The 57671-nt window shown below is 48.0% G+C and carries 50 protein-coding genes (2 of these 50 cut by a window edge); 44 read left to right on the top strand and 6 right to left on the bottom strand.

All coding sequences use genetic code 11. From position 1 onward, the window contains the following. The 7 genes from ruvC to yajC form a co-directional block, all read left to right on the top strand. On the top strand, positions 1-242 hold the 3' end of the coding sequence (gene ruvC / locus RQP50_RS13560) for a crossover junction endodeoxyribonuclease RuvC (RefSeq protein WP_036592604.1). Its footprint begins 262 nt before the window's first position; the window shows 242 of its 504 coding nt (coding positions 263-504); its start codon lies off the left edge, out of view; it ends in the stop codon at positions 240-242. Then, positions 239-865, top strand: a complete 627-nt coding sequence (ruvA, locus tag RQP50_RS13555; protein WP_021257038.1) for a Holliday junction branch migration protein RuvA — start codon at positions 239-241, stop codon at positions 863-865. The genes ruvC and ruvA overlap by 4 nt, the downstream gene beginning before the upstream one ends. A gap of 14 nt (positions 866-879) precedes the next feature. After that, on the top strand, positions 880-1890 hold the full coding sequence (ruvB, locus tag RQP50_RS13550; protein ID WP_021257037.1) for a Holliday junction branch migration DNA helicase RuvB: 1011 nt from the start codon (positions 880-882) through the stop codon (positions 1888-1890). Between the two features lie 62 nt (positions 1891-1952). Continuing rightward, positions 1953-4118 carry a SpoIID/LytB domain-containing protein gene (locus RQP50_RS13545; protein WP_315745737.1) on the top strand — a complete coding sequence of 722 codons (2166 nt, stop codon included), beginning with the start codon at positions 1953-1955 and terminating at the stop codon, positions 4116-4118. A 12-nt stretch (positions 4119-4130) separates the two neighbouring features. Beyond that, positions 4131-5177: a tRNA preQ1(34) S-adenosylmethionine ribosyltransferase-isomerase QueA gene (queA, locus tag RQP50_RS13540; RefSeq protein ID WP_315745736.1), complete on the top strand. Its 1047-nt coding sequence runs from the start codon at positions 4131-4133 to the stop codon at positions 5175-5177. A 20-nt stretch (positions 5178-5197) separates the two neighbouring features. Continuing rightward, positions 5198-6334: a tRNA guanosine(34) transglycosylase Tgt gene (gene tgt / locus RQP50_RS13535; RefSeq protein ID WP_065292182.1), complete on the top strand. Its 1137-nt coding sequence runs from the start codon at positions 5198-5200 to the stop codon at positions 6332-6334. A 102-nt stretch (positions 6335-6436) separates the two neighbouring features. Further along, positions 6437-6751 carry a preprotein translocase subunit YajC gene (yajC, locus tag RQP50_RS13530; RefSeq protein ID WP_021257033.1) on the top strand — a complete coding sequence of 105 codons (315 nt, stop codon included), beginning with the start codon at positions 6437-6439 and terminating at the stop codon, positions 6749-6751. 105 nt (positions 6752-6856) lie between these two features. Here yajC and RQP50_RS13525 read toward each other — a convergent pair whose 3' ends face one another. After that, the gene (locus RQP50_RS13525; RefSeq protein ID WP_021257032.1) at positions 6857-7717 is read right to left on the bottom strand and encodes a phosphatase PAP2 family protein; all 861 of its coding nucleotides are present in this window, start codon (positions 7715-7717) and stop codon (positions 6857-6859) included. 109 nt (positions 7718-7826) lie between these two features. Continuing rightward, positions 7827-8225 (bottom strand): TIGR04086 family membrane protein, encoded by a 399-nt coding sequence (locus RQP50_RS13520; RefSeq protein ID WP_021257031.1) that lies wholly within the window; start codon positions 8223-8225, stop codon positions 7827-7829. A gap of 174 nt (positions 8226-8399) precedes the next feature. Here RQP50_RS13520 and RQP50_RS13515 point away from each other — a divergent pair, with 174 nt between their 5' ends. Together RQP50_RS13515 and RQP50_RS13510 are read left to right on the top strand one after the other, a co-directional pair. After that, positions 8400-9713 carry an ArsB/NhaD family transporter gene (locus tag RQP50_RS13515; RefSeq protein WP_021257030.1) on the top strand — a complete coding sequence of 438 codons (1314 nt, stop codon included), beginning with the start codon at positions 8400-8402 and terminating at the stop codon, positions 9711-9713. A 140-nt stretch (positions 9714-9853) separates the two neighbouring features. Further along, complete coding sequence (locus RQP50_RS13510; RefSeq protein ID WP_072730354.1) at positions 9854-10621, top strand: DUF421 domain-containing protein; 768 nt, start codon at positions 9854-9856, stop codon at positions 10619-10621. 2 nt (positions 10622-10623) lie between these two features. Here the strand turns inward: RQP50_RS13510 and spoVB are convergent, their stop codons facing one another. Further along, positions 10624-12276 (bottom strand): stage V sporulation protein B, encoded by a 1653-nt coding sequence (gene spoVB / locus RQP50_RS13505; protein WP_315745735.1) that lies wholly within the window; start codon positions 12274-12276, stop codon positions 10624-10626. A gap of 176 nt (positions 12277-12452) precedes the next feature. On the opposite strand from spoVB, the gene RQP50_RS13500 reads away from it, so the two are divergent. The 6 genes from RQP50_RS13500 (at position 12453) to RQP50_RS13475 (ending at position 19088) form a co-directional block, all read left to right on the top strand. After that, positions 12453-12707, top strand: coding sequence for a post-transcriptional regulator (locus RQP50_RS13500; RefSeq protein ID WP_072730355.1), 255 nt, complete (start codon positions 12453-12455; stop codon positions 12705-12707). Positions 12708-12814: 107 nt separating this feature from the next. After that, a complete protein-coding gene (gene secD, locus RQP50_RS13495) occupies positions 12815-14083 on the top strand; it encodes a protein translocase subunit SecD (protein ID WP_072730356.1) in 1269 nt (422 codons plus the stop codon). Then, positions 14073-14984, top strand: coding sequence for a protein translocase subunit SecF (gene secF, locus RQP50_RS13490; protein ID WP_021257025.1), 912 nt, complete (start codon positions 14073-14075; stop codon positions 14982-14984). The genes secD and secF overlap by 11 nt, the downstream gene beginning before the upstream one ends. A 147-nt stretch (positions 14985-15131) precedes the next feature. After that, positions 15132-16082 (top strand): cation diffusion facilitator family transporter, encoded by a 951-nt coding sequence (locus tag RQP50_RS13485; RefSeq protein WP_072730357.1) that lies wholly within the window; start codon positions 15132-15134, stop codon positions 16080-16082. Positions 16083-16103: 21 nt separating this feature from the next. Further along, positions 16104-18533: a single-stranded-DNA-specific exonuclease RecJ gene (gene recJ, locus RQP50_RS13480; RefSeq protein ID WP_315745734.1), complete on the top strand. Its 2430-nt coding sequence runs from the start codon at positions 16104-16106 to the stop codon at positions 18531-18533. Positions 18534-18572: 39 nt separating this feature from the next. Beyond that, positions 18573-19088, top strand: a complete 516-nt coding sequence (locus RQP50_RS13475) for an adenine phosphoribosyltransferase (RefSeq protein ID WP_315745733.1) — start codon at positions 18573-18575, stop codon at positions 19086-19088. Between the two features lie 100 nt (positions 19089-19188). Here RQP50_RS13475 and uraA read toward each other — a convergent pair whose 3' ends face one another. Continuing rightward, on the bottom strand, positions 19189-20451 hold the full coding sequence (gene uraA, locus RQP50_RS13470; protein WP_072730359.1) for a uracil permease: 1263 nt from the start codon (positions 20449-20451) through the stop codon (positions 19189-19191). A gap of 344 nt (positions 20452-20795) precedes the next feature. Between uraA and RQP50_RS13465 the strand changes: the two genes are divergently transcribed. The 10 genes from RQP50_RS13465 (at position 20796) to RQP50_RS13420 (ending at position 32638) form a co-directional block, all read left to right on the top strand. Continuing rightward, a complete protein-coding gene (locus RQP50_RS13465) occupies positions 20796-22976 on the top strand; it encodes a RelA/SpoT family protein (protein WP_072730470.1) in 2181 nt (726 codons plus the stop codon). A 128-nt stretch (positions 22977-23104) separates the two neighbouring features. Then, positions 23105-23551, top strand: coding sequence for a D-aminoacyl-tRNA deacylase (gene dtd, locus RQP50_RS13460; protein WP_072730360.1), 447 nt, complete (start codon positions 23105-23107; stop codon positions 23549-23551). Between the two features lie 65 nt (positions 23552-23616). Then, on the top strand, positions 23617-23760 hold the full coding sequence (locus tag RQP50_RS13455) for a hypothetical protein (RefSeq protein WP_162833953.1): 144 nt from the start codon (positions 23617-23619) through the stop codon (positions 23758-23760). A 681-nt stretch (positions 23761-24441) separates the two neighbouring features. Next, positions 24442-25692 carry a histidine--tRNA ligase gene (gene hisS, locus RQP50_RS13450; RefSeq protein ID WP_268625943.1) on the top strand — a complete coding sequence of 417 codons (1251 nt, stop codon included), beginning with the start codon at positions 24442-24444 and terminating at the stop codon, positions 25690-25692. Positions 25693-25751: 59 nt separating this feature from the next. Continuing rightward, positions 25752-27560: an aspartate--tRNA ligase gene (gene aspS / locus RQP50_RS13445; RefSeq protein ID WP_268625942.1), complete on the top strand. Its 1809-nt coding sequence runs from the start codon at positions 25752-25754 to the stop codon at positions 27558-27560. A 283-nt stretch (positions 27561-27843) separates the two neighbouring features. After that, positions 27844-28587: a tRNA threonylcarbamoyladenosine dehydratase gene (locus tag RQP50_RS13440; RefSeq protein ID WP_021257016.1), complete on the top strand. Its 744-nt coding sequence runs from the start codon at positions 27844-27846 to the stop codon at positions 28585-28587. 15 nt (positions 28588-28602) lie between these two features. After that, positions 28603-29931, top strand: coding sequence for a replication-associated recombination protein A (locus tag RQP50_RS13435; RefSeq protein ID WP_072730362.1), 1329 nt, complete (start codon positions 28603-28605; stop codon positions 29929-29931). 62 nt (positions 29932-29993) lie between these two features. Continuing rightward, the gene (locus tag RQP50_RS13430) at positions 29994-30557 is read left to right on the top strand and encodes a PCYCGC motif-containing (lipo)protein (protein ID WP_315745732.1); all 564 of its coding nucleotides are present in this window, start codon (positions 29994-29996) and stop codon (positions 30555-30557) included. A 179-nt stretch (positions 30558-30736) separates the two neighbouring features. Continuing rightward, entirely contained in the window at positions 30737-31045 is a 309-nt protein-coding gene (locus tag RQP50_RS13425) for an ArsR/SmtB family transcription factor (RefSeq protein ID WP_021257013.1), read from the top strand. A 240-nt stretch (positions 31046-31285) separates the two neighbouring features. Further along, the gene (locus RQP50_RS13420) at positions 31286-32638 is read left to right on the top strand and encodes a hemolysin family protein (RefSeq protein WP_021257012.1); all 1353 of its coding nucleotides are present in this window, start codon (positions 31286-31288) and stop codon (positions 32636-32638) included. Positions 32639-32728: 90 nt separating this feature from the next. Here the strand turns inward: RQP50_RS13420 and mnmA are convergent, their stop codons facing one another. Next, positions 32729-33835, bottom strand: coding sequence for a tRNA 2-thiouridine(34) synthase MnmA (mnmA, locus tag RQP50_RS13415; RefSeq protein ID WP_315745731.1), 1107 nt, complete (start codon positions 33833-33835; stop codon positions 32729-32731). Positions 33836-34155: 320 nt separating this feature from the next. On the opposite strand from mnmA, the gene cymR reads away from it, so the two are divergent. From cymR to RQP50_RS13330, 17 genes are all read left to right on the top strand, one after another. Next, positions 34156-34575 (top strand): cysteine metabolism transcriptional regulator CymR, encoded by a 420-nt coding sequence (cymR, locus tag RQP50_RS13410; RefSeq protein ID WP_021257010.1) that lies wholly within the window; start codon positions 34156-34158, stop codon positions 34573-34575. Between the two features lie 102 nt (positions 34576-34677). Continuing rightward, the gene (locus RQP50_RS13405) at positions 34678-35880 is read left to right on the top strand and encodes a cysteine desulfurase family protein (RefSeq protein ID WP_315745730.1); all 1203 of its coding nucleotides are present in this window, start codon (positions 34678-34680) and stop codon (positions 35878-35880) included. 149 nt (positions 35881-36029) lie between these two features. Further along, positions 36030-36512, top strand: coding sequence for a PRC-barrel domain-containing protein (locus RQP50_RS13400; protein ID WP_065292198.1), 483 nt, complete (start codon positions 36030-36032; stop codon positions 36510-36512). 47 nt (positions 36513-36559) lie between these two features. Further along, a complete protein-coding gene (locus RQP50_RS13395; RefSeq protein ID WP_036592596.1) occupies positions 36560-36775 on the top strand; it encodes a hypothetical protein in 216 nt (71 codons plus the stop codon). 245 nt (positions 36776-37020) lie between these two features. Then, on the top strand, positions 37021-38910 hold the full coding sequence (locus RQP50_RS13390; RefSeq protein WP_394358397.1) for an anaerobic ribonucleoside triphosphate reductase: 1890 nt from the start codon (positions 37021-37023) through the stop codon (positions 38908-38910). A gap of 2 nt (positions 38911-38912) precedes the next feature. Then, entirely contained in the window at positions 38913-39392 is a 480-nt protein-coding gene (gene nrdG / locus RQP50_RS13385; protein ID WP_028531392.1) for an anaerobic ribonucleoside-triphosphate reductase activating protein, read from the top strand. 69 nt (positions 39393-39461) lie between these two features. After that, on the top strand, positions 39462-40526 hold the full coding sequence (locus RQP50_RS13380) for an AI-2E family transporter (protein ID WP_315745729.1): 1065 nt from the start codon (positions 39462-39464) through the stop codon (positions 40524-40526). A 221-nt stretch (positions 40527-40747) separates the two neighbouring features. Beyond that, entirely contained in the window at positions 40748-44092 is a 3345-nt protein-coding gene (locus tag RQP50_RS13375; RefSeq protein ID WP_315745728.1) for a SwmB domain-containing protein, read from the top strand. A gap of 441 nt (positions 44093-44533) precedes the next feature. Further along, a complete protein-coding gene (gene alaS / locus RQP50_RS13370; protein ID WP_315745727.1) occupies positions 44534-47170 on the top strand; it encodes an alanine--tRNA ligase in 2637 nt (878 codons plus the stop codon). A gap of 156 nt (positions 47171-47326) precedes the next feature. After that, positions 47327-47587: an IreB family regulatory phosphoprotein gene (locus tag RQP50_RS13365; protein WP_005547503.1), complete on the top strand. Its 261-nt coding sequence runs from the start codon at positions 47327-47329 to the stop codon at positions 47585-47587. A gap of 67 nt (positions 47588-47654) precedes the next feature. Continuing rightward, on the top strand, positions 47655-48071 hold the full coding sequence (gene ruvX / locus RQP50_RS13360) for a Holliday junction resolvase RuvX (RefSeq protein WP_021257001.1): 417 nt from the start codon (positions 47655-47657) through the stop codon (positions 48069-48071). 9 nt (positions 48072-48080) lie between these two features. Next, positions 48081-48380, top strand: a complete 300-nt coding sequence (locus RQP50_RS13355; protein ID WP_021257000.1) for a DUF1292 domain-containing protein — start codon at positions 48081-48083, stop codon at positions 48378-48380. Beyond that, positions 48377-48676, top strand: a complete 300-nt coding sequence (locus tag RQP50_RS13350; RefSeq protein ID WP_065292202.1) for a DUF1292 domain-containing protein — start codon at positions 48377-48379, stop codon at positions 48674-48676. The genes RQP50_RS13355 and RQP50_RS13350 overlap by 4 nt, the downstream gene beginning before the upstream one ends. Positions 48677-48773: 97 nt before the next feature. Beyond that, entirely contained in the window at positions 48774-49835 is a 1062-nt protein-coding gene (gene mltG / locus RQP50_RS13345) for an endolytic transglycosylase MltG (protein WP_315745726.1), read from the top strand. Between the two features lie 17 nt (positions 49836-49852). Further along, positions 49853-50788, top strand: a complete 936-nt coding sequence (locus tag RQP50_RS13340) for a peptidase U32 family protein (RefSeq protein ID WP_315745725.1) — start codon at positions 49853-49855, stop codon at positions 50786-50788. A gap of 17 nt (positions 50789-50805) precedes the next feature. Continuing rightward, positions 50806-52146, top strand: coding sequence for a peptidase U32 family protein (locus RQP50_RS13335; protein ID WP_315745724.1), 1341 nt, complete (start codon positions 50806-50808; stop codon positions 52144-52146). A 138-nt stretch (positions 52147-52284) separates the two neighbouring features. Further along, positions 52285-54171 (top strand): peptidoglycan D,D-transpeptidase FtsI family protein, encoded by a 1887-nt coding sequence (locus RQP50_RS13330; RefSeq protein ID WP_315745723.1) that lies wholly within the window; start codon positions 52285-52287, stop codon positions 54169-54171. 61 nt (positions 54172-54232) lie between these two features. Here RQP50_RS13330 and ytvI read toward each other — a convergent pair whose 3' ends face one another. Next, on the bottom strand, positions 54233-55390 hold the full coding sequence (gene ytvI / locus RQP50_RS13325; protein ID WP_072730372.1) for a sporulation integral membrane protein YtvI: 1158 nt from the start codon (positions 55388-55390) through the stop codon (positions 54233-54235). Positions 55391-55581: 191 nt separating this feature from the next. Here ytvI and RQP50_RS13320 point away from each other — a divergent pair, with 191 nt between their 5' ends. Continuing rightward, complete coding sequence (locus RQP50_RS13320; protein WP_072730474.1) at positions 55582-56958, top strand: polysaccharide deacetylase family protein; 1377 nt, start codon at positions 55582-55584, stop codon at positions 56956-56958. 521 nt (positions 56959-57479) lie between these two features. Beyond that, positions 57480-57671: the beginning of an ABC transporter substrate-binding protein gene (locus RQP50_RS13315; protein ID WP_072730373.1), read on the top strand. Its footprint extends 1539 nt past the window's final position; only the first 192 of its 1731 coding nucleotides appear in the window; it begins with the start codon at positions 57480-57482; the stop codon falls past the right edge of the window.

Genomic DNA, 57671 nt, shown 5'->3' with positions numbered 1-57671 from the left:
TCATTCTAGCAGCTGCCAAGCGCGGCATACCGATTGCAGAATATACGCCCATGCAGGTGAAGCAGGCTGTTGTTGGTTATGGGAAGGCAGAGAAGAAGCAGGTTCAAGAGATGGTGAAGCTGTTCTTGAAGCTGAAGGAGATACCGAAGCCCGATGATGTTGCTGATGCTCTTGCGGTGGCGATATGCCATGCGCATTCGAGTGGGCTTAATGACAAATTGAATGGAGTATGGCGATCATGATCGATTTTTTGCGTGGACAGGTTGCTCATTTAGAAACCGAATATATCGTCTTGGATGTTCAAGGCGTTGGGTACCGTGTCTTTACCCCGAATCCCTATGCTTTTGCAAAGCAGGAAGGGGCAGTCACCGTATATATTCATTATCATGTGCGTGAGGATGCAACATTGCTCTTTGGATTCAGCTCGCGAGAGGAGCAGAAGCTATTCCGCAGGCTGATCGATGTGAACGGAGTAGGGCCGAAGGTAGCGCTTGGCATTCTAGCAGGCTGTGGCAAGCCGGAAGCAGTTGTAACTGCCATTCAGCAAGAGAATATTGTGTTCTTAACGAAGCTGCCGGGTATCGGCAAGAAGACGGCTCAGCGTATCATTCTGGATCTGAAGGATAAGCTGGACGGTATCGGACTGGATATCCATCCGGACGCCTTGTTCATGAATGTCACAGTAGCAGACGATGACAGTGTGGACGGCAATGTATGGTCAGAGGCTAGAGAAGCACTCAAAGCATTGGGATATACAGAGACAGAACTTGATCGTGTATGGAATGACTTGCAACATCGCATTCATGCGGATGAAAGTGTAGATTCTTTAATGAAGAAGGCGCTGCAGGCGTTGTTTAAAGGATAAGAAAGGCGGTTAAGATGGAAGAGCACGAACGCATCATATCAGCCAATTGCATGATGGAAGATCAGGCAGTCGAGTTAAGCCTAAGACCGCGTTATTTGTCCGAGTATATCGGTCAGTCGCAGGTGAAGGATAATTTGAAGGTTTTCATTGAAGCTGCTAAGCTCCGCAAGGAAGCGCTTGACCATGTCCTGCTGTATGGACCTCCTGGTCTTGGAAAGACGACCTTATCTAACATTATTGCCAATGAGCTTGGCGTAAATATTCGTACGACTTCGGGGCCGGCGATTGAGAGACCGGGCGATCTCGCGGCATTGCTAACGAACTTGCAGGAAGGGGATGTCCTCTTCATAGACGAGATTCATAGACTGCATCGGACTGTAGAAGAAGTATTGTATCCGGCTATGGAGGACTTTGCACTCGATATTATTATCGGGAAGGGGCCGAGCGCCAGATCCGTTCGTCTGGATCTGCCGAAGTTCACCTTGATCGGTGCCACAACTAGAGCGGGATTACTCTCGGCTCCGCTTCGTGATCGCTTCGGTGTTGTGAGCCGCTTGGAGTTCTACAATAAGGATGAATTGAGCTATATCGTGTCGCGTGCCGCGGACATATTGGAAGTCCAAATTGTGGGGGAAGCAGCGGATGAGATTGCTGTTCGATCAAGAGGGACGCCGCGGATTGCTAACCGATTATTAAAGCGGGTGAGAGATTTTGCGCAAGTACGTGGTGATGGCATCATTACCGCAGCCATTGCGAAGGAATCGCTGCGCCTTATTCAGGTTGATCCACTTGGCCTTGATCAAATTGATCACAAAATGCTGCGCACGATGATTACGAATTTCCGTGGAGGCCCAGTAGGGCTGGATACGATTGCGGCAACGATTGGCGAAGAGAGCCAGACCATCGAGGATGTATACGAGCCGTATTTGCTGCAAATCGGTTTTCTTCAGCGGACACCTCGGGGTAGAATGGTTACCCCTCAAGCCTATACTCATTTAGGATTGCCTATACCGGAACAAAATTAAGTAAAACGCGTACAAATTGGCGTATGCAGAGGAGACGTGACAGAGGAAAGGAATGGGGAAACTTGAATAACAACAGGAACGTTATCCGATCCGTTGCAAGTGTGCTTACGGGGGCTCTGCTGCTATGTGGAGCTCCGTATGCTCTTATACAGCCAGCTAACGTCGCGTATGCGGCAGCAAGTAACGAAGCAAGACCTGAGCAAGCTGCTCTTCAGAATCATATCCGAGTGGCTTTGTTCGCTAATTTGAGCAAAGGATCACCTGGGCAAACATCGCTCCTGTCTCTGGCCTCCACAGCATCGCTGCAATTGGAAGCACGAATTGGAGCGAGTTCCAAAGGCAGCATTGATGTGGATGGTGGACAAGCTCGCTTTAGTGCGGATGATTATAAAGTGAAATTACTCGAAACCGATGATTTATCTGAGGCGCAATCGGTTATGAAGAAGGCACAGTCTTCAGGGCCAGCATATATTACCCAGATTCCAAGACGTGGAACGACATTCTTCGCTGTCTATGCTGGCAGCTATACAACCAGCAAATCTGCCTCCCAAGCTATGGACAAGATGCGTGGAATGACGGTGAAGGGATATGAACCATCCGTCGTTGGCCCCCATTATGTGCAAGCTGGCACATATGGCTCCCAAGATGAGGCCAAAAATGTACAACAATCCTTGTTGGATGCAGATCTTGATGCTTATGTGGTTACATTGGCAACGGATAGTGGAGTGCGGACAGCGGTCTGGGCAGGACAAGCTGCTTCGGATGCACAGCTTAGCGGGATACAATCGGTAGTCGCATCGAAGGGATATGCGGCGGGTGCTGTACAAGCCCAAGGTGCTGCTGTACATAGCATGGAATCGACTGGCAACGCGCTTACTCCTCATTACCGCGTATACGGCAGTGCGAAGTGGATTGTGAAGCCGAAAACGACGACGACGATTAAGGTAAGCGAACGAAGCGGAAGAGCGTACCGCGGCGTGATGGAGGTTAGTCTATATAAGGACAAGCTGGCGCTGGTTAATGAAGTGCCGCTTGAAGAATATTTGATATCGGTCGTTGGTGGAGAGGTCTATTCCAGCTGGCCGATGGATGCATTGAAAGCACAGGCAGTAGCCGCTCGTACATTTGCACTGTATCAAGGGGACAAATTCGAGATTGCTAATGTGGTAGATACAACATTAAGCCAAGCCTACTTCGGCGTGGAGAAAGAGCATCCAGACATTAAGAGAGCCGTGGAAGAGACTGCTGGAGAAGTGTTGATGCAGAACGGCAAGCTAATCGAGGCCATTTTCAATTCCAATGCAGGCGGCAAGACGGCTGATCCGATGGAAGTCTGGGGGGGCTCTTACGATTACTTCCAAGTTGTCGATAGTCCAGACGATGTCGCAGAGGCAGGTTCCAAATCATGGTATCGCGTATCCTTGCCAGATGGTAAGACAGGATATGTTCGTGAGGATGTAGTGAGTCTATCCGGGCAGACGGCAACCGTTCTTGAAAATGGTACGAATGTACGCCCAACACCGGCTATTCAGACAGACGTTCAGCCTGTAGGGAAGGTCGATAAGGGTACAAAGTTAACTGTGCTTGAAACGATTAAAGAAAATAATGAAATGAATTGGGTACGAGGCCCTTATACAGCGGAGCAGATTACCAGCTGGCTGAAGGATCGGACAGACACGACATTAAGCGGAACGATTAAGACTCTAGCGGTTACGGAAAGAGGTCCATCTGGACGTGCTGTCAAGATCGAAGCTAATGGCAAGCCTGTCGCGGTTAGTTATCCAGACAACTTCCGTTATGCATTTGGCGGTCTGCCGAGTACATTGTTCGATATCGTTCCTAGCGGATCAGGTGTGGTGTCTGATGTCCTCAGCAATGGCAGCGGGACAGGCACATCCTCGATTTCTATCGTTGGGGCAGACGGCAAATTACAATCCGTTAAAGATACCTCACAGCTTCGTGTTGTCAGCGGCAGCAGCAAGACAAGCGGGAAGCTCCCAAGCAGCATGGTAGCTGTGAATGGGAAAGGTACGACAAGCAAAGTGTCGCCTACCAAGGAAGAGCAGAAGCCAGTCGTAGAAGCGACATCGTTCTTGTTTGTTGGCAAAGGTAATGGGCACGGAATCGGAATGTCGCAATGGGGTGCCAAGGGATTAGCCGATCAAGGGTATGACTATAAAGCGATTTTGCAATACTATTACAAAAATGTAGAGCTAGTGAAGCGTTAGGACGGATAGCAGATGAATGTGGACTTATATGATTTTCATTTACCAGAGCATTTGATTGCGCAGACACCGTTGGCAGTACGGACTGCATCTCGATTATTAACATTGAATCGCCAGACTGGTGAAATGGAGCACCATACATTCCCTGAAATCATTAATTATTTACAGCCGGGCGATTTATTGGTACTGAACGACACTCGGGTTATCCCTGCGCGGTTGTTCGGAGTTAAGGAAGATACGGGAGCTAAGGTGGAAGTTCTCTTGCTCAAGCAGGAAGAGAATGATTGCTGGGAAGCGCTCGTGAAGCCAGGGAAGAAAGTCAAGCTGGGAACGGTTGTAGTGTTCGGTGATAAGTTGAAAGCGGAAGTGTTGGAAGAGCGTGAGATGGGGGCGAGATTGCTACGCTTCACATATGAGGGCATTTTCAATGAAATATTGGATGAGCTTGGGCAAATGCCTCTTCCTCCATATATTAAAGAACAGCTGGATGATCGTGAACGTTATCAGACCGTGTATGCGAAGCACGAGGGATCTGCTGCTGCACCTACGGCAGGATTGCACTTTACGAAAGAGCTCTTAGCAGAAGTGGAAAATAAGGGAGCTCGAATTGCTTATGTCACCCTCCATGTAGGATTGGGCACGTTCCGGCCTATGTCTTCTGATACGATTGAAGAGCATGTCATGCATTCGGAATATTATGAAGTGAGTGCAGAGACGGCACGAACAATTAATGAAACGAAAGAGAAAGGCGGCCGTATAGTTGCAGTAGGAACTACATCAGCAAGAACACTAGAAACGGTTGCAGGGAGATTCGTCGGAAAGGCGATTGAGCCGTGTTCGGGCTGGACAGACATTTTTATCTATCCAGGTTATGAATTCAAGCTTGTGAACTCGCTACTAACGAACTTTCACCTCCCGAAATCGACATTAGTGATGCTTGTCAGCGCACTAGCTGGCCGTCAACATATTATGGCTGCCTATCAGGAAGCAATTGAGCAGGAATATCGCTTCTTCAGCTTTGGCGACGCCATGTTCATTTATGATAATGCACCGGAAACCTAATACAAGGATGAGATACAATTATGGCAGCAGTTACTTACGAATTAATTAAGACATGCAAGCAGACGGGAGCGCGGCTTGGCAAGGTTCATACCCCACACGGCTCCTTCGAAACACCAATTTTCATGCCTGTTGGGACATTGGCAACGGTAAAGACGATGAGCCCAGAAGAGTTGAAAGAGATGGAAGCTAAGATTATTTTGAGCAATACGTACCATCTCTTCCTTCGTCCAGGGCATGAAATCATTCGCGAAGCTGGCGGGCTTCATAAGTTTATGAATTGGGATCGGGCTATTTTGACGGATAGCGGCGGGTTCCAGGTATTTAGTCTTAGCGATATGCGTAAGATTGAAGAAGAAGGGGTTCACTTCCGTTCCCACTTGAATGGGGACAAGCTCTTCTTGTCTCCAGAGAAGGCTATGGAGATTCAAAATGCGTTAGGCTCTGATATTATGATGGCATTCGATGAATGTCCTCCGTATCCGGCTGAACCTCAATATATCAAGCCATCGCTTGAGCGTACAACTCGTTGGGCGGAACGTTGTTTGAAGAGCCATGCTAGACCACACGATCAAGCACTGTTTGCGATTATCCAAGGTGGCATGTATGAAGACCTTCGCCGCCAGAGTGCGAAGGATTTGACTTCGATGGATTTCCCGGGGTATGCTATTGGAGGACTTAGTGTAGGTGAACCGAAACACTTGATGTACGAGGTGCTGGATTACACAACTCCGTTGCTTCCGGCTAATAAGCCCCGCTATTTGATGGGGGTTGGATCACCGGATGCTTTGATCGAGGGAGCTATGCGCGGAGTGGACATGTTCGACTGCGTACTTCCTACACGCATCGCTCGCAATGGTACGACTATGACAAGCCAAGGCCGTCTTGTTGTACGGAATGCGAAGTATGCTCGTGACTTCGGGCCGCTTGATCCGAAGTGCGATTGCTACACATGCCGCAACTACTCGCGTGCGTATTTGCGCCATCTCATTAAGGCAGATGAGACATTTGGTCTTCGCTTGACGACTTATCATAACCTGTATTTCCTGGTGAACTTAATGAGTCAAGTACGCGAGGCGATCCGTGAAGATCGACTGCGCGATTTCAGAGACGAATTCTTTGAAGCTTATGGAATGGACCGCAACGAGAGCGGGTTCTAACAGTAGACATGCTGCCTGCTGAATCGTTCACATTCGTGGATGCTTCAGCTCGTTCGGCAGTCTATACATAATAATTTCATTATTTGAAAGGGGGATACATACATGTTGATAGCAGGAGCAGAGGCAGGAGGAACTGGTGGGTTTCTTCAAATGTTGTTGCCGTTCGTCTTGATGTTTGCAGTATTTTACTTCTTGTTAATCCGTCCTCAGCAGAAGAAGCAGAAGCAGCGGAACTCAATGCTTGGTGCATTGAAAAAGGGAGACAAGATCGTAACGATTGGCGGTCTTCATGGCAGCATCATGGAAATTACGGACGACACAGTCGTGTTGCGTGTAAATGACGTTACAAAAATGACATTCGATCGCAGTGCAATTAGTCAAGTTGTATCTGTAGATGAATCTTCAAGCGCATCCTAAGATGCCAAGCATAGGAGAAGGGGCTCACCGTTGCATGAGATGCAATTGGCGAGCCCCTTCTTTCATTGCATCATGCGCCGTATGCCGAAGGGAGTAGGAGCATGATTAGCTTATGTCGTTGGAATTGGTATAAGACTTGCTGAATGTCTTCTGCCGATCTGGCAGCAAGCTGAGCTTGGGTTGAACACCAGCAAGCTTCAAGCCTACCCATGATGCAACCATAGCAAGTACAGTTCCAGCCAGCATATCAGTTAACCAGTGAATGCCGAGGTAGAAGATCGAGAACACAATAATAATTGCACTTGCGGCCGTAAAGATGGCCCATCTGCGATTGCCAGACTGTGAAGCGAGCAGAGCGACCGTTACGGAGATCGACGTATGCAAGCTTGGGAAGCAATTATCGATACCAGAGAATGCGCGATATTGCTCCTCGAAGTTCGGGAACACCTCCAGCATGCGGAAGCTGACCCCGGCTGGTGCATACGACCATACCTCATTAACTGGGAAAAATAAATAGAATGGGATAGCTACGATGTAGTTAATCATAATGGCATAGCATACAGCGTGCGCCATTCGGATATTCCCGTTTGTTGTATAAATCCCGAGTGAGGCTACGATAAGTGCTTGAAAGACAACAATATAGAAAAAGGAAACAAATTGCGTTAATAACGGATGATTGAAAATCTGCTGTACACTGTATACGAATTGCCCTTCGAGTTGATGAATATTGGAAGTGAAATCCCAATTAATCTGCAGCATTTTTTCGAGCGTAAGCTCCATGCCGTTGACCATGAGAATAAGCACCATCGCAATGAGAGCAATAAGAAAAGAACGTGATGTCCACAGTGATCGTAGAAATGCTCCAGCGACAGCTAGCGGCTGTCTGCGTGAACCGAACCAGACGAGCACAATGACGGTTACGATGGTCCACAGCGTGACAGTCTGCATGGATTGAAATAGAACCACGAGAATCCCCCTAATGTAATGTCACATTGCCGTTTTGTAAACTCCAATAGTATAACACAATTGGGTGGGGATTACATGATGCGATCATTCGAACTCAAGGCTTCCCTCCTTACTGGCCGGACTTGCTCATATTTACACCGATAATACCCCCAATTGCACTGACAGCGAACGCTGCTACTGTTTGGACGAGTTTTTGTACGCTTACCCCTGCATCCATTGCCAAAAAACCAATCAGCATGACGAGCAGCACGTAGAAGATTCCTGTCATTCCTCCATAGTACCAGCCCTTTTTGCCGCTTCTTCTGCCAGAAGTCCATCCACCGATAAAAAGAGCGATACAATGGATAATATAAATATAGCCTTTCATTTCGTCCTCACTAGTTGAGCTTGAATATAGCAAGACTGACAAGGCGAGTGCACCGAGAGCCATCCAAACGAAGGCGTAGACGATTCCCGCCACTAGCGGGTGGCCTAATTTCCAGCGCGTTACATTCTGAATCGCATTCATCTTACACGCTCCTCCCATCATTTCTATGATTAGTATTCATCGTATGGGCAAGCTATCCAATTTAGTACAAGGCATAGACGAAAAAAAAAGACAGCGTTATAATGTGTGAACAAAAGGTCAGTAAAGAAGAAAGTTGCAATCAGAGCCTTATAAGGTAGAGAGGGATGGAGTCTTGTGGGACATACTGTAGCAAATTGGCAAGTGACCGCGGCGGTCATTGTGTTTTTAATCACGTATGCCATCATTATTTCGGAGAAGATTAACCGAGCCGTTATTGCGCTCTTAGGCGCAGTTGCGATGCTCGTCCTGCAGATTGTAGATGTACATATGGCATTTACAACCTATATCGAGTGGAATACGCTGTTCCTGCTCGTTGGTATGATGATTCTGGTAGGGATTACGAACAAGAGCGGGATCTTCTCATACGCTGCTGTCAAGGCAGCACAGCGGGCTAAGGGACATCCGAAGCGCATCATGCTCATTATGTTCCTGCTCACAGCGGTAGGATCTGCATTTTTGGATAATGTAACGACGGTGCTGCTCATGGTGCCGATTACGTTTTCCATTACACGTATGTTGAAAATCAACCCAGTGCCATTTCTAATCGCGGAGGTTATCGCATCGAATGTAGGGGGAACAGCAACCCTAATAGGCGATCCGCCGAATATTATGATTGGATCTGCCAATAAGCATCTGACTTTCAATATGTTTTTGACGCATCTGGCTCCAATTGTGTTTGTCATCGCAATCGTCATAATCGGCTGCTTGCTGTTCATCTACCGCAAACAGTTGCATGTGTCGGACGAGCAGCGGCAAGCATTGATGGAGCTGTCTGCAGCTTCATACATTACAGACGCTAAGCTTGTAAAGAAGTCCCTTACTGTGCTTATTTTTACGATTCTTGGCTTCGCACTCCATTCAGTCATTCACGTTGAGGCAGCTGTTGTCGCAATGGCAGGAGCAACAATCTTGATGCTCATCGGATTGAAAAATGAGGAGGAGCTTGAAGAGGCACTTCATCAAGTCGAGTGGGTTACGATCCTATTCTTTATCGGATTGTTCATCCTTGTTGGCGGCTTGATTCAAGTAGGTGTCATCAATCGTCTTGCAGAACTTACGCTCGGACTTACGAACGGAGATATGACCAAGACTTCGATGCTCGTCCTGTGGGTATCCGGTATTGCATCGGCTACGATTGACAACATCCCGTTCGTCGCGACAATGATTCCTCTCTTGCAGGATATCGGGACGCAGATGGGGATTACAGACCCGAACCAATTGAATCCACTCTGGTGGTCACTTGCGCTTGGTGCATGTCTTGGCGGAAACGGAACGCTGATAGGTGCATCTGCCAACGTCATTGTGGCGGGTATGGCCCAGCGTGAGGGTCATGGTTTTAGCTATATGGACTTTTTGAAAATAGGTGCGCCGATTACGATTATCTCGCTTTTGATTTCGACAGGATACATTTTGCTGTTCATCCTATAATTACAATCGTCCATTTGTAAGATACAGGATGGGAACAATTCAATAATAAAGAAGCAGTATGCTTCACGATCACGGCGGTCAGAATACCAATGAAAGCGGCTATCGCAATGCGACAATCGGCAGCGAGGGAGGCGTAACATATGGGACTTTGGACCGTCGTTTTTCGTACAGTGTTGATGTATTTTGCGGTATTAATTGTTCTTCGAGTAATGGGTAAGCGTGAAATCGGCAAGCTGTCTGTTTTTGACCTCGTCATCTCGATCATGATTGCAGATATTGCAGTAATGACGATTGACGATTCAGAGCGTCCCATTCTTGTGGAATTTGCTCCGATCATTGTACTGCTCGTCATCCAGGTTACACTTGCCTTCGTAACGTTAAAGAGCCCGAAAATGCGCGAAGTATTTGACGGGAGTCCAAGTATTATTATTGCCAATGGAGTGCTGCAGCAGGACGTTATGAAGAAGCAGCGATACAATCTGGATGATTTAATGCTGCAACTGCGGGGACAAGGGATCGACAACGTCAATGATGTTACCTACGCGATTTTAGAATCAACAGGGGAATTGTCCGTATTTAAGGCAAGTGAGGAAAAGCCAAACCAGAACTCATCGAGCTCGAATGCAAGCAAGCAGGAAGGGCAAAAGGAAAGCAAGTCCAAACCATCCAATACACAGCCCGCCCTGCCGGAAGCACACCAATATCAATTCACATCCCTTCCCTTGCCGCTCATTATGGAGGGGAAGGTACAGGATCAGAATTTGTTAAGCATCGAAAAGACACGGTTCTGGTTGAAAAATCAAATTCAACAAAAGGGTGTCCATGATTTTAAGCAAGTGTTCTTCTGTTCCATAGACCATAAAGGTCATATTTACGTTAACAGCAACCCGAGCGAGCTCAAGCGCTGAGATTATTTTGGATCAGGCTTCGCATGAAAGAAGCGTCGAAAGAACGGAAAGCGGGAAAGATCACTGCGATCGATTAATTTCATCATGATAAGAAGCAGAATATAGACAACAATCCCAACAATACAAGAAATAATGAATCGAAGTACAAGATGCTCGTCCGTAGAACCTGGAAAATGAATATATGTTGCTTGTATGCATCCGGCCGTAATGATCATTGCGGCTCCAACCTTGATGAAATCCAGCCAAGGAAGCTTAAGGCCAACATGGCGAACGACACTATATGCGTGCATGGTTGTTACGACAACGATGTTCACATTGATGGCGATGACCGCGCCGGTAATGCCTAATTTCGGATCTGCCGCGAGCCATAGAATCAACCCAATTTTAAGAAATGCCCCTATGAAGGTATTGACGAGAGCTGTTCCCGGACGTTCTAGCGCTTGGAGAGCAGCTTGGAGCGGGGCTTGCAGGTAAATGAAAATAGCAACAGGCGCCATCCATTTCAACATTGGAGCAACGGTTGCATCATTGTATAGCAGAGAACATAAGGGAACAGCCAGTACGAACATAACAACAGCAAAAGGTGCTCCGCTTACGAGCGCAAGCCGGAGAGCCTGATGAATGCGCTTCTGAATGGTGGTCGTATCTCTGCGGCCAAGTGCTTCGGACAGGGCAGGGACGAGTGAGACCGCAAGAGAGTAAGTAAGTGCTCCTGGCAAGGTGAGAATAGGAATAATCATGCCTTGAAGTGCTCCGTATTGCGCCGTTGCGACTGCGGTAATGATACCGGCTGCTGCAAGACTGCGTGCGATTGTGATGGACTCCAATAAATAGGACAGAGATCCAACCAGTTTGCCTCCTGTAACAGGAATCGCGATTTGCAGCAATCTTTGTAAAACATTGCCCTGAGCTGGGGAAGAGGTTGCGAACGTTGGTTCTTGTCCACCTTTAATTGGTTGCTGCACTGCATTGAGCTGTTGAGCGCTGCTCTGAGAGTGACGTTTTCGAGCCGTGTGATACATCCAAGCAAGTACGGCAAATCCTCCGATCTCTCCAATCACTACACCTGCCATGGCGCCAGCGGCCGCCCATTCTAAGCCGTAAGGCAAGCCCATATAAGCAAATAAAATGACGGTAAATATCCGTATTATGGTCTCAGTAACTTGAGACATCGCGGTTGGTATCATGTTCTGCATGCCCTGGAAATACCCTCGAAGCACGGATGAGGCAGCAATCACGATAATGATGGGGGTCATCACCATGAACGTATAATATACTCTGCTGTCCGTTAGAACGTGCGTCGTAATCCATGGTGCAAGAACAAGTAAGGCAACTGAAAATAATAGGGATGCCCCAATCGTTATTTTGAGTGATAATGACAATATCCGTCTTACTCGTTGTTGATCGCCTGTAGCATCTGCCTCCGCGATAAGCTTGGCCACTGCTAGTGGAATCCCACCCGTTATTAACGTAATGATCACGATGAGGAAGGGGTATCCCAGCTGATAAATGCCTACGCCCTCTGCTCCAATGATGCGCGGCAGCATAATGCGTGGGATGAATCCAAGGATGCGGTTCACGATGCCGGCTGCCAATAAAATAAGTGTTCCTTGAATAAATGTTTGTTTTTGTAAGGTATTTTTTGACAATAGCATCCCTCTTCTCGCGCAAACTTCAGCACGTAATTGCTGCCCAATATCATTCATATGCGGTTGTCCACAAACCATACCGAAAGTGTTGAGGAGATTTTCAGCCTAGAGCTTGCGTATTAGCAGGAATTCAAGAGGAGAGGGTCGAATTATGACTAACGTGGAGAAGGGAGTTATGCGGCATGACAGAACTGATTAGTGATGCGGAACGTATCGAGGCAATTGAACTGTGCTGTGAGAGCAAAGCAGAAGAATTGCGCTTGATTGGGTATGAGCACGTTACCGGTAAGGATGTATGGGAATGTGTAAGTTCGAAGTATGTAAAAAATGGAATCGAACCTGCTCTGCATAAGGTTGTAAATGATATTTTATCGCTTAAAGCAACGCAATTTATGAATTATATGACAGTTGCCGCATATCGGGGCGCTCCCTTTTAATAAGGCGAGGCCTTTTTTTGTTTGTTTGCCATGATTCTTAAAATTGACGCGAAAAATGAGCGCCGATATAATAGGAATATTGAATATGAAAGGGGACTAGGGACGATATGAAAAGGGTGACCGCATTCCTGCTCATCGTTGTCGTTTCGCTAGGCGTCATTTTTTGGACAAGCCCTTCGATCGTCAACAGTATACGTCTTGGGCTCGATTTGAAGGGCGGCTTTGAAATATTGTATCAAGCATCGCCGCTTGAATCGGGTGGCAAAATTACAAATGAGGCGTTGAAACAAACGGCGAAGAGCTTGGCTAAGCGTATTGATGCTAACGGCACGAGCGAACCGGAGATCATCATTGAAGGTTCGGATCGGATTCGTGTCAAGCTTGCCGATGTGAAGAATGAGGAAGAAGTTCGCAAGAAATTGAAGGAGCCTTCTGTGCTGACCTTCCGTAGTTCTGACGGCTGCAAGGAAGCCACGGACTACTGTAAGGTGGAATTGCAGGGAACAGACTTCAAGGAGGGTGGCGCGAGCGTCGTATTTAACGAGTTGCACCAACCAATTGTAGCTATCAAGATGAAGGATGCAGGCAAATTCTCTGAATTGACGAAACGTCTTGCTTCACTTGCCGGTGAGCAGCGCAATCATTTGGCAATCTTCATGGATGAGAATATGATCTCTGATCCGGCTGTTAACTACGAGATTCCGGGTGGAGAGGCGACGATTACTGGTCAGCGCACGGTTGAGGAAGCGAATGACCTTCGCGACAAAATCAACCTTGGCGCATTGCCGCTGAAACTGACAGAAAAATACTCCCAAAGTGTTGCTGCAACACTAGGTAAGTTGTCGTTGGAACAAACGGTGAAAGCCGGCTTGATCGGATCGGCACTGATTCTCGTGTTCATGCTGCTTGTTTACCGTTTGCCAGGGGTAATTGCGAGCTTCTCGCTCGTCTTGTTCACATGGCTTCTGCTGGTGTTGTTCTGGTTGGCTGATATTACACTGACATTGCCGGGTATTGCAGCATTCATTCTCGGTCTCGGTATGGCAGTCGATGCGAACATCATTACTTATGAACGGATTAAGGAAGAGCTGCGCAGCGGTAAATCGATTAACTCCGCACTCAAGGCCGGTTCAAAGAACTCGTTCAGAACCATTATGGATGCAAACGTAACGACGATTATTGCGGGTGTTGTTATGTACATCATGGGTGAAAGCTCCGTTAAAGGTTTTGCACTCATCTTGATGATGACAGTCATTTGCAGTATTTTCACAAACGTATTCTTGTCTCGTGTGTTCCTACATCTGCTTGCGAAATCGAAGTTATTGAGCAAGCCAGGATATTTTGGCGTAAAGGAGAGTGAAATCCGTGCGCTTTAAGGGAACATTCAACTTTGTTCATCAGAGTAAATATTTCTTTATCTTCTCGATCGTGATTACCATTCTCGGTGCGTTGTCTCTATCGATATTCGGATTGAACTATGGAGTTGATTTCAGCTCTGGTACGAATGTGGATATCAACCTAACTAAGAAAATTGAGAAATCACAAGTGGAAGAACTGCTGAAAACATATAATTTCAAAAAAGAACCTACGATTACGATGGGGGCGGAACGTATTACCGTACGCTTCACTGAAGTTCTTGATGAGCAGCACGAAAAGCAGTTCAAGGCGGACATGAAGAAGATTGATGAAGGCTCTTCCATGGAAATCAATACGGTTGATGTAGAGATTGCCCGCGAATTGCAGCGTAATGCACTGCTCGCTGTATTGATCGCGAGTATCGGGATTATTATCTATGTCAGCATCCGCTTTGAGTGGCGCTTTGCCGTATCAGCGGTTGTCGCCCTGCTGCACGATGCATTTATGGTTATCAGCTTGTTCTCCATCTTCCGGTTGGAGGTCACGCTGCCGTTTATTATTGCGGTGCTGACGATCATCGGTTATTCCATTAACGATACGATCGTTATTTTTGACCGGATTCGTGAGAATTTACGTTTTTCGAAGATCAAGAGTATGGATGACTTGGCTCATTTGGTTAACGACAGTATCTACCAAACGCTCACTCGCTCCATCAATACAGTATTGACTGTATTGGTAACGGCGCTCTGCCTGTTCATCTTCGGTAGTGAGTCAATCCGGATGTTCTCACTTGCGATTCTATTCGGTCTCGGCTTCGGTGCTTACTCGTCCATCTTCATTGCAAGCCCGCTGTGGGTCGTATTGAAGAACAAAGAGAGCAAGAAACCAAAAGCTTCTGCTAAACCGCAGGAAGCGAAGTAATTTATTTTGTAAAGAAACCATTTGTTTTTCTTTTCTCTCATAATCTGGAGTTAAGAAACATACGATAAAGCCGCGTCCGTTTGTGACGCGGTTTTGGCGTTATGTAAGCCGCCATGATCACAATGATGATTAAACGAGGGATGCTGCATGTCTACTGACCGATTTGCCAAGGCGGAGACGGGAGCCTGGGTAGGAATTATCGGGAATATCTTATTAGCTGGAGTCAAGGGAATAGCCGGATTTTTGTCCGGGAGCCAGGCGCTTATCGCAGATGCCTTTCATTCTGCTTCGGATGTAGCGGGTTCATTCGCTGTTCTAGTCGGTTTGAAGGCGGCTAAGCGTCCTCCAGACAAAGATCATCCATATGGTCACGGCAAGGCAGAATCGATTGCTGCAATTGTCGTATCTGTACTGCTGCTGGTCGTGGGAATAGAACTGGCAATCTCTGCGGCTAAGTCAATATGGAATGGAAAAGTCGTCGTGCCAGAGTGGTATGCGCTGGCAGCTATTATTTTGTCCATCGTAGCGAAGGAGAGTATGTTCCAGTACAAGTTCCGATTGGGCAAACGCTTATCGTCCCAGGCATTAATTGCGAATGCGTGGGAGCATCGATCTGATGTATACTCGTCTATTGCGGCACTAGTAGGTGTTGGGGGAGCAATGATTGGCGGCAGACTAGGCATTAGCTGGCTTCTCTATTTAGATCCGATCGCGGGTGCTGTTGTAGCTCTGCTCGTCCTACGAATGGGGTATCGGCTCGTACTGGACTCCATCCACTCCACCATGGATCACGTCCTGCATGATGAGGATGCGAATCCACTGATTCGAGCAGTGCAATCCGTTGACGGTGTGATTACTGTTGATGAGCTGCGAGCGCGCGAGCATGGACATTATGTGATTGTAGATGTCAAAATTAGCGTCAATCCTCGCTTGACGGTAGCGGAAGGGCATGCGGTTGCCAAGCGAGTCAAAAAACATTTATTGCAGCGGTTTATCCATGTAGCGGATGTATTCGTGCATGTGAATCCATTCGATCCGGGATTCCCTTATCGATCTCAGGAAGCACGTGGTGACGATGCCTCCACATTGCTGCAATAAGGATAATAAAGGAGATAAAGAATGCTTCATCCACGTTCACGGTGGATCTGCGCGGCAACGTCAGACGAGCAAGTGAGTCAATTGGCACAAGAAGCCAAATTATCGCCATTGTTGGCTCGTATGATGGTCGTACGTGGGATTGACACTGCGGAGCAGATCCAGCAGTTTTTACATGCTGATGTCAACCAGCTGCATGACCCGTTCCTCATGGCAGGGATGGAAGAAGCGGTGGAACGGATAAGACGGGCGTTAAATAGCGGAGAGAAAATTCGGATTTATGGTGACTATGATGCGGATGGCGTATCGAGTACTTCGCTTATGATTTACCTGATGAGAGAGTTAGAGGCGAACTTCGATTACTATATCCCGCATCGTGCGAATGAAGGATATGGACTCAACAATGGCGCGATTGATGATGCGAAGGCACAAGGCTGTACGCTTATCGTAACCGTCGATACTGGCATTAGTGCCGTAGAGCAGGTTGCCTATGCGAAGGAGCTTGGCATTGATATCGTTGTTACGGATCACCATGAGCCGCCTGAGCAGCTTCCAGAAGCATATGCCCTCGTCAATCCGAAGCTTCCTTATTGCCCCTACCCATTCAAGGGATTGGCTGGGGTGGGCGTAGCTTTTAAGCTGGCTCATGCATTACTCGGCAATGTGCCGGAACATTATCTGGAGCTTGCTGCGATTGGAACAGTGGCTGACTTGATGCCGCTGCTTGGAGAGAATCGAGTCATTGTTCAGGAAGCATTGAAACGCATGGCTCGTTCCCAATATGCGGGCATTCGCGCTTTGATGACCATTGGCGCGATAGATCCAGCAGAAGTAACATCGACAAGTATTGCCTTCTCAATGGCCCCGCGCATAAATGCAAGCGGTCGGCTCGATCATGCCGATATCGCGGTTCAATTGTTAACGGCTGATGAGGATGAGACAGCTATCGCTTATGCATCTGAACTGGATCGATTGAATAAGGAGCGGCAGAAGATCGTAGAAGGGATCGTGAAGGAAGCAGAGGCGCAGTTGACGGAGAAGATGACTGATACAGGCGAGGTTCCGAATGTCATCGTTCTCGCAGCAGAGGGCTGGAATGTCGGCGTTATCGGCATTGTTGCTTCGAAGATTGCAGAACGCTATTATCGGCCTACCTTCGTGCTTGGGATTGATGAAGAATCAGGACTTTGCAAGGGCTCGGCCCGTTCGATTGCAGGGTTTGATTTATATGAATCGATGACGGAATGCGCAGAGGTGTTCGAACACTATGGCGGTCACCAGGCTGCCGCCGGGATGACGATTCATCGCGATCGATTATCCGAGCTGGAGGAGCGCTTGAATAAGACGGCTGCGGAGAGATTGACCGAGGATGATTACATTCCATGCACGGAAGTCGATGCGGAATGTGAGCTTGATGATGTTCCGCTGGAAGTAATTGAGCAATTAGGGCGTCTAGCGCCGTTCGGAATGGGCAATCCTAGTCCGCGTGTGGTTATTCGCAACGCGGTAGTACGCGATAAGCGCACGATGGGGAAAGAAGGACAACATTTAAAGTTGATGTTAGGCAAAGAGCGTGCTACATTGGATGCGGTGGCATTTCATAAAGGGGCATTGTCCTTCCGAATTGCCAATGATGTGCAGGTTGATGTGCTTGGAGAGCTGTCGATCAATGAATGGAATGGACAGCGCAAGCCGCAGTTGATGATGCAGGATATCCAGATTACAGAACGACAGCTATTCGATCGTCGCGCAACTGCTCGTCCACTTGAATCAGCGATTGAGTTGGCAAGAACACTCGAGCAGGATGAACCGCAGACGAGCGCTCTACTTATGACACGAGAGCAGGCAGGAGTGTACGCCGCTGAACCGTTCGTCTGGTTTTATAGCGATGAGCTTGAAGGGCCTACCGTCATACCGAGCTCCTGGGCATGGGCAGCGGATGAATCCATGCTTGAGAACGTGTCGAAGCATATCCATGAGCTCGTGCTGTGCAGTATCCCTCCATCGGAATGGGAGCTGAAGCGGTTGGCAGATCAGCTTCCGAATGTAGGAAGAATACATGCCATACTCCCGCGCCAGCCGGAAGGCGGGCGGCTGTACACGCCTAGTCGTGATCGAATGGCCTATGCATATAGCGAGCTGAAGCGAGTCGGCACTTGGGATATGGAAGTGTCAACGATGTCTTCGCTTGCGAAGAGATTGCGTATGAATGAACGAGAACTGCTGATGCTGATGGAAGTATTTAAGGAATTGGACTTTATTACTTGTACATCTTCTTCGAACAACAGCGTATACAGCATTGTACAGCAGCCGAAGAAAACATCACTTGAACAATCACAGCGCTATCAGGATTGGATGACCGCAGCGGCCTGGGAATCTCGCTGGTACGAACCAGCGACTGAGGAATTAGCGGCATGGATATGGTCATATTGGGATGAAGCGCGTTGCAAGTAATCTATATTATATTTGGATAATTCCAAGGGAGGATTTTTAATGGATTTAAAACAGCATATTCGGGTGATTCCTGATTTCCCACAACCAGGCATCAGCTTCAAGGACATAACAACATTGTTGAAGGATGGCCAAGCCTACAAGGCGACCATTGAAGCGATGCATGAACTCGTAAAGGATAAGCAGATTGATCTCGTAGCAGGACCTGAAGCGCGCGGATTCGTAGTAGGTGCTCCATTGGCATTGTCTATCGGAGCTGGTTTCATTCCTGTCCGCAAGAGTGGTAAACTTCCAGGAGAGACGATTGAGGTCGGTTATGACTTGGAGTATGGCAAGGATAAGCTTGCTATGCACAAGGATGCTATTCAGCCTGGCCAAAAAGTGCTTATCGCAGATGACCTGCTCGCTACGGGCGGTACAATCAAGTCAACGATTGATCTCGTTCGTCAGTTGGGCGGCGAAGTCGTTGGTGCGGTATTCCTGATTGAGCTTAGTGAATTGAACGGCCGTGACAAATTGGGCGAAGGCATCGACGTTATTTCGCTCATTCAATATTAATTCGTTCTCTTGTGAAGCAACGATAATAAAAATCCCCTGCCGTCTCTTCTTCCGTGATAGATGAAGATGCGTGCAAGGGATTTTTTTGTATGATTCAATACTATTCGTTAGACAAGTGAAGCTTGTCCAGAATGATGAAGAACAGGTTCAGTACGATTGCGAGCACAGTAGCAAGCGCCATCCCTTTCAATTCAACAGCACCAAACTGGAGCTTGGCACCGCTGATCCCGATGACGATGACGAGTGTTGTCAGCAGCAGATTCTTCGGCTTGCTGAAGTCAACCTTGGAGTCCACAAGAACGCGGAGACCGGATGCAGCAATGACCCCGAACAAGAGCAGGGATACGCCGCCCATAACGGGAACAGGAATGTTCGCAATCAATGCGGACACGTTGCCGAAGAACGACAGGATAACTGCGAATACAGCAGCGCCGCCGACAACCCATACGGAGTATACGCGTGTCAGCGCCATAACGCCGATATTTTCACCATATGTTGTATTCGGTGTGGAGCCCATGAAACCGGAAATGACAGTCGAAATACCATTACCAAGCAAGGAACGATGCAAGCCAGGTTCTTTGGATAAGTCTTTTCCTACAATGTTGCTCGTTACCATCAAGTGACCGATATGCTCCACGACAACGACGAGCGCCGCGGGAATGATGGTAAGTATGGCAGTCATATTCCATTCTGGGGTAGTAACCGTTGGCAGTGAGATGAACGATGCCTCAACGACCTTATCCATATTCACATAGCCCATAAGGTAAGCCGACACATAACCAGTAATAATACCGATCAATATCGGGATAATCTTAAAGAACCCTCGGAACATAACATTACCGATTACGGTCACACCCAATGTGATCAATGCGAGCGTTACTGCTTTCCCATCCAATGGGGCATCTGGGCCAGCAGGAATGAAGCCAGACATGTTGGCAGCAACCGGTACAAGTTCCAAACCGATAACCGCAACAATGGCGCCCATCGCCGCAGGAGGGAACAATACGTCAAGCCAGCGAGTGCCTGCCATTTGGACAATGAGAGCCACTACGATAAATATAATACCCGATACGATAAAACCGCCAAGTGCTTGTGCATAATTCTCCGCATGACCAGAGAGAACGACCATAACCGGAGAAATGAAGGCGAAGCTCGATCCCAAATAAGCAGGAATCATACCGCGGCACAGAATGAGATAGAATAGTGTACCTAGTCCGTTCATCAGCAGTACAATCCCTGGATCGACCCCAAATAGGTTAGGTACAAGCACGGTTGAACCGAACATGGCGAACAAATGTTGAATGCTGAGCAGCAGTCCTGGAGCGAAGCCAGGTTTTTCATGCACTTGAATTTCGCGTTGCAAGCGAATGCACTCCTTTTTCAAATATGTAGTTGTATTCGGGCGTGTAAACAATCAGTGTTCAAAAAGTTCGAGCTTCTTGAATTACCGCTTTCAGACCCAACTATATAATTTACAGGTTAAGCCCCCTTCATTTCAACAACATTTTACTCGATTTGCATAAAAAAACGTCAAATGCCCATAAGAATCGAGATTATTCTGCAAATTTCGACATATATAAACACCACTCACGGATGATAAGGATCGGAAACCATTGACGAGTGACACCGAATAAAGGCATAATTATAGGATACTCTGTAATCTAGGGGAGGTGCCCCCGGATGAAGAAAGGAACCGAGTCGACTCCAATGGGTATCGAGCATTTAATTGAGAAAGCTGCGACCTATATGAAAGAACCGGATCTCGATCGCATCCGCGATGCATACGAATTTGCGGACAAAGCGCATACCGGACAAGTCCGGAAATCCGGTGAACCTTATATATTGCATCCGTTGGCCGTTGCAGACATCGTTGTTGGCATGCAGATGGATCCTACCTCTGTCGTTGCGGCCTTGCTGCACGACGTCGTAGAAGATACATCTGTATCCCTGGAGGAAGTGCGAGCTAAGTTCGGGGAGACATGCGCGATGCTCGTTGACGGACTGACGAAGCTGGAACGCATCCAATTCCGCTCTAAAGAAGAGCAGCAAAATGAAAACTATCGCAAAATGTTCGTAGCTATGGCAAATGATATCCGAGTCATCGTCATTAAGCTGGCGGACAGACTGCATAATATGAGAACGCTCAAATATCAGTCGGAGGAAAGCCAGCGCCGTATCGCGTATGAAACGTTGGAAATCTTCTGTCCGATTGCGCATCGTCTGGGTATTTCCGCGATCAAATGGGAGATGGAGGACATTGCGCTTCGGTATTTGAATCCGCAGCAGTATTATCGCATTGCGAATTTGATGCATAAGAAGCGGGCAGAACGTGAGCAGTACATTTCGGATGTCATTTCCCGGATCAAAGAAAAACTCGATGAGATGGGAATTACAGCTGATCTGTCAGGACGCCCAAAACATATTTATAGTGTGTACAAAAAAATGACGGCGAAGAGCAAGCAGTTCAACGAGATCTATGATTTGCTTGCCATTCGAATTATTGTCGACAATATTAAAGACTGTTATGCGACCTTAGGGATTATCCACACACTGTGGAAGCCGATGCCAGGTAGATTCAAAGACTATATTGCGATGCCGAAGACGAACATGTATCAGTCCTTGCATACAACGGTCATCGGACCTACGGGCGAGCCTACGGAAGTTCAGATTCGCACTTGGGACATGCACCGTACGGCCGAGTACGGTATCGCAGCTCATTGGGCCTACAAAGAGGGGAATGGCACGATTGGCGGCAGCTTCGAAGAGAAGATGCACTTCTTGCGTGAAATCTTGGATTTGCAACAGGAAACCAAGGATGCCCAGGAGTTTGTAGAGTCGCTCAAAATGGACTTCTTCTCTGATCTCGTATTTGTATTTACGCCGAAGGGAGAAGTTATTGAGCTTCCATCCGGTTCAGTACCGCTCGACTTCGCCTTCCGCATCCATACGGAAGTTGGAAATCGGACGATAGGTGCGAAGGTGAATGGACGGATCGTACCGCTTGATCATCAGCTGAAGACTGGGGATATCGTTGAGATCTTAACTTCAAAGCATTCCTATGGTCCTAGCCCGGACTGGATTAAGATCGCACAATCTTCGCATGCGCGCTCCAAGATTAAGCAATGGTTCAAGAAGGAGAAGCGAGAAGAGAATGTGCAGAAGGGCCGGGAATCCATTGAACGTGAACTGAAGCGTCTTGGGCTCGAGACATCCGTATGGATGGCCGATGAGAAGCTGATGGAAGCAGCCAAGAAATTCAATTTCAACGATATTGAAGATATGATGTCTGCCGTAGGCTTCAGCGGGATTACTGCAGCGCAGGTATGCACCCGCATGACGGAGAAGATGCGCAAGGAAGCCGAGGAAGCAAGTCAGATTGAATTAACGCATGAAGTGAAGGAAGTCAAGAAGGAGCCTGTTCGCAAGCATCGTCCGACTCACGGCATTACCGTTAAGGGAATTGACAATCTCCTCGTTCGCTTTGCACGGTGCTGCAATCCAGTGCCGGGGGACGATATTGTCGGCTATGTAACCCGCGGCAGAGGTGTATCTGTCCATCGGGCAGATTGCGTGAATGTCGTATCGACAACGGATGGCGAAGACGCTGCACGGATGATTGATGTGGAATGGGGAGAGTCTGCTGAGGCGAATTATAGTGTCGATATCGAGATTACCGGGATGGATCGACGTGGTTTCTTGAACGAAGTGCTGCAGGCTGTATCCGAGAGCAAGACCAATATTGCAGCAGTATCAGGCCGTTCTGACCGTAATAAGCTGGCGATGATTCATATGACGATTCTCATTCGAAATACGGATCATCTTCAGTCTGTAGTAGAGAAGATCAAACGAGTAAAAGACGTATATACAGTGCAGCGAATTATGCAATAATTCGCTGCCTTTTTACATGCAGGTGTGTTGGTAATAGAAGGATAAAATGGCGTATGACAGGAACGCTTAACTAGCGCCGCCTCCTGTGTGTTGTGACTGCAATATGGGACTGCAAGGAGGATGACGACATGAAGGTAGTTGTACAGCGCTGCAAGGAGGCGCATGTGGATGTTGATGGAGCAACGGTTGGCAGCATTGGACAGGGTTTAATGCTTCTTGTGGGCATTACACACGAAGATACAGATCGAGATATCGAATGGATGGCGGATAAACTTGCAGGTCTTCGTATTTTTGAAGATGAATCTGGAAAAATGAACAGCTCAGTGCAGGATGTAGGCGGCAGCATTTTATCGGTGTCTCAGTTTACCCTATACGGGGATTGTCGGAAGGGAAGACGCCCGAACTTCATGGCAGCGGCTCGTCCTGAGCAGGCTGAACCACTATATGATTTATTCAATGAACGTCTCCGTACACTAGGGTTGGAAGTTGCGACTGGGAAGTTCGGAGCCATGATGGATGTGCATCTTATTAATGATGGACCGGTTACGCTAGTCGTCGATAGCCGTACCGAATAACAGCTACCTGGCTGGCTATACTAGAACTGGCACTTCTGTGACGCACAAGGCAAAGGAGCGATTCGATGCGCCAGTCCCTGCATCAGTTAGCAATCCAGTACAGCTGCTTGTCAGGAATGCAGTCGCTGCGTGAATCCGCTGCGGCATTGCAGCAAGAGGAAGAGCACAGGCAAGCGACACGCCGAAATGGCGAAGGCATGAAGCGGTAAACTAATCGAAGTCTGCATCACACCAGTGGATGCGCCCTTTTGGGGCGTATTTTTTTGCTTTGATGTTGGAGAGGAAGAGCCAGAAATAAAGCGCTTTATTTTTTGTAATCTTATTGTAATCTTTGTTTCATGTTTCCTTAACATTGGATACCTATAATAACAGACATGACCCCCTTTTAATAATATATCTTATTGATAAACCTACAGTGATGTAGGTTTTTTTCTTGACTTTAGCGTGCTACATCCTTACAATGTTCTTTATATTCCGACTTTACAGTAAATGAAAATGATGATTTGATGACAGGAACAAGTAATTCGTACCCACATATGCAGAGAGAGGTTCCACGGCTGGAAGAACCTTGATGATGGACGGATGAATGACATCCTCGAGAACCTGCGGCGAAGCGAGAAGCATCGATCTTGGATAAAGCATTGAGCTCTCAAGGTAGGACACCTAATGTCCAAGTAGCCGTATGGCGTATGACGTACGTTACACGTGAATGAAGCGTAATCGGAGATTTCAATGTGCAGCCGATATAGGGCACAATGCTTGCGATTGCGGAATGTGGGTGGCACCACGGGTGAATGGAACATACCATCTCTCGTCCCTTTGCAAATGAATCATTTGCGGGGCGGGAGATTTTTTATTTTATAGACAAAACGATTAGGAGGTTAGCGCTCATGGCATATCAAAAACCTACGGGTACGCAGGATTTGCTGCCTGGCACGGTTGAAATTTGGCAAACGGTTGAGCAAAAAGCTCGGGATATCTGCCGTCGTTTCAACTTTAAGGAAATCCGGACTCCAATCTTCGAACAGACTGAGCTGTTCGAGCGTGGTGTTGGTGAAACAACGGATATCGTTGAGAAGGAAATGTATACGTTCCGGGATAAGGGCGACCGCAGCATGACACTGCGTCCAGAGAATACTGCAGGCGTAGTTCGCTCGTATGTAGAGAACAAGCTGTATGGTGAACCGGACTTGACGAAGCTGTATTACATGGGGCCGATGTTCCGGTATGAACGCCCGCAGGCTGGTCGCTATCGCCAGTTCCACCAATTCGGCGTGGAAGCCTTCGGGTCTGTTGATCCTAGCTTAGACGCTGAAATTGTTGCTCTTGGCTATCAGTTCATGAAGGATATTGGCTTGAGCGGTGTTCGCGTCGAGATTAACTCTGTCGGCAACGCACCGAGCCGTGCAGCTTACCGCGAGACTTTGCTTGGCTTCCTGATGCCGATGAAGGAGACACTGTGCAAGGATTGTCAATCCCGGATGGAGCGTAATCCGCTGCGTGTGCTCGACTGTAAGGTCGATCAGGACAAGTTCACGAATGCACCATCGATTCTGGACAGCTTGGATGAAGAATGTGCAACACACTTCGAGAAGGTGAAGCAGCACTTAACGGCGATGGGCGTCGAGTATGAAGTGAACCACCGTCTTGTGCGCGGCTTGGATTACTATACGCATACGGCATTCGAATATAAGGCCCAAGGGATTGGAGCCATTGATACCGTAGGGGGCGGAGGCCGCTACAATGGTCTAGTCGCTGATATCGGCGGTCCTGAGCAGACAGGTATTGGCTTCGGTATAGGGATGGAGCGAATTGTGCTTCTGCTTGATAAGCAAGGCATTGCCTGCAATGAGCAGCCGCCGCTTGATATTTATCTCGTAGGACTTGGTGAACAAGCAGAGGATGAGGTGACGAAGCTGTTGTACGCATTGCGTACAGCTGGCATCGCTGCCGAGAAGGACTACCAAGGACGCAAGATGAAAGCGCAAATGAAATCAGCCGATCGCATGAAGGCTCGGTATGCAGGAATTCTCGGCGATGACGAATTGGCACGTGGAGAGATCGCGTTGAAGCATCTGGAAACAGGAGAGCAGCAGTTCGTGAAGCTGGAGCAATTGGCTGAAGCAATCGAAAGAGCTTAACTAGGCTCAATTCCATTCGTAAATGGATGAACTATATTAATGTGAGGAGCGTGCATCCTATGATGTACAAAACGCATCAGTGCGGAAAAATTACAAAAGAACGAATTGGCGAAACGGTTACCCTGAATGGATGGGTACAACGTCGTCGTGACTTGGGCGGGGTATTATTTATCGATTTGCGCGACAGAAGTGGTCTTGTACAGGTCGTATTCAACCCTGATTTCTCTCAAGAGGCTCACGACATTGCAGATCGTGCGCGTAACGAGTATGTGCTTGCTGTTCGCGGTACAGTCGTTGAACGCGATGCAGAAACGGTGAACCCGAACCTGCCAACAGGAGAGGTAGAAGTACGCGTAACGGAAATTGAAATCTTAAATGCAGCGAAGAACCCGCCATTCTTCATCGAAGACGGCATTGAAATTGATGAGTCCCTTCGTTTGAAATATCGTTACCTCGATCTTCGTCGTCCGGAAATGCAAAAGACACTGATGCTTCGTTCCAAAGCAACAAAAGTATTCCGTGATTTCCTGGAAGAGAACGAGTTCATCGATGTAGAAACACCAATCTTGACGATGATTACGCCAGAAGGCGCACGTGACTACCTAGTACCAAGCCGTGTGCATCCAGGCGAATTCTATGCACTTCCGCAATCGCCACAAATCTTCAAGCAGCTGCTTATGGTATCCGGCGTTGAGCGTTACTATCAGATTGCGCGCTGCTTCCGCGATGAAGACTTGCGTGCAGACCGTCAACCAGAATTCACTCAGGTGGACATCGAAACGTCCTTCATGTCTACAGAGCAATTGCATGAAATGATGGAGCAATTGATGGTTCGTTTGTTCAAGACAACATTAGGAGTAGATATTCCTACGCCATTCCAACGCATTACGTATCAAGACGCAATGGAGAAATACGGCTCCGATAAGCCGGATCTTCGCTTTGGCCTTGAGCTTGTGGATGTGTGTGATATCGTTCAAAACAGCGGTGTGAAGGTGTTCGCGTCAGTAATCGAAAAGGGCGGCGTTGTTAAAGTCCTGAATGCGAAAGGCTGCGGAACATGGAGCCGTAAGGACATCGACGACTTGGCACCGTATGCAGCACGCTATGGTGCGAAAGGCTTGGCTTGGATTCAAGTGAAGGACGGCGAATTCCGCGGTCCGATCGTGAAGTTCATGAGCGAGGAAGAAATCGCATCCCTTCGTGAGCGCACAGGCGCAGAAGAGGGAGACTTGCTGCTCTTCTCTGCGGACAAGCGTAAAGTGGTATACGATGTGCTCGGCAACCTTCGTCTCTTGATCGGCCGCCGCTTGAACCTGATCGATGACAATGCATTCAAGTTCGCATGGGTTGTTGACTTCCCATTGCTTGGCTACGACGAAGAAGCGAAGCGTTATGTAGCGGAACACCATCCGTTCACACGTCCGAAGGACGAAGACTTGGCATTGTTCGACACAGATCCAGGCCAAATCCGCGCTCAAGCTTATGACCTTGTCTTGAATGGTTATGAAATCGGCGGCGGTTCGATGCGTATTTACAACCGCGATGTACAAGAGAAGATGTTCGCGGCGCTTGGCTTCACACCAGAAGAAGCACAACAAAAATTCGGCTTCTTGATGAATGCCTTCGAATATGGTACGCCTCCACACGGCGGTATTGCATTCGGCTTGGATCGCCTCGTAATGCTGCTTGCAGGACGTACGAACTTGCGCGAGACGATCGCATTCCCGAAAACGGCAAGCGCAACAGATTTGATGACAGATGCGCCTAACGTAGTTGATAAGTCTCAGTTGGATGTTTTGCATATTAAGTCGACGTACAAGAAGAAAGAAAAAGAAGAGAAGACTCAAGAGAATAACGAAGAGCAATAAGCCGGACGGCTGAAAAGAAGCTGTTAGCATATAACGCCCCTCTCCCGAAATTCCTATCTAGCGGATGCTTGGGCAAGGGGCGTTCCGCTATGTTCTTGAGCCCGTCTATGGTACGATAGAAGGTAGTAGATTAAGCATCTAAGATGCGAACTTGATGCATGATGGCTTTTTGTGCAGAAGTGTTGCCATTTGTGCAGAAGTGTGCCAATTGACGGGCAATATTGCACATCACACGATGCATAAACCATGCATGGATAATGAGACGCAGGAGGAAGAGGACGTTATGCTGCATCAATTTTCACGTACGGAACTCGCAATTGGACCTGAAGGATTAGAGAAGCTGAAAAACAGCACAGTTGCAGTTCTAGGAATCGGCGGTGTCGGCTCAATGGCTGCAGAGGCATTGGCACGCACCGGTGTAGGGCGAATTATTCTCATTGATAAAGATACAGTCGATATTACGAACATTAACCGGCAAATTCACGCCTTGACGACAACAGTAGGTCAGAAGAAGGCGGAGTTGATGCGTGAGCGGATTAAGCTAATTAATCCAGATTGCGACGCGATCGCGCTTAACATGTTCTATACGGAAGAAACCTATGAGGAACTGTTCAAGTATGAGCTAGATTATGTTGTCGATGCATCAGATACGATTGTATATAAAATTCACTTGATCAAAGAATGTTTGAAACGTAAAATACCTATCATTTCTAGCATGGGTGCGGCGAACAAGATGGACCCTTCACGCTTCCAAGTGGCTGACATTTCGCAGACATCTTACGACCCGATTGCCCGCGTCATTCGGCAAAAGCTGCGCAAGGATGGCATTCGCAAAGGGGTCAAGGTTGTGTTCTCTACAGAGGAGCCGATCAAGCCGCGTGAGGATGTTACGGAGCGCATCGTACCGGATACTGCCCCTGATATTCGCAAGGCGAAGCAGCCGCCATCCAGTAACGCATTCGTACCGCCGGTAGCCGGGCTTATTATGGTCAGTGTCGTGATTCGCGATATGCTGGCAGACTTGTAATTCGTGGTGACAGATATGGATCTATTCTCTTATGGGGAAGAACAGCAGCATCCGACGATGCGATTGCTGGCTGATCGAATCCGGCCAAGAACATTGGAAGAATATATCGGCCAAGAACATATTGTAGGGCCGGGGAGACTGCTGCGGAGAGCGATTGAAGCGGATCGGGTCTCCTCGATATTACTGTATGGCCCCCCAGGCTGCGGCAAGACAACGCTCGCGAATATCATCTCGGAGCAGACAAAGGGTGAATTCGTTCGTTTAAATGCTGTCGATGCATCAGTTAAGGATGTTCGAGCCGTAATTGAACAGGCGGATACGAACAAGAAGATGTACAACACCAAGACCATTCTGTTCTTGGATGAGGTTCATCGCTTCAATCGATCGCAGCAGGATGCCTTGCTGCCTGCCGTTGAGAAGGGGACGATTATATTCATCGGCGCAACAACGGAAAATCCATTCCATCATGTAAATGGAGCGTTGATCAGTCGTTCGACCTTGTTCCAATTAAAGCCGCTCACGAAGGAGCACTCGTTGATGGCGATGAAGCGTGCTTTGGTGGATAAGGAGCGTGGGCTTGGCTTCATGCCGATTCAGGCAGACCCGGATGCGCTTGAGCATATCGCTTCCATGGCGAATGGTGACATACGCCGTGCATTGAACGCGCTGGAGATGGCGGCAATGACGACGACACCGGAGGAAGACGGGACAGTCCACATTACGCTGGAAGTGGCGGAAGAATCCGTTCGGCGGCCGACTGTGCAGGCAGATGAATCTGTACAGTATGACGTCTTGTCCGCCTTCCACAAGAGTATTCGCGGCTCCAGTGATGCGGCATTGTACTGGTTCCTGTATGCGGTCGAGAAGCTGGGCATGGATCCAATGACGTTCATTCGCAGATTAACCGTTGCATGCAGCGAGGATATCGGATTGGCGAACCCGCAAGCAATGGTGCAGGCCGTGAGCGCATTGGAGGCCTATCATCGAATTGGCTGGCCGGAGTCGAAATACATCGTGGCACAAGCTATCTTATTCGCGGTAGAAAGTCCGAAGTCCAACTCGATACCGCTTGCCATTGCTCGCGTCATGCAGGCGTTTGAAGATATTAAGACTGCTGAAGTGCCATTGCATTTGCGAGATACCCATTATAAAGGCGCGGACAAGCTCGGACACAAGGGCTATCAGTATCCTCACGACTACCCAGGACACTATGTAGAGCAGCAATACCTGCCTGACCTGATCAAGAAGCGGGTATTCTTTATGGCGAACGAGCAGGGGACAGAAGCGAAGATGCGCATCAACCAAGAGCGGAGAAGAGGCTCGCATGGGCGAGGCGACGTTTAGTACGTTTAATGTAGACAGACCTGTACTGAATTTGAAATGAATACTTTGATGGAGGTATTTTCATGTTCATTCGTAGGCACAGAGCTAACAGAAACAAAGGACATCGTCTGAATCGACTCGCACCATTCTCATTGGTTATTGGTCTTATCGCATTAACAATTGTCGCAGGCTGTGGCAGTTCTCCTGCGGGCAAAGAAGGCGCAGAACATGCCGGACAAGCATCAGGAGATCATGAACGTCTGATGAAGAATGGCGATCTGCGTCAAACGACGGCATCGGTTGCCGAACTTCCGCCTTTCTTGAATGACAAACAGAAGGAAATGCGACAAGTTTATCAACTGGCTGCTGCGAACAGTGAATTACTTCAATATATTCCTTGTTATTGCGGATGCGGAGAAGTAGCTGGCCACCAGAGCAATTTAAATTGCTTCGTCGCCTCGAAGGAAGAGGAGAAGATCGAATGGGATGATCACGGCACTCGCTGTGGTGTGTGCCTTGATATTGCCGTAGAGGCGTCCCTCATGCTGAGGGACGGGAAGTCGGTCAAAGACATCCGCCAAGCTATTGATACCAAATACAAAGAGGGATATGCAGAACCTACTCCTACGCCACTTCCTGCTGTGTAGGAGCAGTCTTCATGCATGCTCTGAATCAATTGGCATGGATTCCTTCGGAATCCATGTTTATTTTTCTTCGCTTTGTCATAACCTACAGGCAACAGTGCCATACATATGTAGGTATGTTCATCTCGTTCCCACGCATAAGCAGCCAGATATAGATGAACAACACAAAGGAGAAGAAGAAGATGAATTATTTCCTGGGAAAAGATTTGGATGCAGATGTACTGGAGCGGGTATCGCAAACGTTCAAAGCGTTGGGTGATCCGACACGTATTCGAATTTTGTCACTTCTTGCGCGTGAGGAATGCGCCGTAAATCAAGTCGCTGACGCTCTGCAATTGTCACAATCGGCAGTATCTCATCAGTTGAAAACACTTCGTGCATATCGCTTCGTCAGATATCGCAGAGAAGGTCAAAATATTTTATATATTTGCGATGATGCTTATATACTTGAGCTGTTAAATGAAGCAGTTCGATACGCGATTGAGCAGTAATTTCGCGAAAGCGCAGACTGATTGTTCCGATTCATATTCAACAAAAATGGTGATAGGACGATATAAAGAAAGAATATACATAAAGACAACAAATCCCGCTAATTCTCATATGTTCAACGATGAGGCGTATGGGAGTAGGATTCTTATGTATTTTCTTATATAATATATATATATGTCTTTATTTTATTGTATGGGGAGGTGTTCCTGTCCGTTTCGAAGTGGGAGTGGGCAGGAGATCGGGTGAGTAGTGATCCGTTACCGATATTTTGGGGATTGTTGTTTGTACTGCTATTAGTATTTTTGAATGGCTTTTTCGTTGCGGCAGAGTTCGCGATGGTGAAGGTGCGCGGAAGTCGTCTGGATACACTCGTGCAGGAGGGGAATGCGAAAGCGAAGCTGACTCGGCATGTGACAGAGCATTTGGATGCTTACTTGTCTGCCTGCCAATTGGGAATTACGCTTGCTTCTCTTGGTCTCGGATGGATCGGGGAGAAGACTGTCGCACAGCTGCTGTATGAACCGTTGACGGCACTTGGTGCAAGTAATGCGGTGATTACATCGATATCTACTGCTATCGCCTTCATTATCATTACCGTGCTGCATATCGTTCTGGGCGAGCTTGCGCCTAAGACGCTTGCGATACGCAAATCGGAACGTGTAGCATTGTGGACTGCAGGACCATTAAGCTTATTCTACAAAGTGATGTATCCGTTCATCTGGCTATTGAATGGTACGGCTAACATGGTGCTGAAGGTATTCGGCATCGAGCCGGCTTCTGAGCATGAATCAGCTCATACGGAAGAAGAGATTCGTATCCTAGTGAAGGAAAGCCATAAGAGCGGTCTCATTGATAATACTGAATTGGCACTTGTAGACAACATTTTCGACTTTACGGAAACGCATGCACGGGAAATTATGATTCCAAGAACCGATATGGTCTGTTTGTATGCAGAGGATTCATTTGAAGTAAACAAGACCAAAGTGCTGACGGAAATGCATACTCGTTATCCGGTATGCGATAACGATAAGGATAATATTATCGGCTTTATCCATATTCGCGACATTGTGAAGGCTCCTGATGATTTGGAGAGCATTCATTCGATTGTTCGGCCAATGTTAAGTGTCCCAGAATCGATGTCAATTAGTGCCTTGTTGAAACTGATGCAGAAAAATAAGGTGCAAATCGCGCTGCTTATTGATGAATTCGGTGGGACAGCCGGTTTGGTCACATTAGAAGATATTATGGAAGAGATCGTTGGCGAGATTCAGGATGAATTTGATGAAGAGCGTCCGCAAATTGAGAAGAAAAATGAAACCAATTATTCGATTGATGGACGTTTGCTGATTGAAGAAGTGAATGCGTACTTCGGGACGAATATTTCTTCCGAGGATTATGATACAATTGGCGGCTGGATGTATGCCATGGTGGAGGTGCCTCCGAGAGTGGGGCTGCGAACTCGAGTGGAAGGCGCCTTTGAGTACGAATTCATCATTGAGGAGACAGATCATTTCCGGATTGCGCGACTTCATGTGAAGAAGCTGGGGGCGGCAACCAGCCATGATGCGATGCTGAATCCAGCATCAAGCATTTAGAACCAATGACGAAGGGGGTTATCCTGCACCGTGTGAAAATTCCACAGTGCGGGATAACCCCCTGTATTCGTTCAGCAATCCTGCTGAGTATTACGCCTTCAATTTGTGGACGACATCAATCGTGCCACCGCCGAGGCAAATGTCGCCATCATAGAAGACGACTGCTTGCCCAGGTGTTACAGCGCGTTGGTTGACGTCGAATGTTACCTCAACTGTTCCGTCCGCATTCTTCTGGAGAGTAACGCCTTGGTCAGGCTGACGGTAACGGAATTTGGCTGTGCAGCGGATCGGTTCAGTTGGCATGTCGCCTTCGATCCAGTTGACCTGAGATGCAACGAGCCCTGTGGAATAGAGGCTTGGGTGATCATCGCCCTGTACCACATACAGAACATTGTTGGCCAAGTCCTTCTCAGCAACGAACCATGGCTCTCCATTGCCTGAGCCGCCTATGCCCAAGCCTTGGCGTTGACCTAGCGTGTAATACATAAGCCCGTCATGGCGGCCCTTCACCTCTCCTGTACGGATGTCAATCATCTGTCCAGGCTGTGCAGGCAAGTACTGGCTCAGGAACTGCTTGAAGTTGCGTTCACCGATGAAGCATACGCCGGTGCTGTCCTTCTTCTTGGCAGTGGCTAGTCCTGCTTCTTCTGCAATGCGGCGAACCTCCGGCTTCGGCAGATGGCCGATCGGGAACATAGCCTTCGCTAGTTGTTCTTGATTCAGCGCATTAAGGAAATAAGTCTGATCCTTATTCCCGTCCACACCGCGCAGCAGCGTATGCTTGCCGTCTTCATGAAGGACACGCGCGTAATGGCCTGTCGCCAGATAGTCTGCACCCAGATCGAGTGCTTTCTGCAGGAATTCACCGAATTTGATCTCACGGTTGCACATTACATCTGGATTAGGCGTACGACCGTGACGATATTCGTCTAAGAAATAGGTGAAGACCTTATCGAAATATTCCTTTTCGAAGTTCACCGTATAATAAGGGATGCCGATTTGTTCGCATACGCGGCGAACATCTTCCGCGTCGGTTTTGGCTGTACACTGTCCGAACTCGTCAGTGTCGTCCCAGTTTTTCATAAATATGCCGATGACATCGTAGCCTTGTTGCTTAAGCAGCAGTGCTGTCACCGAGGAATCTACGCCGCCCGACATGCCGACGACGACGCGAGTGTTCGCATTAGAGTTTGTCATGGTATCACCGTCTTTGCTGCGAGCTGTAAGAATGGCCTTGCGATAATGGCTATCGGCTCGCGATTTTATCATAATAGCTTGAAACTAATACAGGCTTGATACAAAAGTGAGTTTTATTCACTTCCTTTAGTATTGTACCATAAGGGCTTGTATACCGGAAATAAGAGATGATGTCAAGGAATTTTCAAGCAAATGGAAATAATTCGGGAATAGCACATCAGTTTATTGTCCATAAAGAGAAGAGTTATGTTACGATATACAGGGAACCTTAATCGGAATACATTGGATTTATACGATAATAAAACTATGAGGTGTATAATATGAAAATTTCAACGAAAGGCCGTTATGGCCTGACGATTATGATGGAGCTGGCAAAGAGCTGTGGAGAAGGCCCAACGTCGCTAAAGAGTATTGCAGAGAAGAACCAACTGTCCGAGCATTATTTGGAGCAGCTGATTGCGCCGCTACGCAATGCTGGATTGGTTAAGAGTATTCGCGGCGCATACGGCGGCTATATACTGGCGGGCGTTCCTGAACATATTACAGCAGGTGAAATTATTCGCGTGCTGGAAGGGCCAATCTCCCCAGTCGACTTCACGGAAGAGGATGATCCGGCTAAGCGTGACTTGTGGCTGCGTATCCGGGACAGCATTGCGCAGGTACTTGATTCCACGACTCTTGCCGATCTGGTTAACTATAAGGATGTGGGAAGCCAGGACAGCTACATGTTCTATATCTAGACGATGGATGGATAGCAAGCTATAGGTTGACGACCACTTATCTTGAGAGTGAAGTTTGATATTGTTATTTGTCATACGGATTAGCAGAAACGAGGGAATACAATGGAACGCATCTATTTTGACCATGCAGCGACGACTCCGCTTCATCCAGACGTACTACAAGCCATGACCGACAGTATGCATCAAGTGTTCGGAAACGCTTCCAGCGTTCATGCGTTCGGACGTGAAGCGAAGCTCGCCTTGAATCAAGCTCGTGATAGTATTGCCGCCCAGCTGGGATGCCAGCCGCAGGAGCTTGTCTTCACGAGTGGAGGAACGGAAGGGGATAATGCTGCCATCTTCGGTGCAGCATGGTCTGCCTGGCTGCAGCAATCGTCAGAAACTGCTGCTCAGCTAGGAAGCAGTGGCGATGCATCCGCACGCAAGCCGCATATCGTGACGACTCAATTGGAGCATCATGCAGTGCTGCATGCGTGCGAGCGCTTGGAGCAGTTGGGCTTCGAGGTTACTTATGTTGCGCCGGATCAGATGGGTCGAGTATCGGTTGAGGCAATTGAAGCTGCGCTGCGCCCGCATACTTGTCTCATTAGTGTCATGTATGGCAACAACGAGGTGGGCACACTTCAGCCGATAGAAGAAATTGGCCGCTTGGCACGTGAGCGTGGCATTCTGATGCATACGGATGCTGTTCAGGTGCTCGGGCATTTGAAGCTCGAACTGCACGCGTTGCCGGTTGACTTTGCCAGCTTTTCTGCCCATAAGATTAATGGACCCAAGGGAGTAGGCGTTCTCTATGCTCGCGCAGGTGTTCACTGGGATCCTCTGCTGTATGGTGGAAGTCAAGAACGCAAGCGCAGAGCAGGGACGGAGAATGCAGCAGGGATTGCCGGAATGGCGAAGGCAATGGAGATAGCGAATGGCTCACTTCCAGCGAAGCTGGAGGAACTTGCGCAGGTGCGCAGCACGCTGTGGACAGAGTTGTCAGCAGTTCTCGGCGATCGAGTGGTCATGAATGGCCATCCTACTGAGCATTTGCCGCATATATTGAATGTTAGTTTCTTGGATGTGCCTACGGAGACAATGCTGATGAATTTGGACTTGGCGGGAATTATGGCTTCGAGCGGATCTGCCTGCACATCAGGCTCGCTTGAATTGTCGCATGTGCTAGAGGCTATGGATTTACCAGATGAGCGCAAGAGAACGGCTGTACGATTCAGCTTCGGTTTGGGCAATACTAGGGAAGAGGCTGCTTGCGCTGCGCAACAAATTGCAACCATCGTATCACGTGTTCGTACTAGACAGTAAGGGAACTGTCACAGCGTGAAAGGAGGGGCGTTTGAAGATAACGCGGCATGTTGGCCGGGGACGTACGTGAAATGAGAATCTCCCTGATTCTGATGAGGAACGTCCTGCATTTGGAAGTGAATGCCGTTAGCTGAAGAGGGGGCCCCGATATGAAGCTGTTGGAACTAATCGGCCTTCCCGTATACGGAATCGAGACGGGGAAGCGGTTGACCAAGGTAAAGGATATCCGCATTTCGAATGATTGGACTATCACACATATAGAGCTTGAAGGTCGTTCCCGCAAGGGATCACCACCTCCTTCTGTGAGCTGGGAAGAGGTAACGGCTTGTGGTGAGGATGCAATAATGATCGCGAATGATACAGCCATCCGGCATACGGAGGCTATCCATATAGAGAGGGCTTTCTTGACAGGGAATGGAGCGTTGAAGGATTTGCCTGTCATGACAAGTGAAGGATCGCAATTAGGATGGGTCGCCGATGTTTATTTTCAGCCAAATATGGGTAACCAAGTAACAGGTCTGGAAATTTCAGACGGTTTGCTGTCTGACTTGTTGGAAGGCAGACGGCGGATAGATGGGACAAGCCGCTTGAAATGGGGATCAGATGTTATCATCTTCGAAGATGGCGGATAACCTGAACGGTACGAACAAATTAGTCAATGGACGGAATGGTGAATACGATGTTGCGATGCCCGAATTGCAATTCCAAAGATATCGGGAAAATTGGTTCCCACCAATTTTATTGCTGGGGATGTTATATAGAGCTGACGGTGAACGGGGACAAGATGTCAGTTTACCAGGTCGAAGAGGATGGCACATTAAGCTCTCTAGATGACTTGTTTTTTGGTGATGAATTTGCTGCACCTTCGTTCCCAGAGGCGCAGGCTTCATCGTAAGGGTCAGGCAGAAATATCCACCATATGGAACATAAGCGCTCGTAACCGCCTTATAGAGGCGATTGCGGGCGCTTTTTGCATGCTCGGCCATTTGTCCGTGATGAATCTCATATTGTGAGAAAAAGAGTTCGTTCATAATGCATATTGTGCTCATTTTCAAATAACAACACTAGATATAGTTAACATAGACAAATTGCACTGAAAATGATGGTACATAAAGAGAAAGGAATGAGTTTGATATGACGATGGTATCCATGAAACGGACGAACGCAGTATGGGATCGGAGCAATCGGACCAGTACAGAGCGGCTGACGGCATCGCTGCATGAGATTGTTGACGGTGGCAATCAGGATCTGATGCAGGAAAATGCGAATGTAGATGGAAGATCGCCAATGGGTATGATGGGGAAGATCGCTAGCGAAAGCGCACGCTGGTATGCGGTTCAACATCTGCTGTCTGCAGACGTAAGAGATGCAGTGGAGCAGAACCTGATGTATCCACATGATCTTGATTTCTATGCCTCCGGTACGACAACGTGCTGCCAGATTCCTCTGGGCAAGATGTTGAAGCAGGGGTTCAACACAGGTCATGGATATATGCGCGAGCCGCAGGATATTAAGAGCGCGCTTGCGCTGGCATCGATTATATTGCAGGCGAACCAGAACCAGCAGCATGGCGGACAGGCGTATCCGATGTTCGATTATGATGTGGCCCCTTATGTGCGCAAGACATTCAATCGCCATATTCGCTATATGGAATCACTGCCGCTGCAAGCAGACTTCGATCTAGAGACAGAGGCGTGGAGACTAACGGAGCGTGACGTATATCAGGCTTGCGAGGCATTCATTCATAATGCGAACTCGATGCATTCTAGAGGCGGTGGGCAGGTACCGTTCATTTCATTGAACTATGGCACGGACACCTCTGTGGAGGGGAGAATGCTGATTAAACAGTTTCTTCTCGCAACGCAGGCCGGTCTTGGTAGAGGAGAAACACCTATCTTCCCGATTCAAATATTCAAAGTGAAGAAAGGCGTCAACTTCGATCCTGCTGATCCGAATTACGATCTGTACCAGCTTGCCTTGCAAACGACAGCGCAGCGGCTGTTCCCTAACTTTGCCTTTCTCGATGCTCCGTTCAATTCGCAGTACGATAACGGCACACCCGAGAGCGAGGCATGCTACATGGGCTGCAGAACGCGCGTCATGGGCAATGTGAACGGGGACGAAACGGCGATCGGCAGAGGGAACTTGTCATTTACCTCTTTGAATCTTGTTCGCCTTGCTATGATGTCGTCCAGTGTGGATGATTTCTTTGGCCGATTGGACTCGCTTCTGTCCTTGACAGTGAAGCAGTTGAGGGAGCGATTCGACTATCAATCGAAGAAGCAGGTGCGTGACTTTGCTTTTCTTATGAAGCAAGGGGTATGGCGCGGAAGTGAGGACTTGCAACCCGAGGATGAGCTGGGAGATATCCTGAAGCAGGGGACACTTAGTGTTGGCTTTATCGGACTTGCTGAGGCGCTTGTAGCGCTTGTTGGTTCCCATCATGGCCAGTCTGAGGATGCACGCAATCTAGGCATGCGCATCGTGTCTCATATGCGTATGCGAATGGATGAGGCGATTGAAGCGACAGGTCTTAATTTCTCCTTAATCGCGACGCCGGCTGAAGGTCTATCGGGTAAATTTACGAGCCGGGATCGAGATGATTTTGGAGTGAGACAAGGAATTACGGATCGGAAATATTACACCAACTCGTTTCATGTACCCGTCTATTACTCGTTGAAAGCAATCGACAAGATTCAAATCGAAGGGCCGTTCCATGAGCTGTGCAATGCCGGGCATATCACGTATGTTGAGCTGGATGGAAGCGCGAAAGCCAACCCACAGGCACTTGACCGTATCGTGCGTGCAATGGCGATGAGCGGGATTGGGTATGGTTCTCTTAATCATCCTGTTGATCGCTGTCGTACATGCGGCCATCAAGATACGATTGAAGATAGCTGTCCGATGTGTGGAAGCTCAGGCTCGCAGATTGAGCGCATTCGCCGCATTACCGGTTATTTGGTAGGGGATATGGATAAGTGGAACTCTGCGAAGCGGAAGGAAGAGACGGAGCGGGTGAAGCATCGATGAGTATGCGTGTTCTATCTATTTTGCATGACAGTGTCGTTGACGGCGAAGGGCTGCGTACAGTTGTGTTCTTCAGCGGCTGCCCTCATCAGTGCGAGGGGTGTCATAACCCGCAATCGTGGAACATGATGAACGGCACGGAAATGAGTGTAGCGGAGGTGGCAGCCGAGTTGCTGTCCAATCCGCTTACGGATGTCACACTGTCCGGTGGAGAACCGTTCATGCAAGCAAAGGAAGTGAAGGAATTGACCCGGCTGCTGCGTCAGTCGGGTCGACATATATGGGTATATACGGGATATACGGTGGAGCAGCTGCTTGAAAGAGGAACAGCTGACCAGCAAGAGCTGCTTCGCTGTGTGGATGTATTGGTTGATGGTCCGTTCGTAGCGGAGCGCCGTTGTCCAGGACTTCCCTTCCGCGGCAGTGACAATCAGCGCATATGGCGGATGGAGGAAGGGATACCAGTTGGATTAATTTCTCTCTAGGCTACACATACTTTACTGTATTGCAAGCATTCTACATCACAAGCGTACATGAACGGAGTGTGTAATACAGTGGAGCGTTTTTGGAAGAACCGTCTTTTTATAATGGCAATCTATTGTCTGCTTGGTCTTATCATCCTCTATTTTCTATTTATGATGAAACCTCTTATCGGGCATGTATATGGCTTCCTCAAGGCCGTGCTTGCCCCCTTCTTCGTGGCCATGATCATTGCCTATGTGTTAAATCCGATCGTAATCCTGCTCAATGAACGGAAAGTGCCGCGAACGATGGCAGTGCTGCTTATTTATGCAGTGTTTATTGCGGTAGTCACCGTGATTTTAGTCAATATCATCCCCATGCTGGTGAAGCAGCTTGCTGAGCTTAACAATCAGATGCCCCACCTAAATGCGAAGGCGGAACAGATGATGGACGGGGTTAGCAAGACGATGCCGTCCTCTGTACGTTCCGGATTAAATGACTCCATTTATGCTCTAGAGGAGCGCATAGGCAAAGCGATATCGGACTTTATGGAGAATATTGGGGCCGCCATTAATTTGCTCTTCATTGCGCTTATCGTACCATTCCTCATTTTCTACATATTGAAAGATTTTGACGTATTCGAGAGGGCGGTAATAGCTTATGTGCCGCGTTCGCATCGCAAGCATACGGTGATGCTATTCCGAGAAATTGATGCTGCACTAGGAAGCTACGTCCGAGGTCAATTTCTCGTATGCCTTATTATCGGTGTGCTTGCATATATCGGCTATTGGATAATTGGCATGCCCTATGCGCTCCTGCTTGCGTTATGTGTAGCCGTGTTCAATATTATTCCTTATCTCGGGCCATACTTCGGTGCTGCTCCCGCACTTATCTTCGCAGCGACGGTATCGCTCAAAATGATTATTTTGGTCATCGTTGTAAATACCATCTGCCAAATTGTAGAGGGGAATATTATTTCTCCACAGATCGTGGGCAAGACGCTTCATATGCATCCGCTGACGATCATTTTCGCCCTGCTTGTGGGCGGGGAGATTGCTGGAGTTGTGGGGCTAATCCTTGCGGTTCCTTTCTTTGCAGTCGTAAAAGTAATCTGTCAGCATATTGTAGCCTATCAAATCCGAAGAAAGACAGTGTGAGCATTTATCGGTAGTAAAGGGAAATCACGGCAACGTAACATCCTACTTAAGACCTATTTTTCAGAAAGTTTCGCAATTATGAACAACAAATATGTTGTTCGGCGCGTTTAAAGAATTGGATACGGCGGTAATGAAGGATGGACGCCGTATATTTTATTCGTGAAACTATGCGAAGCTGCGTCCTGGGGAACGAAAGGGAAATTAAGGGAGGAGAGTTCTACGTGAAACGAACACTTGCGATATTGCTCACCATTGCTTTAGCGATGGAACTTTCTGCGAATGCCGCAATGGCATTGCCGCAGACAGACTCAAGCACAGTGCTTAAAGACTCAGTGAAAGACAAAATAGAGGGCTTGAAAACAATTAAGGTGGCATCCATGTCTCCAGCTGCTGGAGCGACGGATGTCAATGTCGGAACTGAACTTATTCTTACGTTTACAAGTGAAGTGGAAAAAGGAAGCGGGAACATCACCGTAAGAAAGAAAAATGGCGATAAGGTAGAGGATGTTGCAGTAGACAGCAGCCAAGTTCGGCTCGATGATACGAAGAAAAAAGCAACGATTACGCTATCCAAGCCGTTGGATTCTGGGGCTTCCTATCGGGTTCAAGCAGATTTCGGCACGTTCAAGTCTGGCAGCTCTGAGTTCCTGGGTATTTATGACCCTACAGAATGGACGTTCACGACAGCAGCTGATACTGGAGCGCCTCAGTTGGATACGGTATCGCCAGCGATCGGGCAACGGGACGTCCGTGTGGATTCCAAGCTTGTGTTGACTTTCAAGGAGAAGGTATGGAAGCAATCCGGCGGGAGCGTCATTATGAAGCAGGCGAAGGACGGCAAAGTGCTCGAAGCGCTGCCGATGTCCTCTAACCGGGTTACGGGAGACGGAACAAATACAATTACGATTGACCCCGTTCAACAATTGAAGCCCAATATGGATTACACGATTGAGATTGCGGCAGATTCTCTGCGCAATGCAAGTGGGAAGTCTTATGCTGGATTGAATACATGGAAATTCACAACAGGCAATCCGGATACAGCGGCTCCATCGTTGAAGTCCGCTGCGCTGAGCAAGGTGGACACGATTCGCTTAACGTTCGATAAGGAATTGAAGAAGACCTCGGTTCCACCAGCTGCAAGCTTTGAAGTATGGGTAAATGGTGACACACGCCGTGTAACGGGTACAGCAATGGGCAGCGATTATGTGGATGTAAGCCTGGAGAATGGAGTCTCTGCGGGTCAGAGCATTTCCATTTCCTATCGTCCTAGTGCTGACCGCAAGTCTATTCAGGATACGGCAGGCAATGCGGCTGCTGCATTCGAGAAATTATCAGTAAGCAATGAGGTTGACCGTACGCCTCCTGTTGTGAAGTCAGCCAATGCGCAAGGCATGAAGGTAGTGTTGGATATGTCGGAGCCGCTGGATACAGTGTCGGCGCGTGCTTATGAGCAATTCAAGGTGACCGTGGATGGAAGCGAGAAGACAGTCAGCCGCATATCTGTGGACGGCTCGAAGGTAACGCTGTCGCTTATTTATGTAATCCGCGATAATCAAACGGTGCGAGTAAGTTACAAGCCAGATCGATATCCGTTGACGGATCGGAGCGGCAACAAGCTTGAAGCATTTACAGATGTGCTGGCGCGCAATGATGCGGATACGAAGGCGCCAGTGCTTCAACGGGCAGAAGTAAGCGGGAGCCTGCTGACGTTGACTTATAATGAGCAATTAGACACGAGCAAAGTACCGCCGCGCGGTCATTTCTCGGTGTATGTCAATCGCTCATCCCGGAGTGTCGATTCCGTTCAAGTGCGAGATAATAGGGTTAATCTGATTTTGAGCTCCGGTGTTAGCGATGGTGATGATGTCACGGTATCCTATGTGCCAGGTACGGGTGAGCCTCGTATTTCGGATCTGGCCGGGAACAAGGCATCTGTATTTACCTTGAAGAAGGTGGACAATGGTTCTGATCGAACGGCTCCAACCTTGCGTTCAGCTTCTGTGAAAGGCAGCACGATGACACTTGTCTTCTCCGAGCGCTTGAAGGAGTTGCCTTCGCCGGATGAGTCCCAATTCGTGGTGCACTCGGACAATCGGGTGATTAAGGTAAAGCGTGCTTCGACACGCAACGAAGAAGTCACCTTGACGCTGGACGAAGCGGTCAATGCATACAGCGCGGTAACGGTTGCTTACTTGCAGGGTAAAAATCCGGTTAAGGACTTGGCAGGGAATTCGCTGCAGTCGTTTGCATCTACGACCGTTACGAATACAACAGATGGCTCCACGACACGCCCTGGAGATTTGCAGCCGGCTTCATTCCGTTGGTTCTTGGACGATGGATGGTATTTGCTCTCCAGTTCGGCAGCGGACACAAGCTCTGATCGTTCCTTGAGCGGAAGCACTGCGAAGCGTTATACAATACCGGCAACAAAGTTGAAATCATCTTTTGAATATGTACTCAAGAACGGCACGCGTAATCATCTGGCATTTGATGTGCCGACATCCGAGCGCGGAGCAGTGGTTGCTGTTCCATTGCAAACATTGAATGAAGTATACAATAAGGCGAATGACGCGATTTTCTCCATTCGTTATGGCGATATATTGATGTCGGTACCGCTTCGTGAGCTGGACTTCCGTGCGCTTGAACGCGAGTGGGGAAACAATCAGGCATACCTGCTGCTTCAAGCAGAATCGCAGTCGGGATCGGATTCCAATGCATTGCTGCGCAGCCTGAACGATACAGGTGCACGCGTGCGTGTCAACCCGATTGAATTCCGCTTGTCGGCATTTGCTGGCTCCGCTACGCCGCGTACAATTGAGGCTAACTTGAAATATAAAGTGCGCAACGCACAATTGATACAGCGTAGTAATGCATCAGCCGTTCGTTATGATTCCGTGCTGAACAAGGCGGGATATGTGCCTACAGTGACGAAGCAGGAGCTAGGCGTTGCGGTATACGCCTTCCAGTTCAAGGGCAATCGTTCCGTTGCCATGATGGATCGCTCGAAGGACTTCTCGGACATTAAAGACCACTGGGGACGAGACGCCATCCGCGAATTGGCATCAAAGTATATCATTGAGGGTGTCAGCAATAATGCATTTGCACCAAACGCCAACATTACGCGCGGGCAATTCGCGATTTTGCTGGCACGCTCGCTGGGGCTTCAAGCTGATGCATCCGGTGCTTCCGCTTATCGTGATGTGAATCAGACCAGCATGATGGCTCCCTATATTGGGGCTGCGACCAAGGCAGGAATTATTGGCGGTTATGAAAATGGCACGTTCCGTCCGAACGAGTCGATCAACCGTGAACAAATGGCAATTATGCTCGTTCGAGCTATGGAATATACAGGACGCAATGTGGCTTCGAACCCAAGCGCACTCAACAAGTTCAATGATCGCGGACAAGTGAGCGGCTACGCTCGCGACGGCGTAGGCAAGGCAGTATCCGCAGGGATCGTGCAAGGGATGACCGCGAATACATTCCAGCCTAAGGCTACCGCGACACGTGCGCAGGCAGCAGTTATGCTGAAACGCATGCTCGAGCAAATTGAATATTTAGGATAATCGCATTTCAGCGAAAATCCGTTGAGCAGGCAGATGGGATCAAACGAAAGAAGTTTGACAACCGTCTGCCTGCTGCTTATACTAAATTATTGGATAGGTATATGGAACAAAACGAAGACGAAAACGAGTAAGCTGAAGCCCTAGGAACAGAGAGAAGATTCCGGATCGGCATATGCCGGCTGGCTGCAAGAATCTTCACCTTGAAGAACAGCTGAACGCTAATTTCTGAGTGTGAATGGAACTTCACCGGGACGTACCCGTTATCAACGTCGAGGCGATCGCAGACGCTTTTCTTGCCCTTGCTTGCATGATACGCAGGCTTGATAAAATGGGGGATGATGTATGCGATAACCAGGGTGGTACCGCGATATATGAATCGTCCCTGATTTTCAGGGGCGATTTTTTTATTTTTATATAACAAACTATTGGGGGCGTTTACTCATGAAAGCTAGTGAAATTCGCGAAAAATGGTTGAAATTCTTTGAAAGCAAAGGGCATCACATTGAGCCAAGCGCATCGCTTGTACCACACAATGACCCATCCTTGCTCTGGATTAATGCGGGTATGGCACCGCTCAAGCCTTATTTTGACGGACGCGTGAAGCCTGAGAACCCGCGTATCGCAAACTCGCAAAAATGTATTCGTACGAACGATATCGAGAATGTCGGCAAGACTCGCCGTCACCATACGTTCTTTGAAATGCTGGGGAACTTCTCCATCGGCGATTATTTCAAAGAGGAAGCTATTACATGGTCTTGGGAGTTCTTGACAAGCAAAGAATGGATTGGCTTCGATCCGAATCGTCTCTATGTTACTGTCCATAACGATGATGAAGAAGCGTACAAGCTGTGGAATGAGAAGATCGGCCTTCCTGCTAACCACATTGTGAAGACAGGCGACGACAACTTCTGGGATATCGGGGAAGGCCCTTGCGGTCCTTGTACAGAGATCTTCTACGATCGCGGAGAGAAGTACGGAACATTGGAAGAGGATCCAGAATGCTATCCAAGCGGAGAGAACGAGCGCTACTTGGAAGTATGGAACAATGTATTCTCACAATACAATCATAACAAGGACGGCAGCTACACGCCGCTTCCGAACAAAAATATTGATACAGGCGCCGGCTTGGAGCGCTTCGCTTCAATCTTGCAGGATGTCGACTCCAACTTCGATACAGACTTGTTCCAGCCGATCATTCAAGCAACATGCCGCATTGCAGGCGTGAAGTATAATGAGCGTCCAGAGTTCGACGTTGCCTTGAAAGTAATCGCAGATCATGTTCGTACCGTAACATTCGCTGTAGGCGATGGCGTTCTGCCATCGAATGAAGGCCGTGGTTATGTAATCCGCCGCTTGCTGCGTCGTGCAGTCCGTTACGGCAAGATCCTCGGTATCGACCGTCCATTCATGGTAGAGCTGGTACAGACGGTATGTGAAGTAATGGGCTCACATTACAACGAAATCGTTGAAAAACGCGAGTTCATTGAGAAGGTAATCAAAAACGAGGAAGAGCGATTCCATGAGACGCTTGTAGAAGGCTTGGCGATTCTGGAAAGCTTGGCATCTGCTGCGAAGCAGGAAGGACGCACGCAAATTGGCGGACAAGAAGCGTTCAAATTGTATGACACGTATGGATTCCCATTCGATTTGACAGAAGATTATGCTTCTGAACATGGATTGACGGTTGATCGTGAAGGTTTCGACCAGGCGATGCAAGAACAGCGTGATCGTGCCCGTGCAGCTCGTCAAGATACGGGAAGCATGAAGGTACAAGGCGGGCCACTTGCTGATTACACGACTAAAAGCGAGTTCGTTGGATATAATGAGTTGGTAACTGAATCCAGTGTACTGGCACTGATCGTGGATAACGAAATGGCAGAAGAAGCACAAGTAGGATCGACTTGCCAAGTAGTGCTTGATCGCACGCCATTCTATGCGGAGAGCGGCGGTCAAGTAAGCGACAGCGGTGTCCTTACAGCAGCTGGATTCAAAGGAGCAGTTGAAGATGTATGGAAAGCTCCTCATGGTCAGCATATCGCAGTAGTGCGCGTGGAAGAAGGAACACTGCGTGTCGGCATGCAAGTACAAGCTGCAGTAGCTCGCGCGATTCGTGAGGATATTATTAAGAATCATACTGCGACACACTTGCTTCATAAGGCGCTCAAGATTGTATTGGGTGAGCATGCGAACCAAGCAGGATCTCTCGTGCAGCCTGACCGTCTTCGCTTCGACTTCACACATTTGGGCAGCATTAGCGAAGAGGAGCTTGTGGACATCGAGCATCGTGTCAACGAGCAAATCTGGAAAGGCACACAGCTTGTTATCGAATCGAAATCGATTGATGAGGCCAAAGAAATGGGCGCAATGGCGTTGTTCGGCGAAAAGTACGGCGATGTTGTACGTGTCGTACAAGTTGGCGATTACAGCATTGAGCTATGCGGTGGCTGCCATGTTAGCAGCACCTCAGAAATCGGTCTCTTCAAGATCGTAAGCGAGAGCGGCATCGGTTCTGGTGTACGCCGTATTGAGGCTGTAACGGGCCGTCATGCGTATCAGTATATGGAGGCGCAATTGGAGCTGTTGAAGCAAGCAGGTTCCTTGCTTAAATCGAATGTAGCGGATGTACCGAAGCGTATTGAAGCTATGTTCTCACGTGAGAAGGAGCTGTCCCGCGAGAATGAATCGCTTAAGAGCAAGCTGAGCAGCATTGAAGCAGGACAATTGACAGACCAAGTTAGAACAGTTGCTGGTGTTCAAGTGCTGGCTGCACAAGTCGATGCAGGCGGTATGGATGCACTTCGTACGACGGCAGACGAACTGAAGGCGAAGCTTCCAGAAGCGATTATCGCACTCGGTGCAGTAAATGAAGATAAAGTGAACTTCGTTGTTGCTGTTGCTCCAGAGCTTGTAAAGAAGGGGCTTCATGCCGGCAAGTTGATTAAAGAGCTCGCTTCTGTGTGCGGCGGTGGCGGTGGCGGCCGTCCTGATATGGCGCAAGCTGGAGGCAAAGACGCTTCCAAGCTGCCAGAGGCATTGGCTCTCGTGGATGAGCTTGTTGGGAAGCAGCTTGGCGTATAATATAAGAGAGGGGAGCCCTGCAATAGGGGCTCCCTGATCCGATTCCATAGGGAGGTTATTGTCGTCAAATTTGTGAACAATGCCAAGCTTTGGATCGGAATATTTTCTAGTTTGTTCGGGTATGTGTTATGATAAGAGTAAAGCGAGGTGTTAGCGATGAATTCCATGGATAAGACGATGAAGTTCAATGTAAAAGCGGAGGAACAGCAAGCTTCCAACGAAGATATCCTGTTGTCTGTCTATGATGCGCTTCTCGAGAAGGAATACAATCCTATTAACCAAATCGTTGGTTATCTTCTATCCGGGGATCCCGCTTATATCCCGCGGCATAACAATGCTCGAAGTATCGTGAGGAAGAAAGAGCGGGACGAACTGATTGAAGAATTAGTTCGCTTCTACTTGAATCATCACCGATAAGTCGCGAGGATGAATGCAGCACGGATAGAGAAGTAAGCATCACTGGATGAATACTGGGAGAGACTGAATGAAGATTCTTGGCTTGGATTACGGAGATCGACGGATCGGTGTCGCGATAAGCGATGCTTTTGGTTGGACGGCACAAGGACTTGAAGTCATTGAGCGTCGCAAACCAGAGAATGATCTGAAGCGACTTGGTGACATTGTGAAGGAGCACGGCGTGGAAGCCTTCGTCCTTGGACTGCCGAAGAACATGAATGGCACAGTCGGACCTCGGGGCGAGCTAAGCATGTCATTTGCAGAACAGTTGAAGCAGTCGTTCGGATTGCCCGTTCACCTGTGGGATGAACGCTTGAGTACGGTGTCGGCAGAACGCGCATTGCTGGAAGCTGACGTCAGTCGCAAGAAGCGTCGACAAGTCATCGATAAGATGGCGGCAACCATTATATTACAAACATATCTTGACTATCAATCAAGAAGGTGAGGGGTTACTATGACACGAGATGAACATTTGCAAGAAGAACCGGAGATCATTTATATTCCGGACGACGAGGGCAACGAGGAAGAATTCGAAGTCATTATGAAGTTCGATGTAGATGGCACGGACAAAAAATATATGATGGTCGTACCTGTCGATTCTGATGATGAAGATGCGGATGAAGTGTATGCGTTCCGTTATGAAGAAGAGGATGACGATTTGAAGCTGTTTACCATTACGGACGAAGAAGAATGGAATATTGTCGAGGAAACGTTCAATACGTTATTTACAGCGGATGAGGAGAATGAAGGGTGACCGAACGACTTGAACTTCAATTGACAGAACAGCTAAAGAATGCCTTCGGTCAATTCGTTGAGATGACGGATGAGGCCGGTCACAGTCGTGTCCTATCGTTAATCGCTGAATTCCGGCTTGATGATCGAGCGTATGCAGTACTTCTTCCAGAAGGTGCTCAAGAACCGGAGCAGGAACTGTATCGCATTATCGGGAGCGAAGCAGAAGGCTGGGAGCTCGAAACGATCGAAGATGATGACGAGTGGGAAGAAGTAGCTGAGCTGTATGATGAATTAACGTACCGAGACGAATTTTAATTTGTCGTTTGTAGAGTCGGTGGATGGCATCGGCTAACTGATATTTTACGGAAAAAGGGCGGATTTCCGCTCTTTTTCCATGTAGGAGAGTGTGTGGATGAAGAAAGGCTCGAAGGTGCTGCTCACGATCAGCCTTGTGCTTCTACTCGTAGCTGGCGCTGGTGTTGGTTATATATGGAGCGGAATGCGTCCGCTCGCGCAAGAAGAACGGGAGATTCCCGTTTCGATCCAACAGGGCTCTGGAACAGCAGCAATCGCATCACAGCTGGAGGAGCAGGGAATTATTCGCAATGCACTCATTTTTAAAGTGTATTTGAAATGGAACGGGGAGGGAAGCCGCTTCCAAGCGGGGAAATACACGTTCCGTCCCGGTGTTACCTATGACGACATTATCGCGAAGCTCAACAGCGGGGAAGTCGTTCCGGAAGAAATGGTTCGCTTCACAATTCCAGAAGGTTATACCGTAGAACAAATTGCGGACAAACTAAGCAATGATGGCGTTGTGGATAAGAATCGCTTCTTGAAGCTGGCAAATGATACGGCTTGGCTTAAGGGACAGGCCCCGATCGCTGCGCATATTCCGACTGACGCCAAGTTGAAGCATCGACTTGAAGGATACTTGTTCCCTGAGACCTATGAGTTGAAGAAGGGGAGCTCTGAGGAAGAGATTATATCACGGATGGTGCTGGAGACAGAGAAGCGATTGTCGCAGGCTTCCCCAACTTGGGAATCCGATTTGAAGACACGTGGTCTGACGCTGCACGATATGCTGACCTTGGCTTCGCTTGTTGAGCGAGAAGCGGTTGTGGGTGAAGAGCGTCCATTGATTGCGGGCGTCATCGATAATCGAATTGCGAAGGGGATGCGTCTGCAAATTGATGCCACCGTTCAATATGCACTGGACAAGCCGAAGGAACGTTTGTATTATAAGGACTTGGAAATCGACAGTCCTTACAATACGTATAAAATAGATAAATTGCCGCCAGGGCCTATTTCCAGTCCAAGTACGGCCTCCATTCAAGCAGTATTGAAGCCGGAGGCTTCAGAATATTTGTATTATGTGACGAAAAAAGACGGCACTCACACGCATCTGTTCGCCAAGACATTCCCAGAGCATCAGCGTAATATCGAACAGAGCAAGAAAACGGCAGCACAATAGAAAGCGGTGAAATGAACATGACTTATCAACCTGAATTGCTTGTTACCGCAGGCAGTGTTGAGGAATTGGAACGCTTGCTTCAAGCAGGCGCGAATGCAGTCCTCGTCGGGGAAGAAAAATATAGCATGCGCATGCCAGGCGAAATGACCATTGCAGATATCGAGGCAAGCCTGCCGATCGTCCGCAGCCATAACGCCAAACTGTATGTTGCAGTAAATAATATTATGCATAATGAGCATCTGACAGATCTGTCGACTTACTTGAAGCGACTTGAGGAACTGGGCGTTGATGCGATTGCCTATGGCGATCCAGCTGTAATTATGGTTGCACGAACAGCAGCGCCAACTCTTCGTCTTCAGTGGAATGCGGAGATGACATCGACGAACTACCGGACAGCTCAGTACTGGCAGAAGCGTGGCGCAAGCCGTATCGTTGCTGCCCGCGAGCTGAACCTTGAGCAAGTGGTAGAGATGAAGCAGCAGCTTCCGGATATGGAGGTTCAAGTTCAAATCCATGGTATGACGAATATTTATCATTCCAAGCGCCATTTAGTTCACCATTACATGCGTCATCTTGGCAAAGAAGAAGGCACATATGAGGTAGGGATGGAGCAGAAGCTGTTCCTCGTAGAGCGAGAACGTCAGGATGAGAAGTTCCCGATGTATGAAGATGCGAACGGAACACATATCATGAGCTCAGACGATATGTGCTTCATCGAAGATTTGAAGTTGCTGCTCGATGCACACATTGACAGCTTTAAGATCGAAGGAATTTTGAAGTCGATTTCATATAATGAAACCGTTGTTGGCGTGTATCGCGAAGCGATTGATAGCTATATTGCTGATCCTGAAGGGTATTCCATGAAGGAAGAATGGCTGGAACGCATTCGTGCGGTTCAAGATCCAGAGCGAGAGCTCTCATTCGGATTTTTCTATAAAGAACAAATGTATTAAGGAGGGGGCGTACAACGATGAGTACACAAACGAAACGTAAATATAACGGCAAGCGATATCGCTTGGATAAGCCGGAATTACTTGCTCCCGCCGGTAATTTGGAGAAGTTGAAGTTCGCTATTCATTACGGTGCGGATGCCGTGTACATTGGCGGACAAAAATACGGTCTGCGTTCCAATGCGGACAATTTCAGCTTTGAAGAAATGCGCGAAGGTGTGGAGTTCGCTAAAAAATATGGTGCGAAGGTGTTCGTGGCGACGAATATTTATGCACATAATGAAGATATCGAAGGCCTAGAAGAGTATCTTCGCAACTTGGAGGATGCGGGCATTAGTGCCATTATTGCTGCAGATCCATTCATTATTGATACTGCGATGCGCGTAGCGCCGAAGCTGGAGGTTCATGTAAGTACACAGCAGTCCATCGCGAACTGGCAGACGATTCAATACTGGAAAGATGAAGGCATGCCTCGCGTCGTCTTAGCTCGGGAGACGAGCATGGATGAAATTCAGGAGATGAAAAATCACGTCGACATCGAAATTGAGGCCTTTATTCATGGTGCGATGTGTTCTTCTTATTCTGGACGCTGTGTGTTGTCCAACCACTTTACAGACCGCGATTCTAATCGTGGCGGCTGCTGTCAATCATGCCGCTGGAAATACGATCTGTTCGAGGATGACCGTGCAGATGCAATGGATATGATCAGCGAACAGGAAGCATCTGGTTCGTCTGTATTGGAGCAGTTCCGTCTAGGCGTCAATCAAAAGGCGTTGTTCGATGAGAATGACAATGCGTTCGCCATGAGTGCGAAGGACTTATGCATGATCGAGCATCTGCCGGATCTGATCGATGTTGGGGTGGACAGCTTCAAGATTGAAGGCCGGATGAAGTCGATTCACTATGTGGCTACGGTCGTTAATGTGTATCGGAAAGTCATTGATGCATATATGGCCGATCCGGACAATTATGAGCTGAAGCAGGAATGGCTGGACGAGATTTATAAGGCGGCTAACCGTCCTGTCAATACAGGCTTCTTCTACGAAGAGCCGGATCATGAGGATCATATTTACGAGCCGGAAGACAAGCCGGCACCTTATGATTTCGCTGGATTGGTTATGGACTACGACGCTGAGACAGGCATCGCGACGGTTCAACAGCGCAATCACTTCAAGGTTGGAGCTGAGGTTGAGTTCTTCGGCCCGAACAATAGGTTCTTCAAGCAGAAGGTAGAGAAGCTGTGGGATACAGAAGGCAATGAGCTGGATGCAGCTCGCCATCCGCTGCAACTTGTGCGTATGAAGGTCGATCAGCCGGTTACGTATTTCGATATGATGCGTAAGAAGAATGCCAAAGCGTAAGTGATTTAGAATAACGGAAAAAGTGAGCCCTTACCGGAATGGTAGGGGCTTTTTTTGTGCAGAAATAATGCCAAGTAGGTGTGATCAAAAGGATAGATTGGCGCATGAACTAGCGCTTGTGGTTATGTATAAGGAGAAGTGGGCAGTAATGGTACTGATAAGGAGAAACGGACTTCGTTTGTGGATAAGGAGGTGGATGAAGTGTTGTCGCGCCAACGTTCGAAGCGGCAGAAGCTCATGTACAATCGGCTTGTTCTGCTCGCATGTGCCATTACCGTAATGATCGGAATCTATATTGTTAGATTAGGCTGGCTCCAGCTGTTGTTCGTGCACAGCAAGGTGGATGATGGAGTCCATACTGTTCTGCAGCGCACCGTCATTCAACGGGCACGTGGTGTAGTGCTGGATGATGGACGCGGCTCGATCGTAGATCGGGCTGGGCGCCCGTATACGGGTCAGGTCGTGAAGGCCCTTGTCCTCTTCCCAGTGAATAAAAATGCTATTCGTACGGATGCAGTTCGGAGCATGGCGCTCTGGCTGCACGAGTCAGAACAAGAAGTCCGGCGTCGATGGGAGGAGCTTGTCGAACCTTACATTTGGCCGAATGAGAAGGATAAAAAATTGCCCTTCGAGCTGAGTGCGGAGCAGGCCGATCGAGTTCAATTATCTGATTGGGAAGGGATTCGAGTACTTCCATATACAGTTCGATATCCGCTTCGTCAGCATACTCCGCAATGGGTAGGGGCTATTGCGGATATGACGGATACATCGAACAATGAGTATTTCAAGAAGAGTGGCAACAATGCTAATTCAAGTATTGTTGGTGTATCGGGTTTGGAACGAACGTTTGAACCATTGCTCAAGGGATTGGGCGCCACGACAGTCGTCCATTATACAGATGCAAGTCAACTGCCGCTGCATGGACTCGATGTGCGCTTACGGCGTCCTGATAATCCATATTATCCATTAAGGCTTATTACGACAACGGATCAGACAATCGAAGCCGCTATTGAGCAAGTACTTGATCGGTATCATATTGAGAAGGGATCGGTAGTCGTCCTTGATGCAGCAACAAGGGATGTGGTGGCGATGGTGTCTCGCCCTGCCGCAGATCCTTATCATATTGAGCCGGAGAAGGCAGCGTGGAACAATCGGGCAACCAAGGCCCTCCAGCCGGGGTCTGTCTATAAGCTGTTCATTGCGGCTGCCGCAATGGAAGCGGGACTGACGCAACTGAATGAACGCTTTTCCTGCGATGGGCATTATGGGAAGTACGGTTTAGCGTGCTGGCTTCCAGAAGGGCATGGTACGTTGACATTGCGTGAGGCATTGGCAGAGTCATGCAATGAAGTGTTTGCTGAGTTGGGAGAACGATTGACAGGGCAGCAGCTATTGAACTATGCCAAGACAATGGGGCTAAGCGGGCTTGTTGGTATGGTTTCGGATGATGGGATGGGCCACCGGAGTTTGCGGCACTTCGAAGGAGAGGAAGGAAGTCGAATATTTCCTGACAATGTACAGCCGGGGAATGTGTCGGGCGGAGAACGAGCTCAATCTGGTATCGGGCAGCGGAATGTTCGATTGACACCTTTGGCTGCAGCCAACTTCGTCGTAACGCTGCTTCAGAATGGAAACTTCGGATCACCACGATTGATTCAGGAAGTGCAGTATGCCACAGGGATGCCGATCGTTCGATTCCCTGTACAAGTCAAAAAGGAGCGAGTGATGAAGCTGGAGACAGCCCGTAACGTAATGAAAATGATGGTGGATGTCGTCCAGTACGGTACGGGGCAATCGCTCAAACAGGCTTCCTGGAACGTTGCAGGCAAGAGTGGTACTGCCCAAGCTGAGGCATTTGGGACGGCTAACGTACATACATGGTTTGTAGGGTACGGCCCAGTTGAGAAGCCAAAGTATGCAGTGAGTGTCGTCAGCGAAGATGACCAATCTGGCACTTCGCATAAGGCAACAGAGGTATTCCGAGCTGTAATGGATGTGCTGGCTGCACAGCCTCCACATAAATAGCAGGCCAATCTCATCAAGGAAGATTGGCCTGCTATTTCATATCAACAAGGTATCTTGGTTTCTACTTGTTCTTTGGTTCTTCGTTATCTTTATTGTCCTCATTTTGATCAGGAGAATTGTCAAATGGATGTCCAGATACAAATTCTTCTTTAGGCATACGAATCCAACGTTTTAAATAACCTTGATCGTAAAGAGCTTTTATTAAGATCAAGAGGACGGTGGACATGACGATGCCGATAACCCCGAACAATGACATGGACACGATCATGAAGGACAGCATCGTAAATGCGGATACCCCAAGCGATGTCCCCGTAATCTTCGGATCAAGAATTTGCCGGATTAGAAGGGTGACGCCCATAACGACTGCAAGTCCAATGGCTAGCGATGTATTTCCGATAATAAGCAGGTAGGCGATCCAAGGGATAAAGATAAATGGAATCCCTAAGAGCGGCAGTAAATCAAAAAGTGCCGACAATAAAGCGACTAAGAAGGAATTGCTCACGCCAAGTACAAGCAGACCGATAAACACAATGACAAAGGTAACGGAAATCAGCTTCAGTTGAGCCTTTAAGTAAGCAGATAACCCCTTCAGAACATTTTCCTTTAGAAATATGTAGGCTTTAAGAAACGTGCGCGGTGTTTTATTGCGGGCAACTCTGCGCCAAGTATCAATCTCGATGCTGAGGAAATAGCCAAGGATGATGGCGATGAAAAAGTTCAGCGTAAACGTCGAGAAGGACGTTATTTGCTTAATGAGCAGGCTGAGCAATCCGACGATAAATTCGGAAATATGCTGGGCCGCATTGCCGGCATATTCATTGATGCGGCCAGATACATCAGGCGGCAGTGATTCATACCGGTTCTGCAAATACGTGGCGATGTTCACCATTTCACTCTGAACTGCCTTAATATAGGTAGGCAGCTTGGCTTGCAGCTCGATTGCTTGATGCACGAGTATAAAACCGAGCCCAAACATGGCTCCTAGAATGACAAGTACGAACAATAAGACGGAGATGGCCGAAGCGATAGCTTTCCGCATACCCCGCCGGTGAAGAAATGCCGCCAGCGGTTCGATGAACATGAATACGATGAAGGCTAGAAAAATAGGGGCGGCTATCGAGTACAAGTAGCTAAACGTGTACATGATTAAATATGCAGTCAAAATCAACAAAGCGATATCAAATGCTGTCCGCCAATACTTACGGTAAAATGCAATCATAGAACAGACTCCTTTTCACCAAATAACAATATGATAATCATTGTACACGAAACGATTTCCCGTGCCTATTCTTTGTTCATTATGTTACAATAATAACAGTTCATACGTAGAGTAAGTATACGTATATGTTCAAGTCTGAAGAGCTTGAGAACGTTGCATTTTATTATGTAAATAAGAAACGGGGAACTGGGATGGTAGAATTCATTTTATTATGGGGGTTTTACATCCTGACGTTTTATGCGTTTCTCCCTGGCTTAATCAGCCGCCTGTTTGGATTTCGTGTCTTCCAGAAGGGACGTGCAGAACGGGAACTGGCGTTGACATTCGACGATGGTCCAGATCCGATTTATACACCTCAGCTGTTAGACCTATTGAAGAAATATAATGCCAAGGCAACATTCTTTGTGGTTGGCATCCACGCAGAGCAGCATCCAGACGTGCTGAAGCGAATGCACGATGAGGGTCATCTTATCGGTATTCACAATTATGTTCATAAGTCCAACTGGCTGATGCGTCCAAAAACGGTGAAACGACAAATCCGTAAAACGTCAGACATTATTGAATCAGTAACTGGCAAACGATCGAATTACTATCGACCGCCTTGGGGGATTGTCAATCTATTCGATTATGGCAGATTGGGTCACTTGCAAATTATATTGTGGTCTGTTCTATTCGGGGATTGGCGGAAGAAGCTCGGCTCTGAACGCTTGTATCGGCGTATGATGAAGCGATGTCGGGGTGGGGAAGTTCTACTGCTGCATGATTGCGGCCTTACACTTGGGGCAGATCGGGAAGCGCCAGCGAATATGCTGGCGGCATTGGAACGGTTTCTAGACGAAGCGGAGAAGCGCGAGCTGCGCTGTGTCCGTATCGATGAGCTCATTCGATTGACCGATCAAGCCCGGATGAAGAATCCAAGCTTGCTTAGACGCATGGTCGTACGTTTCTGGTTTCTCTATGAGAAAGCTTTCCACTCCGTCTTTGCGTTGAAGACAACGAACCATGAACAGCCTGTGTTTCATTTCCGTGTTCGTCCGTATCATGGCAAGGCCGTAGTCTTAGATGACGGAGTAGAATTGAAGCATAATGACCTGGTGCTGGAACTGCATTTCGACAATCGACTATTATATGATATTGGTCATCGGTCGAGGAGTGCGATGCAAATTGCAATTCAGATGATACGTTCCGTAGAACGTACGCTGCCAGAGCTTGCTGATTACTTGCTAAGCGATCAGAATTTACGGGCGAATGTGAAAGCATTGTACGGAGTAAGCATGATGCACCGGGGACCCGAGCAATTCGGATTTACGGTACGAGATTTGCCAAGAGGATTATTCTCTTGGGTGTCTCGGAGATACTTGCGGCTGCTGATGAGCATTATTCATCCACAGGGACAGAATCGATTGAGGCAGCAAGCGGAACAGATGATTCCGAAGTTGATTATCATGTCGACAGAAACCTTGTTATCGCGATATGGAAGAGATAGAAATTATGCATTTGATGCGAATGCATCTGAGCGGCTTGTGCTCGTCGATAAGAAAGTAGAGAATGTGGCGCATCCGTTATAATTCGATATATTTACCAAATAATAACATTTGATTTAAAAGCTTTGAAAAATGACATTGTTCATTTTTTAGAGCTTTTTTTGTACTCCTTAACGGAATGAGTATTTATGCAACTTTTATGCAAAAAAATAAAAATGCAGAAATGCACATTCTGAGAGGAATAAGTAGACAGTTATCCACTGAGGGGATACAATATAGTGAAATAGGATCAGATTTCCGTTTTTAGTATAAAAATAGTTTGATTTTTTGAGACGATTTTCCTATGATTGATAAAAAAAAGTTATCGAATGAAAATTAAAATCTTTTAAGGTAAAGCTGACATAAGCATTTACAAATACGAAATTATCAAGTAGTATTATGAAAAAATATTCGTCTCTTGCTGAGGAATTGGTCATTCTTTCTTATTTTATTGACCAATGTTCTATAAAAGAGTATATAGCCGAACATTCGAAGCTAACTAGGTAATATGTATACAACTTTTATACTATTTATAAATGTCATCTAAGAAATAAGGGGAGAATGTTGTGAAAAAAAGTCTTAGCACCATGATTTGCTTATTGTTATCATTGACACTTATCCTGTCTGCTTGCGGAGGCGGAAATTCCTCTGAAAGTGCAGATAAGTCTACTGGCCAAAATACAGAACAACCTGCTGAAGAATTGGTAACCGATGGCTTGATTAAAGCTTCGGATGTATCCTTGTCTCCAGAGCTTGCG

Source organism: Paenibacillus suaedae, assembly GCF_032337355.1.
GTDB classification, from domain to species: domain Bacteria; phylum Bacillota; class Bacilli; order Paenibacillales; family Paenibacillaceae; genus Paenibacillus_B; species Paenibacillus_B suaedae.
This window is presented reverse-complemented; position numbering and strand designations above follow the sequence as displayed.

Excerpts from the sequence above, each read along its gene's own strand:
- ruvA (WP_021257038.1), top strand. The coding sequence starts at position 239 with ATGATCGATTTTTTGCGTGGACAGGTTGCTCATTTAGAAACCGAATAT.
- ruvB (WP_021257037.1), top strand. The coding sequence starts at position 880 with ATGGAAGAGCACGAACGCATCATATCAGCCAATTGCATGATGGAAGAT.
- queA (WP_315745736.1), top strand. The coding sequence starts at position 4,131 with ATGAATGTGGACTTATATGATTTTCATTTACCAGAGCATTTGATTGCG.
- tgt (WP_065292182.1), top strand. The coding sequence starts at position 5,198 with ATGGCAGCAGTTACTTACGAATTAATTAAGACATGCAAGCAGACGGGA.
- yajC (WP_021257033.1), top strand. The coding sequence starts at position 6,437 with ATGTTGATAGCAGGAGCAGAGGCAGGAGGAACTGGTGGGTTTCTTCAA.
- RQP50_RS13520 (WP_021257031.1), bottom strand. The coding sequence starts at position 8,225 with ATGAATGCGATTCAGAATGTAACGCGCTGGAAATTAGGCCACCCGCTA.
- RQP50_RS13510 (WP_072730354.1), top strand. The coding sequence starts at position 9,854 with ATGGGACTTTGGACCGTCGTTTTTCGTACAGTGTTGATGTATTTTGCG.
- spoVB (WP_315745735.1), bottom strand. The coding sequence starts at position 12,276 with ATGCTATTGTCAAAAAATACCTTACAAAAACAAACATTTATTCAAGGA.
- RQP50_RS13500 (WP_072730355.1), top strand. The coding sequence starts at position 12,453 with ATGACAGAACTGATTAGTGATGCGGAACGTATCGAGGCAATTGAACTG.
- secD (WP_072730356.1), top strand. The coding sequence starts at position 12,815 with ATGAAAAGGGTGACCGCATTCCTGCTCATCGTTGTCGTTTCGCTAGGC.
- RQP50_RS13485 (WP_072730357.1), top strand. The coding sequence starts at position 15,132 with ATGTCTACTGACCGATTTGCCAAGGCGGAGACGGGAGCCTGGGTAGGA.
- recJ (WP_315745734.1), top strand. The coding sequence starts at position 16,104 with ATGCTTCATCCACGTTCACGGTGGATCTGCGCGGCAACGTCAGACGAG.
- RQP50_RS13475 (WP_315745733.1), top strand. The coding sequence starts at position 18,573 with ATGGATTTAAAACAGCATATTCGGGTGATTCCTGATTTCCCACAACCA.
- RQP50_RS13465 (WP_072730470.1), top strand. The coding sequence starts at position 20,796 with ATGGGTATCGAGCATTTAATTGAGAAAGCTGCGACCTATATGAAAGAA.
- dtd (WP_072730360.1), top strand. The coding sequence starts at position 23,105 with ATGAAGGTAGTTGTACAGCGCTGCAAGGAGGCGCATGTGGATGTTGAT.
- RQP50_RS13455 (WP_162833953.1), top strand. The coding sequence starts at position 23,617 with ATGCGCCAGTCCCTGCATCAGTTAGCAATCCAGTACAGCTGCTTGTCA.
- hisS (WP_268625943.1), top strand. The coding sequence starts at position 24,442 with ATGGCATATCAAAAACCTACGGGTACGCAGGATTTGCTGCCTGGCACG.
- aspS (WP_268625942.1), top strand. The coding sequence starts at position 25,752 with ATGATGTACAAAACGCATCAGTGCGGAAAAATTACAAAAGAACGAATT.
- RQP50_RS13440 (WP_021257016.1), top strand. The coding sequence starts at position 27,844 with ATGCTGCATCAATTTTCACGTACGGAACTCGCAATTGGACCTGAAGGA.
- RQP50_RS13435 (WP_072730362.1), top strand. The coding sequence starts at position 28,603 with ATGGATCTATTCTCTTATGGGGAAGAACAGCAGCATCCGACGATGCGA.
- RQP50_RS13430 (WP_315745732.1), top strand. The coding sequence starts at position 29,994 with ATGTTCATTCGTAGGCACAGAGCTAACAGAAACAAAGGACATCGTCTG.
- RQP50_RS13425 (WP_021257013.1), top strand. The coding sequence starts at position 30,737 with ATGAATTATTTCCTGGGAAAAGATTTGGATGCAGATGTACTGGAGCGG.
- mnmA (WP_315745731.1), bottom strand. The coding sequence starts at position 33,835 with ATGACAAACTCTAATGCGAACACTCGCGTCGTCGTCGGCATGTCGGGC.
- cymR (WP_021257010.1), top strand. The coding sequence starts at position 34,156 with ATGAAAATTTCAACGAAAGGCCGTTATGGCCTGACGATTATGATGGAG.
- RQP50_RS13405 (WP_315745730.1), top strand. The coding sequence starts at position 34,678 with ATGGAACGCATCTATTTTGACCATGCAGCGACGACTCCGCTTCATCCA.
- RQP50_RS13400 (WP_065292198.1), top strand. The coding sequence starts at position 36,030 with ATGAAGCTGTTGGAACTAATCGGCCTTCCCGTATACGGAATCGAGACG.
- RQP50_RS13395 (WP_036592596.1), top strand. The coding sequence starts at position 36,560 with ATGTTGCGATGCCCGAATTGCAATTCCAAAGATATCGGGAAAATTGGT.
- RQP50_RS13390 (WP_394358397.1), top strand. The coding sequence starts at position 37,021 with ATGGTATCCATGAAACGGACGAACGCAGTATGGGATCGGAGCAATCGG.
- nrdG (WP_028531392.1), top strand. The coding sequence starts at position 38,913 with ATGCGTGTTCTATCTATTTTGCATGACAGTGTCGTTGACGGCGAAGGG.
- alaS (WP_315745727.1), top strand. The coding sequence starts at position 44,534 with ATGAAAGCTAGTGAAATTCGCGAAAAATGGTTGAAATTCTTTGAAAGC.
- RQP50_RS13365 (WP_005547503.1), top strand. The coding sequence starts at position 47,327 with ATGAATTCCATGGATAAGACGATGAAGTTCAATGTAAAAGCGGAGGAA.
- ruvX (WP_021257001.1), top strand. The coding sequence starts at position 47,655 with ATGAAGATTCTTGGCTTGGATTACGGAGATCGACGGATCGGTGTCGCG.
- RQP50_RS13355 (WP_021257000.1), top strand. The coding sequence starts at position 48,081 with ATGACACGAGATGAACATTTGCAAGAAGAACCGGAGATCATTTATATT.
- mltG (WP_315745726.1), top strand. The coding sequence starts at position 48,774 with ATGAAGAAAGGCTCGAAGGTGCTGCTCACGATCAGCCTTGTGCTTCTA.
- RQP50_RS13340 (WP_315745725.1), top strand. The coding sequence starts at position 49,853 with ATGACTTATCAACCTGAATTGCTTGTTACCGCAGGCAGTGTTGAGGAA.
- RQP50_RS13335 (WP_315745724.1), top strand. The coding sequence starts at position 50,806 with ATGAGTACACAAACGAAACGTAAATATAACGGCAAGCGATATCGCTTG.
- ytvI (WP_072730372.1), bottom strand. The coding sequence starts at position 55,390 with ATGATTGCATTTTACCGTAAGTATTGGCGGACAGCATTTGATATCGCT.
- RQP50_RS13320 (WP_072730474.1), top strand. The coding sequence starts at position 55,582 with ATGGTAGAATTCATTTTATTATGGGGGTTTTACATCCTGACGTTTTAT.